We start from the raw sequence: 53,077 nt of genomic DNA, 5'->3' as shown, positions 1-53,077 counted from the left end.
TGCGCCTTCGAGAGCTGCTCGACCGAGTGGCGCGCCGTGATGTGCCCGATCTCGTGGCCGAGCACCGCGGCCAGCTCCGCCTCCGAGGTCAGGTACGTGAGCAGGCCGCGGGTCACGAACACCGGCCCGCCCGGCAGCGCGAACGCGTTGACGGCCGGGTCGTCCACGACGGTGAAGCTCCAGGGGAGCTCCGGCCGCTCGGACCCCTTCGCGATGCGCATCCCGACCCGCTCCACGTAGGCCTGGAGCTCCGGATCGTCGTACCGCCCCATGGTCGCGCGGACCTGCTCGGCGGCCTGCTTGCCGAGCGCGATCTCCTGGTCCTTCGAGACGAGCGAGAGCTGCCGCTCGCCGGTGGCCGGGTTGCGGGCGCAGGCCGCGGCGAGGGCCAGCGCCGCCCAGGCGGCCCTCGCGCTGCGGCGTGGCCGCACGGCGATGACGCGCCGCATGGCGGTTCCCCTCCGCGAGGCCGCCGCCTGCACGCCTCGCGGCGTACACGGTAGTCACCGCACTGCCCCCTCGTCGCGGTGCGGCGGCGAGGCGGGCGGGCGCTCGCGGAGCGCTGCGGCGACGCGGCGCTCACGCCTCGAGCGGCACCGACAGGACGATCATCGGGATCCCGGCGCGCTGGAGCCGCGCCTGCAGCCGCACCGACAGGTCCTCGTCGCGCAGGAGCGGGTCCACGGCCGCGCCGTCCGGCGTGGAGCGGAAGCCCACCACCATGCTCTGCGCGGGCCTCCGGCGCATCAGGTCGGTGACCAGCGAGGCGGTGGTCTCGAGCGCGTCCGCGCCGCGGCGCAGCGCGATCGCGACCGGCAGCCCGGAGCGGCGGACCTGCTCGGCGAGCCCCTCGAGCTGCCGGCGGCGCTCCCGCTCGCGGGCGCGGAGGTGCTCCTCGCCCTGCACCGCCTCCGCGTCGAGCAGCGTCGCGCCCGCCAGGATCACCCCGCCCAGCCCGGCGGTGAGCCGTGCCAGCCACGCGAGCCCGACCCGCGCGAGCGCGACGCGGTCGCCCAGCACCAGCACGGCGACGGGGGCGTCGCGAGCGATGAGCGTCCCGGCGCCGACCACCTCGGCCTGGCGCTCCTCCGGCACCACCGGCGGCGAGGCCTGGCCGGCCGCCGCCTCGGCGGCGCGCGCCACCGCGTCGTAGCGGCGGCGGATCGCGAGGGCCAGCGCCACCGCGGCGGCCACGAGCAGGAGCGTGACCGCGGCCCCCGCGCGCCAGCGGGCGGCGGTGCCGGCCAGGATCACCGCGCACAGCGTGAGCGCCAGCGCGTGGAGCGCGGCGTCCGCGCGCCAGGGCGCGTGCAGCAGCCGGCGGCGGAGCGCGTGCCGCAGCATCGCCCACTGGCTGATGCTGAACGTCACGAACACGCTGGTGACGAACACCGCGATGAGCGGCTCCAGCGCGGCGCCGGTGAGCGCGGTCGCGGCGAGCGCGACGGTGGCGACGACCAGGATGCCGGCCGCGGGCGCGAGCCGCCCGTTCAGCCGCGACAGGCGGCGGGGCATGTACCGGTCGGTGGCGAGCGCGCCGAGGATGCGCGGGCCGTCCACGAACCCGGTCTGCGCCGCCATCACCAGGAGCGCCGCCTCGGCGAGCAGCGGGACCGCGACCGCCAGCCGCCCGGCCAGGCCGCCCCCCACCAGCTGCGCGGCGGCGCGCTCGAACAGCGCCGCGTTCATGGGGACCCCGGGCGACGGGCGGACGTCGTACGCGAGGTAGCCGGCCAGGATCACCGTGATGAGCAGCGCCGGCACGCCGGCCAGGAGCAGCATGGTGCGCCGCGCCGAGCGGACCTTGGGCTCGCGCAGGATGGGCACGCCGTTCGAGACCGCCTCGAGCCCGGTGTAGATGGCGCCGCCCATCGCGTAGGCCCGCACCAGCGTGCCCAGCGCGCCGACCGCGCCGCGATCGGCGGCGAGCCTCGAGAGGTCGCCCGGCACGGCCGCGACCGCGTCCGGGATGGCGCCGGCGCGCTGGGCGAGCGCCGCCCCGAGCACCAGCAGGTGCGAGCCGACGAACGCGAGCAGGATGGGGGCGAGGAGCGCGACCGACTCCTTCACGCCCCGGAGGTTCACGATCGCGAGCAGCGCCACGAGCGCCAGCGCCGCCGGGAGCCGCATCGCCGCCCAGCCGGCCGGGAGCACGGCCGCGGCGGCCTCGACGCAGGTGACCACCGACACCGCGACGTTGAAGCCGGCGTCGAGCACCAGCGCCACGCCCGACACCAGCGCCGTGCGCTCGCCCGCGGCGTGCCGCGCGGCGGTGTAGCCGCCACCGCCGTGCGGGAAGTGCACGACCATCCGCGTGTAGGCCAGCGCGAGGACCGCGAGCGTCGCCAGCGTGGCCAGGCCCGCGACCACCAGCACGCCGCGGTGCCCGCCGCTGGCGCGTCCGAGCACGTCCGGGCCGTACACGCAGGAGCCGAGGAGGTCGCCGCCCATCGCGATCCAGGCGGCGAGGACGCCGACCGTGACCCGGTCGAGCACCCGCGGATCCGACAGGTCGGGATCGGTGCCGAGGACGGCGTGCCGGAGCCGGCGCACCCCTCGACGTTGTGCACGGGATCAGCGCGCCGGCTTCGGGCGGGCGGCGGACGGGCGCGCCGCCCTCGACCGGCCGGCCGCCGCCCCCGCGCGCCGCGTCGCGATCGCGTGGAGGAAGCACTCCACGTCCACGAGATCGCGCGCGCCGAGCGGCCGCAGCCGCTCGAGCAGCCCGTCGGAGAAGGTCCGCAGCGCCGCGTAGGCGCTCCACCCGGGCGCCGCGTCCAGGCGCAGGTCGAACCCGAGGCGATCCGCGGCGGCCGAGGCGAGCCGCGGCGACAGGAACACCTGCTTCGCCGGCGAGGCGACGAACGGGAGCACGGTCGCGAGCGGCCACGCCACGGCCGGATCGCCGAGCGCGCCCGCGGCGGCGAACAGGCGCTCGAACCGTGCCCGCGCGGGCGAGGGCACCGCCAGAACCGCGAGCAGCGCCTCGAAGAACGGGAGCGCGGCCTCCTCGTCGGCGAGCGCCGCCCCGGCCTCGTCGAGGTCCACGGTGCCGGGGGCCGCGGCGGCCTTCCGCAGCACGCGCAGGGCGCGCTCGACCAGCGCGCGGTGATCGCCGTCCGCGAGCAGCGCCGTGGCGGCGCCGTCCCCGAACGCGCCCTCCATCTCGGCGGCGGCGGCGCGCCAGGCAGCGGCGCGGCCGCCGGGCGCGAGGTACGCCTCGCCGGAGAAGCCGCCGGGGTACGCCGCGGTGAACTGCGCCACCGCCTGATCGTGCGTCATCCAGCTCGCCGCCAGCGCGTAGCGCCGCGTCTCGGCGTCGAGCGCGAACGGCGTGAGCCCCTCCAGCCAGGGATCGTTCCCGGCGGCCTCGCGGCGGAGCAGGCGCCGCGCGTCCGGCAGGCGGAGCTTCGCCGCGAAGCGCGACTCGGCCGCGGGGAAGAACACGTGCACCGCGGTCGGCTCGAGCGCCACCACGCGCCCGAGGCCCAGGGTCGCGTGCCGGACCAGCGTGCCCGTCGACAGATCTTCCATGGGTCGCTCCTCTTCGCGAGGGCGACCGTTCGACGCGAACGGAGGTCGGCGCGATGTTGCTGCCAGAGTTGTACGCTGCCGCCGTTCCCGCGGCCAGCCCCCTCCCCCCCGCTGGCGCCGCCACGAGCCGGCCGCCGGCGGCACCGGCGCGGAGCCGTCAGCGCGTGCCGGCGAGCAGCTCCCGCGCGTCGTCGACCACCCCGTCCACCCACTCGATCACCGCCCGCACCCGCGGGACGCGCCGCAGGTCGCCGTGCACGAGGAGCCACAGGTCGTACGAGGGCGGCTCCGGGCCGTCGAGCCGGACGAGCGCCGGGTCGCCGTCCGCGACGAAGCACGGCAGCACCGCGGCCCCGATCCCGGTGCGCGCGGCCGCGGCGAGCGCCAGGCTGGTGTTGCACCGGAACGCCACGGCGCGGGCCGGCGCGAGGTCGTCCATCCAGCGCTCCTGGGGCGAGGTCGCGCCCTCGTAGGCGAGCACCGGGTCGCGGGCCAGGTCCAGCAGGCCGCGCCGCTCCGCCGCGAACGCGGGCGAGGCGTAGAAGCCGTAGGCGACCGACGCGACCTTCCGCGCGACCAGGCCCGCGTCGCTGGGGCGGCCCAGCCGGAGCGCCAGGTCCGCCTCGCGGCGCGTGAGGTCGTAGTTCCGGAAGTCGGCCGACACGTCCAGGAGCAGGCGGGGATGCCGCGCGCGGAGCGACGGCAGCGCCGGGGCGAGCAGGTGGCTCGCGACCGGCACCGAGGTGGTGAGCCGCACCGTGCCGGCCGGCGTCCGGTCGCGGGCGTCGGCGTGCCGCGCGATGGCGAGGACGTCCTCCTCCACGCGCGACGCGAGCGCCGCCAGCTCCTCGCCCGCGGCGGTGCAGGCCCAGCCCTGCGGGCCGCGCTCGAACAGCGGCAGGCCGAGCTCCTCCTCCAGCGCGGCCACGCGGCGCCCGACGGTGTTGCGATCGACCCCGAGCCGCTTCGCCGCGCGCGCGAGGCTGCCGCTGCGGGACAGCTCGAGGAAGAACAGCAGGTTTCCCCAGTCGAGCGGGCCCGACCGCGCCATCGCGGCGCGCACCGGGTCCACCGCGCGCGGGTTCCTCGCCATCGCACCCCTCCCCGCCCCTCGTGCCGCGGGCGCGGCGGCGCGGACGCCGGAGCGCCCGCACGGGCAGAGGTGATAGCACGGCGAAGGGCGGGCCGGGCTCGCCCGGTCAGGCCGCGCGGCGCTCGGATCGGCTGGCGGGCTCCCGCGACGGGACCGCGGCGTACGCGGCGAACGCGAGCGCGCCCACCGCCAGGCCGCCCGCCATGCCGAGCGAGAGCGTCCGCGCCGAGCCCCACAGCAGCGGCGCGAGCGCCGCCGCCACCAGGGCGTTGCCCGCCGTCTGCACGAACGCCTGGCACGAGGACGCCATCCCGCGCCGCTCCGGGAACAGGTCGAGCGCCATGAGGGTCAGCGAGGGCATCGCGAGCGACGTGCCCAGCACGTAGCCGACGAGCGGCAGCACGCTCCACGGCAGGGCGGGCGCGTGCAGCGCGTGGAACAGCACGTTCGCGAGGGCGGCCACCGCCATCGCGGCGAAGCCCCAGGCGACCGTGCGCTGGTTCGTCATCCGTCCCGCGAGCGCGCCGGAGGCCCAGTTGCCGAGCATCATGCCGCCGCTGATGGGGCCGAACAGCCAGAGGAAGCCGGTCTCGCCGACCCCGAGGTGGCGGAGCAGGAACACCGGCGCGGCCACGATGTACAGGAAGACCGCCGAGAAGCTGCAGGTGACGCCCGCGACCAGCGCCAGGAACGCGCGGGACGAGAGCACCTCGCGGTAGCCGCGCAGCATGGAGCGGACCTGGAGCGGCCGCCGCTGCGCCGGCGCCAGCGTCTCGGGCAGCGCGCGCCAGCACCAGGCGCACAGGGTCGCGGAGAACAGCGCCAGGAAGCCGAACACCGCGCGCCAGCCCAGCCACACGTGCAGCCAGCCGCCCACCACCGGCCCGAGCGCCGGCGCGATCGCGAACACCAGCGCGATGCGGCTCATCAGCCGGCGCGCCTCGGCGCCGTCGAGCAGGTCGCGCACCACCGCGCGGCCGATCACCATGCCCGCCCCGGCCGTCGCGCCCTGCAGCGCCCGGAACGCGACGAGCGCCTCGATGCGCCAGGAGAGCATGCAGCCGACGGAGGCGAGCGCGAACAGCGCCAGCATCGCGAGCGTCACGCGCCGGCGGCCCAGCGCGTCGGAGATGGCGCCCTGCCAGAGCGTCATCACCGAGAACGGCACCATGTAGGCGGTCAGCGTCTGCTGCACCAGCACCGCCGGCGCGCCGAACACGCGCCCGATCTCCGGGAACGACGGGAGGTACGCGTCGGTGGAGAACGGGCCGAGCGCCGAGAGCGCGGCGAGCAGCACTGCGAGCCGCCCGTGGTGCCGGGCGGTGGCGGGGGTGAGGCGTGGCATCGGGGGGAGCCGAGGTGTAGCCCCTCCGGCGGCGGCGCTCAAGCCGCTTCCGGGCGGCGCGCCCGGCTCACCCGATGTTGAACGAGCGCATGCGCCGCCAGAGCGTGCTGCGCGAGAGCCCCAGCGCGCGCGCCGCCTCCGCGCGGCTCCAGCGGTGCGCCTGCAGGGCGGCCTCGATGGCGGCGCGCTCGTACGCGTCGGCCGGCTCGACGGCGCGCACCGGCGCGTGCTCCGGCGCCCCGCCGCCGAGCACCTCCGGCGGCAGGTCCTCGGGCTGCACCGTCTGGCCCCGGCACACCGTGACGGCGAACTCGAGCGCGTTCTCGAGCTCGCGCACGTTGCCCGGCCAGGCGTGCGACATGAGCGCCCGGAGCGCGTCCGGCGAGAAGCGCACCGCCCGCCCCGCCCGCGCGCAGACGCGGGACAGGAGGAGCTGCGCCATCGGCTCGATGTCCTCCCGCCGCTCGCGGAGCGGCGGGATCTCCACCGGGAACACGCGCAGGCGGTAGTACAGGTCCTCGCGGAACGTCCCCTCCGCCACGGCGCGGCGCAGGTCGCGGTTCGTGGCCGCGATGATGCGCGCGTCGGCGCGGCGCGGCTGGTTCTCGCCGACCCGCTCGTAGGTGTGCTCCTGCAGCACGCGCAGCAGCTTGACCTGCAGGTGCAGCGGCAGGTCGCCGACCTCGTCGAGGAACAGCGTGCCCTGGGCGGCCGCGGCGAAGCGGCCCGGCCGGTCGCGGGTGGCGCCGGTGAACGCGCCGCGCACGTGGCCGAACAGCTCGCTCTCGAGCAGGTCGCCCGGCAGCGCGGCGGCGTTCACCGCCACGAACGGCCCGCTCCGGCGCGGCGAGTGCGCGTGGATGAGCCGCGCCAGGACCTCCTTGCCCGAGCCGCTCTCGCCGGTGACGAGCACCGAGGCCTCGCTGTACTGCAGGCTCTCCACCAGCCGCACCACCCGGCCCATGGCGCGCGAGCGGCTGATGATGCCGGTGGTGGCGAGCGCGGCGGCGGCGTCGCCCGCCTCCTCCTCGGCGGGCCGGAGCACCACCAGGTACCGCGCGTCCCGCGCGCACACGCCGTGCGGATCGAGCTGGAGCGGCGCGGCGGTGACGGAGAGCAGGTGCGAGGCGCCGTCGCCGGCCCGGAGCAGCGCGCGCCAGCCCTCGCGCTTCTCGCCCGCCAGCAGCGCCTGGCGAATGGGGCCGTCCGCGCCGAACAGCTCCGCGCCGAGCAGCGCCTCCACCGGCGTCCCGACCGTCCGCGCCGCGGCGCCTTCCCCGAGCAGCACGTCCAGGCGCGACGACACGTGCCGCACCCGGAACTGGTCGTCGAGCGCCATGCACACGCGCCCGAGGGATCCGAAGGCCGCGTTCACCGCGGCGAAGGCGACCTCGCTGCCCTGCTCCGATGCGCTCATGTGCCGCAGGCTGGCATGTCGCGTCGCAGCGCGAAACGCGGTGTTTCGCCGCGCTGAAACGTTCCGTGTCGTCGCGACCGGCGCGCCCGGCGCAACCGCCCGGAATCAGGGCACTCCGTCGCGGGCACGCGTCCCGCAAAGGGCATGAGCGAGGCCCGTGCGGCCGTCCACTGAACAGGAGATCCCGCGTGCGCAAGCTGATCCGAATCATCGTGACGGGGGCGGCGCTGGCCGCCCTGGCGCTGCCGCTGGCCGGCCGCGCCGCCGACCCCGATCCGCAGCAGAAGAAGCTCGACGAGTTGGCCAAGGAGCTCGAGGCGCTCAAGCAGCAGGTGAAGAAGGACGAGGAGAAGTCGCTCAGCAAGTGGCTGACGGTGAGCGGCGACTACCGGTTCCGCCTCGACTCGCTGAAGGGCGAGGTCCCCGCGTACTACCAGTACATGGGGCCGGCGGCCATGCCGGTGCCGATGCCCGGCTTCGACCCGGAGAACGGGACGCTGATGACGAACCGCTTCGGCCTGAACCTGAAGGCCAAGGCGACGCGGAACGTCACGGTCACGACGCGCCTGCTCATGAACAAGACGAGCGGCATGCAGACCGCCGACGCGACCAACGCCGGCTTCTTCGCGGACCGGATGTCGGTCCTCGACGGCACCATCGGCCACATCCCGACGGACAACGTCCTCCGCGTGGACCAGGTGTTCGCCACCTGGAGCAACATCTTCGACCAGCCGGTGTGGTTCTCGGTCGGCCGCCGCCCGTCCACGGGCGGGTCGCCCACCCACGTGCGGCAGGACGGCGAGCGCCCCGGCAACGGCGGCGTGCCCGGCCTGCTGGTGGACTACGCGTTCGACGGCATGACGCTGGGCTGGGCGCCGGAGATCGACGCGCTCCCCGGCGCGTTCGCGAAGCTCTGCTACGGCCGCGGCTTCGAGGCCGGCTACAGCAACACCAACGACCTGAAGGACACCGACATGGTCGGCGTGCAGGTCGTGCCGGTGGACACCGATCCGCTCCGCGTCGACTTCCAGTGGAACCGCGGGTTCAACATCTTCGACGACCCGAACAACGTGGGCGTCGAGCTCGGCGACATCGACTGGTACGGCGTGGGCGTGCTCAGCACGCTGAAGGGCATCGGCCCCGGCAGCCTCACCTCGTTCGCGAGCGGCGGCGTCAGCATCACCCACCCGAACGGCAAGCACATGCTGCTCGGCGGGATGGACTCCGGCGCCGGCCTGCTCACCAGCGGCCCGGACGACTCCGACCGCACCGGCTGGGGCGCGTACGCCGGCCTCCGCTACGACCTGCCCGCCGGCACCAAGATCGGCGGCGAGTACAACCACGGCTCGAAGTACTGGATGCCGTTCGACCCCGCCGCCGACGACCTGTGGACGAGCAAGCTCGGCACCCGCGGCAACGTCTACGAGGCGTACCTGATCCAGGAGCTGCCGCTGCCGGCGATCTCGTCGTTCGTCAGCAAGGCGTTCTTCAAGGTGGGCTGGCAGTACTACGACTTCGACTACACCGGCAGCAACAACTGGATCGGCGCGCCGGTGAAGATCTCGGAGCTGATGGCCAGCCCCATGAACGCGCAGATGCTCCCGCCGATGAAGTCCGCCCAGGACTTCTACGGCACGTTCGAGGTGCGGTTCTAGGCCCGGCGCGCGCGGCGGGGGACGAGGCCGTCCCTCGCCGCGTGCGGCCTCTCGTCGCACGGCGAACCCGCCCGCACCGCCCCTGGCTCACGCCGCAGCAGGCACCAACCCTCCCCCGCAGCAGCAGCAACCGTTCCAAGGAGATCCCAATGAAGAAGGCTCTCGCAGTCGTGGTCGCGGTCGTCCAGCTGGCGATGTGCGTGGTGGCGCTGAGCGGCGTCGCCCGGGCCGACGAGACGAAGATGGTGGGCGTCATCACGAAGATCGACCTCGCGGGGAAGGACGCGAAGACCGCGACGGTCGTCCTGAAGGACGTCAAGACCGAGGAGCTGGTCGAGGTGGTGATCCAGGACGACCTCACGCTCGACAAGTTCAAGGACCACCGCATCGTCGAGGGCGACGAGATCCGGTGCAAGTACGAGGTCAAGGACGGCAAGAAGCTGTCGACCTACTTCCGCAAGACGGCCGGCTGCTGATCGCGGCGCGCCCCCTCCCACGTCCCCCCGACCGAGGAACCAGACCATGAGACGTTCGGCGGCAGTCGCGTCCGCGCTGATCGCGCTGCTCCAGGCCCCCGGCGCGCTCGCCGCTGAGCACCCGGGCCGGAGCCAGATCGAGAAGGACGGCTACGAGGGCCCGTCCACCTGCGAGGAGTGCCATCCCGGCAAGGCCAAGGAGTTCCTCGGCACGGTCCACTGGAAGCACGCCTCCAAGGTGGACAACGTCGAGAACCTGGACCCGAAGCAGGAATACGGGATGAAGAACCGCATCTACACGATGTGCAACGGCAACGACATCGTGAACAACCTGAAGGAGATCCCGAAGAACGCGGACGGCAAGTCCAAGTTCACGGGCTGCAACACCTGCCACCCGGGCAACCACCTGAACGACGTGGGCAGCACCGGGCCCGAGGCGGAGGCGGCGGTGGACTGCCTGGTCTGCCACTCCACCGAGTACGACTTCCGCCAGCGCAAGCCGTACAAGGACGAGCAGGGCCGCGTGGTGATGGGCCAGGATCGCAGCACGAAGGCGGCGCTCGCGATCGGCAAGCCCACCGTGAAGAACTGCATGACCTGCCACGAGACCGCGGGCGGCGGCGTGCTGGTGAAGCGCGGCTTCTCGTTCACGAAGGACACCGACGCGCACGCCGCGAAGGGCATGGTGTGCGTGGACTGCCACCAGGCGAAGGACCACCGCATCCCGACCGGCTTCGACCCGAACAACTGGGCGAACGACGGCCTGCGCCTCTCCTGCGACGGCTGCCACGGCGAGAAGCCGCACAAGAGCGCGGACTACAACCGCCACACCGCGCGGATCGCCTGCCAGACCTGCCACATCCCGCGCACCGGCGGCGCGGTGGCGAAGGACTTCACGGTCTGGGAGAAGGGCGGCGACGGCTTCTACGAGCCGACCACGCTGAAGAAGGACGCGAACGAGACCGTCCCGGTCTACGCCTGGTACGACCGGAAGGTCCGCAACGAGCCGCACTTCATCGGCCCGAAGGGCAGCCGCAAGGACGCGAAGAGCAAGATCTACCCGTTCAAGATCTACATGGGGAAGGCGTTCTACGACGCGAAGTCGGGGAAGCTGCTCTCCATGGACTTCGCGCCGCCGATGGCGAACGGCGACACCCGCGCCGGCGTCGAGTCGGCCGCGCGGACGCTGGGGATGAAGGATCCGGCGGCGGTGGCGAAGGCCGCGGTGCCCGGCTGGCAGACGATCTACTTCGGCAGCAACCACCTGGTGACGCGGTCGAAGGCGCTGAACTGCGTCAACTGCCACGGCGTGAACGGCGTGCTGAACTTCCGCGAGCTCGGGTACGCGCCCGCCGAGGTGAAGAAGCTGACGAACCCGGAGCTCTACTTCAAGCAGCTCGTCGAGAAGCAGAAGGAAGAGTGGTGACGGCCCGCGCAGCGCGCCCGCGCTCCCCAAGCGGCGCGGCCGCTGCGCGGCCCTCGGGCGCAGGAGCCCACGTCCGCCCTCCGGGCTCGCCGCCGCCGCGCGGGCGGCCGCGAGCTCCGGCCGGCGTGGGCCTCCGGCGCTGAGCGACGCCCCTCGTCCCGGAGCCCCCCCTGCTCCGGGACGAGGGGATCGCCTTCTCGGGGCGCGCCGGCGCCCGGCGAGCCCGCCGCCCCCGGACGGACGGTAGAGTCCTGGCTTCCCATCGCCTTCGGGCAGGAGACGCCATGAGCTCCACGCGCCGGCACCCGCACGTCGTGAACGTCGCCGAGATCCCCCAGACCGTCGCAGAGAAGGGCACGCGGTTCGCGTTCCGGCGCCGCCAGCTGTCCGCCGAGAGCGGCGGCGAGCAGCTCGGCTGCAGCCACATGGAGCTGCCGCCGGGCAAGACCGCCTGGGCGCACCACTTCCACTGCGCGAACGAGGAGGCGATCTTCGTGATCGCCGGGAGCGGGCTGCTGCGCGTCGGCGACGCCGAGGTGCGGGTCGGCCCGGGCGACTACGTCGCGCTGCCCGCGGGCCCGGGCGCCGCGCACCAGCTCCGCAACGACGGCGCCGCGCCGCTGCAGTACCTCGCACTCTCCACGATGCTCCCCACCGACATCACCGTGTACCCCGACTCCGGCAAGGTGGGCCTGTTCGCGGGCTCGGCGCCGGGCGGGCCGAAGGAGCGGCGCTACCTGGCCGGCTTCACCGCCCGGCCCGAGGGCGGCGCCTGGTTCGACGGCGAGCGCGTCGACGGCTGATGCGCCCCGCGGCGGGACGGGCCGCGGCATCGAGGTCCGAAAACGGCGAGCGCCGCGGCCGGACCGCGGCCATGATGCCGCGCATGCCCCGCCCCGCCCCGCCGCCCGCGATCCCCGGCCTCGACGCCGGCGCCTGCTGGCGCGCCCACGTCGCCCGCGACGCGCGGTTCGACGGCCGCTTCTTCACCGCGGTGCTCTCCACCGGGATCTTCTGCCGCCCGATCTGCCGGGCGCGCACGCCGCGCCGGGAGCACTGCGCGTTCTACCCGAGCGCCGCCGCCGCCCAGGCGGCCGGGTTCCGGCCCTGCCTGCGCTGCCGGCCGGAGCTCGCGCCCGGCGTGGCCGGCTGGCGGGGCACCGCGAACACGGTCGCGCGCGCGCTCGCGCTGATCTCGGCGGGCGCCTGGGGCGAGCGCGACGACGTGGAGGCGCTCGCCGAGCGCGTCGGCGTCGGCGGCCGGCAGCTCCGCCGCCTGTTCGCCCGCCACGTGGGCGCGCCGCCGGTCCGGATCGCGCAGGCGCAGCGCGTGCTGCTGGCGCGCCGGCTGCTCGCCGACACCACCCTGCCGCTCGCCGACGTGGCCTCGGCGGCGGGCTTCGGGAGCGTGCGCCGCTTCAACGAGGCGGTGCGGCGCACGTTCCGGCGCCCGCCGGGCGCGCTGCGGCGCGGCGCGTCCGCCCCGCCGCCGGACGGCGCGATCGCGATCGCGCTGCCGCACACCGCGCCGTACGACTGGCCGGCGCTGCTCGGGTTCCTGGGCGCGCGGGCGATCCCCGGCGTCGAGCAGGTGTCGGACGGCGCGTACCGCCGCACCGTGGCGCTCGACGGCGCCGCGGGCACGGTCGAGGTCCGGCCCCATCCGCGGGGCCGCGGCCTGGTCGCGACGCTGCGGCTGCCGCGGGTGGCGGCGATCGCGCCCGCGGTGGAGCGCCTGCGCCGGCTGCTCGATCTCGACGCGGACGCCCGGGCGATCGGCGCGCACCTCTCGGGCGATCCGCTGCTCGCGCCGCTCGTCGCGGCGCGGCCCGGGCTGCGCGTGCCGGGCGCGTGGGAGCCGTTCGAGCTGGTGGTGCGCGCGGTGCTCGGGCAGCAGGTGAGCGTCGCCGCGGCCCGGACGCTGGCGGGCCGGCTCGCGGCGCGGCTCGGCGCCCCGGTGGACTCCGGCGACCCCGCGCTGTCGCGGCTGTTCCCCGGCCCGGAGGCGCTCGCCGGCGCCGACCTGGAGGGGCTCGGGCTGACCCGCGCCCGCGCCGCCACGCTCGCCGCGATCGGCGGCGCGGTGCGGGACGACCCGTCCCTGCTCGCGCCGGGCGGCGAGCTGGAGGACACCGTGGCGCGCCTCGACGCGCTGCCCGGCATCGGCCGCTGGACCGCGCAGTACGTGGCGATGCGGGCGCTGCACCAGCCGGACGCGTTCCCGGAGGGCGACCTCGGCCTGCTCGCCGCGCTCGGCGACCTGCGCGGCCGCGGGCGGGCGCCGCCGGGGGAGCTGCTGCGACGGGCCGAGCGCTGGCGCCCATGGCGGGCGTACGCGGCGCTGCACCTGTGGACGAGCCTGCGGCCCCGCGCACGCGCGGCGCCGGGCGCACGGAAGAAGGGGAGGCGGTCATGACGCTCGAGCACGTGGTGGTGGAGTCGCCCATCGGCCCGGTGCACCTCGTCTCGGACGGGCGCGCGCTCTGCGCGCTCGAGCTGGGGGACACGCCGCTGCTGCGCCCGGCGCTGGCGCGGCGCTTCGGCCCCGACCTCGCGCTGCGCGCGGGCCGCGACCCGCTCGGCCTGGCGTCCCGCGCGCGCGCCTGGTTCGCGGGCGACCTCGGCGCGCTGGACGGGCTCCCGCTCGATCCGGGCGGCACGCCGTTCCAGCGGCAGGTCTGGGACGAGCTGCGGCGCATCCCGGCCGGCGAGACCCGCAGCTACGGCGCGCTCGCGGCCGCGCTGGGGCGGCCGGGCGCGGCACGGGCGGTGGGCCTCGCGAACGGGCGGAACCCGATCGCGATCGCCATCCCCTGCCACCGCGTCATCGGGGCGGACGGGAGCCTCACCGGCTACGCCGGCGGCCTCGACCGGAAGCGCTGGCTGCTGGCGCACGAGCGCGCCGCGCTGGACGGGGCCGTCCCCCGCGCGCCCGCCGGCGTCGCTCACGAGCCCGGCGCGGTGGGCGGCGAGAACAGGGCCGCGATGGCGCGGGCCACGGTCCGCCAGAGCGCCCGCACGACGTAGAGCAGCGCGGTGAGCAGCGCGAGCGCCGCCGCGAGCGCGATCCAGGGGTGCGCCCAGATCGCCCAGGCGAGTGCCGCCACCACCCCGAGCTCGCCGGTGGTCGCCGCCGCGTTCGTCACCGGCTCGGGCGACGTGTCGATGGTGGCGCGGAGCCCGAGCTTGGTCGCGTGCGTGGCGAGGCCGAGCGCGCCGCCGAGCAGCGCGGCGACGACCGCGAGGCGCGGCTCGCCCCAGGTGGCGAGGACCGCCAGCGCCGCGGCCGCGAACGGCCGGATCGCGGTGTGGATCGCCTCCCAGGCGGTGGCGATCCCGGGCACGAGCATGGCGAGCGCCTCGACGAGCGCGAGCGCGCCCGCGGTCCCGAACACCCACGGGTCCGTCAGCAGGCCGAGCGCGCCCGGCAGCGGCCCGATCCAGCCGAGGTGCCCCGCGAGCCCCACGAACGCAGCGGCCGCGTACGCGCTGATGCCCGACGCGAACGCGAGGCCGAGCGACTGCGCCAGCGCGGTGAGCGGCTCCACGCGGGGAGCCTAACCGAACCGGCGGTGCGCGTGCGGGGAGCGACCCGACGACCCACCAGGAGGCGCCCGTCTGCCGGCCCGTCCCACGCTCGATGGACGTGCCGGGCGCGCCGGCAGGGGCCACCCTCAGAGGCGAGGGCAGCACCGGCCAGGGCGCGAGGTTGCGGGCCGCCGTCCGGGGCTATACGAGTCGAGCGCACATGGCGGACCACGAAACCATCGTCGTCGTGGACGACGACCCCGACCTCCGCGAGACGCTGGGCGAGCTGCTCGAGGAGGAGGGCTACGAGCCGCGCCTGTTCGAGAACGGGCGCGAGGCGCTCGACTACCTGCGGCACGGCGGCGACCCGAGCCTGATCCTGCTCGACCTCATGATGCCGGAGATGAACGGCTGGCAGTTCCGGGAGGCGCAGCTCCGCGACGACCGGCTCCGCGACATCCCGGTGGTGGTGATGACCGCGAGCCGCGGGCTCGACGGCGCGCCGCTCACCGCCCGCGAGATCCTCTACAAGCCGATCGGCCTGGGCGAGCTCATCGACGCGGTCGAGCGCAACGCACGGTGAACCGCGCGCCCGGGCCGGCGCGTGGTAGAACCGCGCGCCATGCCCGAGGTCGGCCTCGCCCAGCTCGTCCCGCTCACCGCCGTCGCCCTGCTCGCCGGCGTGGTGGACGCGATCGCCGGGGGCGGCGGGCTGCTCACGCTCCCGGCGCTGCTCTGGACCGGGCTGCCGCCGCACCTCGCGCTCGGGACGAACAAGGGCCAGTCGGTGTTCGGCTCCTTCGCGGCGCTGGTGCGGTTCTCGCGCGCCGGGATGGTGGACGGGCGGCGCGCGCGGGTCACGTTCCCGCTGGGCCTCGCCGGCTCGCTGGCCGGCGCCGGGCTGGTGCTGCTCGTGCCCCCGGCCACGCTGCGGCCGGTCGTCCTGGCGCTGCTCGCGTTCGCCGCGCTGTTCGTCGGGCTCCGCCGCGGGCCACCCGCCCGCCCGGACGGCGCGCGCCGCGAGGCGACGCCGCTCGTCGCCGGGGGGATCGCGCTCGCGATCGGCGCCTACGACGGCTTCTTCGGCCCGGGCACCGGCACGTTCCTCATCGTCGCGTTCGTGGCGCTGCTCGGCGACGGCCTGGCGCGCGCCTCCGCGGGCGCGAAGGTGGTGAACTTCGCGTCCAACCTGGCGGCGGTGGCGTTGTTCTCGGTCAAGGGCGTGGTGGTCTGGCGCATCGCGGTGCCCATGGCCGCCGCCCAGCTCGCCGGCGGGTGGATCGGCGCGCACCTCGCGGTCCGGCGCGGCGACGCGCTGGTCCGGCGCACCGCGGTCCTGGTGACGCTCGCCCTGGCCGTCAAGCTGGCCTGGGACATGCGCTCCTGACGCGCCGCGCCCTGGACGACCGGAAGCCCGGCACGGGTGCAAAGGCGCGCGCCCCGCTGGTACACTGGCGCGCCGCACCGCCCTGCTCGAGAGGAGAGCCCTGCCGATGAGCCGCATCGTCTCCGCCGAGGAAGCCCTCTCGGTCGTCAAGTCCGGCCACCGGGTGTTCGTGCACAGCGTCGCGGCCGCGCCGCGCCGGCTCATCGAGGCGCTCACCGCGCGGGCGCCCGAGCTGAGCGTCGTCGAGATCGTCTCGATCCACACCGAGGGGGACGCGCCGTACGCCGCGCCCGAGATGGCCCGGCACTTCCGCGTGAACGCGCTGTTCGTCGGGCCGAACGTGCGCAAGGCGATCGAGGAGGGGCGCGGCGACTACCTGCCGGTGTTCCTCTCCGAGGTGCCGCAGCTCTTCCGCTCCGGGATCCTGCCGCTCGACGTGGCGCTGGTGCACGTCTCGCCGCCGGACCGCCACGGCTTCTGCTCGCTGGGCGTGTCGGTGGACGTCACCCGCGCCGCGGTGCAGACCGCGCGGACCGTGATCGCGCAGGTGAACCCGCGCATGCCGCGCACGCACGGCGACGGCCTCATCCACGTGGACGCGATCGACTACATGGTCGAGGTGGACGAGCCCATCCACGAGGCGCCGGTGCGCGCGCTCACCGACGTGGAGCGCGCCATCGGCCGGCACTGCGCCGAGCTGGTGGACGACGGCGCCTGCCTGCAGCTCGGCATCGGGGCGATCCCCCAGGCCACGCTGGCGTCGCTCGGCGACCACCACCGGCTCGGCATCCACACCGAGATGATCTCCGACGGCGTGGTGGACCTGGTGGAGAAGGGCGTCATCACCGGCGAGCTGAAGCGCGTGCACCCGGGCAAGATCGTGGCCGGCTTCGCGCACGGCACCCGTCGCCTCTACGACTTCCTGGACGACAACCCGCTCGTCGCGATGCTCGACATCGCCTACGTGAACGACACGGCGGTGATCCGCCGCAACCCCAAGGTCACCGCCATCAACAGCGCCATCGAGGTGGACCTCACCGGCCAGGTGTGCGCCGACTCGGTGGGCGAGCGGCAGGTGTCCGGGGTGGGCGGCCAGATGGACTTCATCCGCGGCGCGGCGCTGTCCGACGGCGGCAAGCCCATCATCGCGCTGCCCTCCACGAACGCGGCCGGCGAGTCGCGCATCGTGCCGGTGCTGCGGCCGGGCGCGGGCGTGGTCACCACCCGCGCGCACGTCCACTTCGTCGTCACCGAGCACGGGATCGCCGACCTGTTCGGCAAGAACCTCCGCCAGCGCGCGGCCGCGCTCATCGCGGTGGCGCACCCGAAGCACCGCGACGTCCTCACCGCCGAGGCGCGCCGCCGGTTCGGTTCCTGGTAGCCGGGCCGCGGCGCGGCGCTAGCCGGCGAGCCACCCGCGCACGCGCGCGTAGACGCCCGGGTCGCCGAGCAGGTCCAGGTGGCCGACCCCGGGCGCGATGGCCCGGCCCGCGGGACCGAACGCGAGCGTGCGCGCGGGGTCCCGGTGCCGGCCCAGCGCGCTGGCGAGCGGGACCAGCCCGTCGCCCAGGAGGTCGGCCGCGGCGCTCCGCCCGCGCGCCGTCGTGCCGGCGACGGCGAGGCAGCGGACCCCGGGCGGCAGCGGCACCGGCCGGCGCCGGTCGGGCGACCGCGCGAAGCGATCGCGGCCCCGCCAGTCCTCCTCGAGCACGTTCCCGTGGCGCAGGTCCGTGATGCCGGCGCTGCGGATCCGCCCGAGGTTCGCGAGCGGCGCGGTGTACGGGCTGACGCCCAGCACGACGTCGACCCAGTTGCCGCCGCGCTCCAGCGGGGCGCCGTGGTGCGGCGTGCCGAGGAACACCGCGCTCCTCAGCCGGCGCGGCCACGCGTGCCCGGCGGCCGCCCCCTGCCGGCAGGCGCTCCGCGCGACGAGGCCGCCGAGGCTGTGGCCGAGCAGGGAGAGGTCCTCGAGCTGGACCGGCCAGGCGCGCACGAGCGCCTCGAGGACCTCGTCGAGCCCCCGCCCGCTCGTCGAGACGTGCAGGCCGCTGTTGTAGTGCAGGTACAGCGGCGTGTAGCCGAGGTCCCGCGCCAGCGCGGCGCCGTGATCGTGGCCGCGGCGGCGCCAGCGCAGCGGGTCGGTGCAGAGCCCGTGCACGAGCACCACCACCTTCCCCGTCGCACCCGGGATCGCGTCCCGCAGCGCGCGCCGCTCGAGCGCGACCGGCCGGCCCCCGAACCGGAGCTGCATCGGGATCGCGAGCGGGTTCCCGGTGGCGACGAGGTGATCCCCGAGCACGCCGTTCAGCGCCGCCCGGACCGCCTCGCGCCGGGGCGAGCTGGCCTGCCCGGCGCCGCCGGCGGCCCGCGAGAGCGCCGCGTCCCAGCCCTCCCCCGCGAGCCGCGTGACGCCCCGGACCGCGCCGTAGACGAGGCCGGTGAGGCCCCGGGTGCGCGCGCTCCGCGGCGCGTCGAGGAACCACGGCCCGCGCGCGATGTTGTGGTGCATCCCCTCGACGACGGCGGTCACCCCGAGCGTCGCGTCGAACGCGAGCCGACCCCAGCCCCGGAGCTCCGCGACGTCGAGGCGCGTCCCCATCGCGACGCAGCATGCCGCAGCGCGGGGGCCGCGGCCAGCCGGCACGGCGCCTACCGCCCGCGCTCTCGATCCTTCGCCGGCTCGGGCGCCTGGCGCTCGCGCTCCACGCCCTCCTCCTCGCCCGTGCCGAAGTAGCCCTCGTCGTAGGGTTCCCGCGTGGGCGGGAGATCGGTGCGCGGCGCCTTGCCGGGGTCCTTGCGTGGCTGATCCTTGGGCTCGCCCTTCATGGTTCCTCCCCTCCCCGCAAGCTGGGGCTATCACCAGCCGAGGTGAACCCCGTCCTCGCCGGCGCGCGTTGCCGCCGCCGGCCGGGGGATGGAACGTTCGTCCGGAGGCATCCCGATGGCGAGGGCGATCTGGAGCGGCGCGCTGACCTTCGGCCTGGTGAACATCCCGGTGAAGCTCTACACCGCGGTGCACCAGAAGGAGGTCCGGTTCCACATGCTGCACGACGCGGACGGCGCCCGCATCCAGCTGCGCCGCTTCTGCTCGACCGAGGAGAAGGAGGTCCCCTACGAGCACATCGTGAAGGGGTACGAGGTGTCGCCCGGCCGCTACGTGACGGTGACGCGCGAGGAGCTGGAGGCGTTCGATCCGAAGGCCACGCGCACCGTGGAGATCCACGACTTCGTGGAGCTCTCCGAGATCGACCCGGCGTTCTTCGAGGCGAGCTACTACCTCGTGCCCGACCGCAGCGCCGCGAAGGCGTACCGGCTGCTCGGGGACGCCATGCGCAAGGCGGGCAAGGTCGCGATCGCGACCGCGGTGCTGCGCACGCGCGAGTCGCTCTGCTGCGTGCGCCCGGCGGCCGGCGGCGCCCTGGCGCTCTCCACCATGAACCGCGCCGACGAGATCGACTCGCCGGGCTCGCTGGAGCTGCCCGAGGCGGGCGAGCCGTCCTCGCGCGAGCTGCAGATGGCGGAGCAGCTCGTCGCGTCGCTCTCCGGGCCGTTCGAGCCCGAGCGCTACCCGGACCTGCGTCGCGAGCGCGTGCTCGAGCTCATCGAGCGCAAGGCGGAGGGCCAGGCCATCGAGGCGCCCGCCGCCGAGCCGGCCGGGGCCGAGGTGGTGAGCCTCGCCGACGCGCTCTCCGCCAGCCTCGCGGCGGCCCGCCGCCGGGGCGACGAGCACGAGGCGCCGGCGCGCGGCGAGCGACGCCACGCGGCCGCGGCCGCGGCCCGGACCACCGGCCGGCCCCGCGCCGCGCGCGCGTCGCGCAAGAAGCGCGGGTGATCCGTGGCGCGCGCGCAGCAGGGCGTCGAGGTCGAGGTGGAGGGGCGGCGGATCCTCCTCCGCAACCTCGACAAGGTGTTCTACCCCGAGGCCGGCTTCACCAAGGGTGAGGTGGTGGACTACTACCGCCGCGTCGCCCCCGTGCTCCTGCCGCACCTGCGGGACCGGCCGCTCACGCTGAAGCGCTACCCGGAGGGCGTGGACGGGCCGCACTTCTACGAGAAGCGCTGTCCGCGCCACCGCCCGGACTGGTTCCGGACCGAGGCGATCTGGAGCGAGGGCAACCAGGACTACATCGACTACTGCGTGGTGGACGACCTGTCCTCGCTGGTGTGGCTCGCCAGCATCGCCGACCTGGAGCTCCACCCCTCGCTGTCGCTGGTGGACGACGTGGAGCGGCCCACCGCGCTCGTGTTCGACCTCGACCCGGGCCCGCCCGCCGATCTGCTCGCCTGCTGCGAGGTGGCGCTGCTGCTGCGGCGGCTGCTCGCCGCGCTCGGCCTGGAGGCGTTCCCGAAGGGCTCCGGGTCGAAGGGCATGCAGCTGTACGTGCCGCTCTCCGGCGCCACCTACGCGGACACGAAGCCGTTCGCGCACGCCGTCGCCCGCCTGCTGGAGCGCCGCCACCCGCAGCTCGTGGTCGAGCGCATGGCGAAGGCGCTCCGCGGCGGCAAGGTGCTGGTGGACTGGAGCCAGAACGATCCGCACAAGACCACCGTCTGCGTCTACTCGCTGCGGGCGCGGCCGCGCCCCACCGTCTCCACCCCGCTCCGCTGGGCCGAGGTGGAGAAGGCCGTCCGGACCCGCGACGCGGGCGGGCTGGTGTTCGAGGCGGCGGCGGTGCTCCGGCGGGTCGAGCGCGTGGGCGACCTGTTCGCCCCGGTGCTGACGCTGCGCCAGCGCCTGCCCGCCCCGGCGGAGCTCGAGCGGGCGGCCGGCGCGTGAGCCCCGTCGGCGGCGCCTGCGGGCGCCCCGGCCGCGACGGCGGCACGCCTCCGGCGCGTGGCGCGCCCTGCGCCGCGGTCGCACCTTGTCCTCGGCGCGCGCACTCACCGCGCCGGGGGGAGAGAGAGCCATGACCGAGCAGCACCGGCCCGGCCGGCCCACGCATGTCCCGCCCGTGCACCCGGGCGGCGCGACCGAGGCGGTGCGCCAGCTGCCGACGCGCGATCTGGTGACGGAGCTGGCGCGCAAGGCCAGCGCGCTCGCCCGCAAGGAGGTCGAGCTCGCCAAGGCGGAGCTTCGGGCCGACCTGCGCGCCGAGGCGAAGATGGCGAGCGGGCTGGGCGTGGCGGGCCTGTGCGGGATCTTCACCGTGCAGCTCCTGCTCACCGCGGTGGTGCTCGCGCTCATGGAGGCGGGCCTGCTGCCGGGCTGGGCGGCGGCGCTGGTGGTCGCCGCGGTGGTGCTGGCCGTCGGGACCGCGGCCGGCCTGTGGGGCTGGGGGCGCCGCGTGCGCAAGCCGCTCGACACGACCCGCCGGTCGCTGCAGGACGGCGTCCGCTGGGCGAAGGAGCAGGTGGCATGACGCCGGACGCCGACGGGCAGGTGCGCCGCGTGTCGGGGGAGATCGACGCGCTGCGCGGGGAGCTGGGGATGCTGGTCGGCGAGCTGGACCGCCGCCGGAGCGAGCTGTTCGACCTCGGCCTGCAGGCGCGGCGCCACCCGGTGGCGGCGGCGATCGCGGCGAGCGCCGCGGCGCTGGTGGTCGGCGGCCTGATCGCGCTGGCGGTGCGCGCCCGCTCGGAGCGGCGGCGCCCGACGGTGCGGGCCCGCGACGCCCGGCGCGCGCTGGCGCGGCTGCTCGATCACCCGCACCGCGTGGCCGCGGAGCCGAGCGTGCTGCGCAAGGCAGCCGCGGCGGCGGCGAGCACGCTGGCCGTGGCGTTGGTGCGGCGCGCGGTGGTGGACCGCTACCTGCGCCCGCCTCCGGCGCGCGCTGCGCCCGCCGCGGCCCGCGCCCGCTGAGGCGGGGCCGCGTCGCACCGGCGCGGCGGCGCCCCACGGGAGCGCCGCCGCGCTGCTCACTGGACCCGATCCTGGATCTCGTGCGCGCCCGCGTGGTGGGCGCAGTGCGCGCAGCAGAACATCCGCCCCCCCGCCTCGGTGCCGTGCCCGATCACCCTGCACCCGCAGTGCGCGCAGCGCGGCGCGAGCGCCTGGATGGCGCACTCGAAGCTGTCGAACACGTGCCGCTTCCCGCTCGCCGTGATCTCGAACACCTTGTCGTACTCGTTCCCGCAGACCTCGCAGCTCCCCGTCATCGCGCTTCCTCCCGGCCGGTCGCCCCGGCCTCCGCCCACCCTCGGCCGGCGCCGCGGCGGAGCCGCCGCCGGGCCCCGGCCGCCGCCCACGCGGCCGCGAGCGCCAGCTCGCCCGCGCCGTCCAGCAGGTACACCGGCGCGATCCGGCGGCGCCTCCCCGCGTACCAGAGCTCGACCGCCGCGATGCCGGCCGCGCTCGCGAGCGCGAGCAGCCGGACCTCGGGCGTGATCCGGCGTCGCGCGCCGGCGGCGAGGAGCGTCGCGCCGATCGTGCCGACCAGCACGCCCACCGTCCGGACCAGCCAGGGCTCGAGCTTCGGCCCGGTGACCGCCACGAAGCTCGGCATGTGGACGAGCGGCCACGCGCCCGTGGCTGCGTAGAACGCGCCCTGGCCCAGCGCGAGCGGGCGCTCCCAGCCGCGCCCCGCCTCCCCGCCCCCGATCTGACGCGCCGCGAGCACGTCCACGAGGATGGCCACGGCCCGGCGCCGGTGCCGCGCCGCCCTCCCGCCCTGCCCCGCCCGCGCCCGCAGGGCGGGCGCCGGACCCGCGCGCCGCGAGCGCACGCCCCGGCGGACGGACCGGGGCCCTCCGGCCGCGCGCCACCGCGGGCGTCCGGACGCACCAGGGGTCCATGCCTAGGTTCGCGGGTACGAGGAGGACGACATGGCACGCGTGGAGAAGAGCATCGAGATCGACCGCCCCGTGCGGACGGTCTACGACCAGTGGACGCAGTTCGAGGAGTTCCCGCGCTTCATGGAGGGCGTCGAGGCGGTGCACCAGCTCGACGAGCGGACGCTGCACTGGGTCGCGAAGATCGGCGGGAAGCGCGAGGAGTGGGAGGCCGAGATCGTGCAGCAGATGCCCGACCAGCAGATCGCCTGGCGGCACACCCGCGGCGCGGTGAACCGCGGCGTGGTGACGTTCACGCCCATCGACGACGGGCGCTGCCGCGTGACGCTCGCGCTCGAGTACGACCCGCAGGGCTTCGTGGAGAAGGCGGGCGACGTCCTCGGCGTGGTGTCGCGGCGCGTGGAGGGCGACCTCGAGCGCTTCAAGCACTACATCGAGGAGCGCGGCGTCGAGTCCGGCGGCTGGCGCGGCGAGATCCGCCCCGGCGAGCCGCACCACGATCCCATGCGCTGATCACCAGACGGCGCGGTGGTCCTCCACCACCCCGGGCAGCCCGGCGACGGCCAGCGCGCCGCCGCCGGGCGCGGGGAGCACCCCCTCGAACGTCCCCGCCACCTGCGCGAAGCGCGTCCGCACCACGCCGAGCGCGACGTCCTCGCGGTGGACCGCCTCCGGCCGGAACGCGAGGCGCACGGCGCCGCCGGCGCTCTCCACGCGCCACGGGGCGAGCGGTCGCGCCGGGTCGAACGCGAACGCGACCGCGGGCAGCGCCAGCGGCCCGTCGCCGGCGAGCAGCGCGTTCTCGGCGGCGTCGCCGGGCGGGAGGCCGAAGCCGGCGCACAGGTTGAAGCCGACCGCCGCGCCGTCCGCGGCGAGGCCGGTGCCGAAGGCCCAGCGCCAGTCGGTGCGGCGGGCGAGCAGCCCCGCCGTGAAGTCGGCGCCGCCGGAGCCGCCGTCGAGCGCCAGGCTCCGGCCGCCCAGGCGCACCGCGCCGCGCGCCGCCATCCCGGCCCGCTTCTCGGTGAGCCGCGGCCCGGCGCCGGGCACCGGCGCGATCACGGTGAGCGGACCGGGCCCGCCGGCGGCGTCGAGCGAGAGGTCCAGCGCGAGCCCGGCGCGGCCGGCGCCCTCCACCCGCAGCGCACCGGGCGCGCCGGTGACGCGGAGCTCCAGGCCGCCCCCGCGCCAGGTCGCGCCGCCCCACGGGCGCTCCTCCACCCGCGCGTTCACCCCGGGGAGGCCCGAGCCGCGCCGCTCCGCCAGCATCCGCCCGGCGGCGCGATCCAGCACCCACAGGAAGGCGCCGGCGAACCACCCCGCCTCGACCACCGCCAGCCCGAGCGCGGCCCGTTCACCCGCCGCGAACACGTAGACCCAGCGCTTCGCGCGCGCCAGGTGCGCGACCGAGCCGGCCAGACCGGGCGGCGCGAGCGGCCGCAGCGCCGCGGAGGCGACGGTGCCGTGGTAGGCGCCGAGGCACGGCACGCCTGCGGCGTCGAGGATGGCGGGCGGCGCGGCGGGCAGCGGGCGGGGCGCGAGGTCCACGCCGCGAGCGTACCGCCCGGCGCGGGGCGCCGGCGCGGCCCGGGCGGACGCGCCCCAACGCGTGCGCGCGCCGGGGGGGCGCCAGCCGCTAGGCCGCGGAGCCCTCGTGGATCGCGAGGGCCGGCACCTTGGCGCGGAGCGCCGGCGCGTCGGCCTCGCCGGTCACCCGGACCACGCGATGCGAGGCGGGGTCGGCCAGGACCTTCTTCACCAGCGCCTGGTTCATGGCGTGGCCGCTCTTCACCGCGACCAGCGCGCCCACCACCGGGAGCCCGAACAGCGCCAGGTCGCCGATCGCGTCGAGCACCTTGTGCCGCGCGAACTCGTCCGGGAAGCGCAGCCCCTCGGGGTTCAGGATCGAGAACTCGTCCACCACGATGGCGTTCTCGAGGCTGCCGCCCCTGGCCAGCCCCATCGCCTGCATCTTCTCGATGTCGCGCCGGAAGCAGAACGTGCGCGCGCGGGCCACCTCGCGCTCGAAGGCGCGCTCGCCCAGCTTCACCTGGAACGACTGATCGGTGATGAGCGGGTGGCCGAAGTCGGCGGTGAAGGAGACCGAGAAGCCGTCCGCGGGCTCGAGGCGCGCCAGCTTGTCGCCGTCGCGGATCTCGACGGCCTGGTCGACGACCAGGTAGCGCTTGCCGGCGGGCTGCACCTTCACGCCGGCCTCCTGCACGAGGCAGGTGAACGGCGCGGCGGAGCCGTCCAGGATCGGGATCTCCGGACCGTCCACCTCGACGCGGCAGTTGTCGATGCCCATGCCGTGCAGCGCGGCCATGACGTGCTCGACCGTGGCCACGCGGGCGCTGCCGCGGCCGAGCGAGGTCGACAGCATCGTGTCGACCACGTGCTCGTTGCGCGCGGGGATCTCCACGCCGAGGTCCATGCGGACGAACGTGATGCCGGCGTCGGCCGGGGCGGGCGCGAGCGTCAGGGTCGCGGGCCGGCCGGAGTGGAGGCCCACCCCCGTGCAGGAGACCCGCTTCGCGACCGTTCGCTGATTCCAGGAAGCCATGTCCAAGTCCGTTCTGGGCGCGTCGCCCGGGCGGCCCCCTTCCGAGCAATCGACGTGCCAATCAACCCGATTTCCGGGCACTTCATGGGTCCGCGGCACCACCGCTAACCCCTCGTTCCTACCGAGCCTTTTCGCCCCACCCTCCCGCGGCCGGGTCAGTCCGCTCCTCGAGGGTGTCGGAACCCCGTCCTCCGGGCGACACCGCCACGACACGGATGTCAGAGCGGACGATCGGGTCACCGGGTGGGCGGGCGGCCTTATAGCATTGCCGGCCGAGGCGAGCCCACGTGATCCCGCTCAGCGACGACGTCCCCACCGAACGCACACCGGCGGTCACCCTGCTCTTCATCGCGGCGAACGTGCTCGCGTTCCTGTGGCAGGTGGACGTGCTCGCCCTGCCCGACGCGCTCGCCTCCGGCCGCCTCATGGAGTACGTGGCCGCGCGCCTGGGCGACACCGCGCTCCGCGGCGGGGTGGTGCCGTTCGAGATCCTGACGTTCTCCGACGTCTACCCGCGCGACCTCGTGCCGCCGCCGCTCACCGTCCTCACCGCCATGTTCCTGCACGGGGGGCTGGTCCACGTCGGCTCCAACATGCTGTTCCTGTGGATCTTCGGGAACAACGTGGAGGACGCGCTGGGGCGCGGGCGCTTCGTGCTGTTCTACCTCGCGTGCGGCGTGGTGGCCGCGGTGGTCCAGGTGGTCGCCTCGGCGGCCACCGGCGATCTCGAGGTCCCGATGGTGGGCGCGAGCGGCGCCATCGCCGGCGTGCTGGCCGCCTACATGGTGCTGTTCCCCCGGGCCCGGGTGACCACGCTCGTCATCATCGTGATCTTCATCCGGATCATCCCGGTGCCGGCCGCGTTCTTCATCGGCCTGTGGTTCCTGCTGCAGGTCCTCTCCATCTTCTTCGGCGGCAACACCGGCGTGGCGCTGTTCGCGCACGTGGGCGGGTTCGTGGCGGGGTGGCTGCTGGTGCGGCTCATGGGGCGGCGCCCGACCTGGCGCGCGCGCCGGGTGAGCTGGTAGGCCGCGGGGCCGCGATCAGACCAGCGAGCCCTGCTTGCCGCCGGGGCGGTCGCGCCCGAGGTGCGCGTAGGCGGCGGGCAGCGCCACCCGCCCGCGCGGCGTGCGCGCCAGGTAGCCCTCGCGCACCAGGAACGGCTCGTACACGTCCTCGAGCGTGCCCGACTCCTCGCCCACCGCGGCGGCCACCGCGTCGATGCCCACCGGCCCGCCGCCGAACGTGTCGATGACCGCCGCCAGGATGCGGCGGTCCATCGCGTCCAGGCCGCGGGCGTCCACCTCCAGGCGGCGCAGCGTGCGGTCCACCACCTCGCGGGTGAGCCGCCCGTCCCCCTCCACCTGGGCGAAGTCGCGGGCGCGCTGCAGCAGGCGGATGGCGATGCGCGGGGTGCCGCGGGCGCGGCGCGCCAGCTCCTCGGCGCCGTCCTCGTCCACCGGCAGCCCCAGCTTGCGCGCGGCCCGCACCGCGATCTCCTTCAGCTCGGCCGGGCCGTAGTACTCGAGCCGCTCCTGGATGGGGAAGCGGTCGCGGAGCGGGCTCGCCAGCAGGCCGGTGCGGGTGGTGGCCCCGACCAGCGTGAACCGCTCCAGCTTCATCTCCATGGTCTGGGCGCCGAGGCCGGCGCCGAGCACCACGTCGAAGCGGTAGTCCTCCATGGCCGGGTAGAGCGCCTCCTCCACGGCCGGCGAGAGCCGGTGGATCTCGTCGATGAAGAGGATGTCGCGCGGGGCGAGCGCGGTGAGCAGGCCGGCCAGGTCGCCCTTCTTCACCAGCGCCGGGCCGCTCGTGACGTGCAGGGTGACGCCCAGCTCGCGCGCCAGGATGTGGGCGAGCGAGGTCTTGCCCAGGCCGGGCGGGCCGGAGAGCAGCACGTGGTCGAGCGACTCGCCGCGCTGGCGGGCGGCGGCGGCGTACACCTTCACGTTGTCGACGATCTTCACCTGGCCGACGTAGTCGTCGAAGGTGGCGGGGCGGAGCGACTGCTCCAGGCGCTCCTCGCCCTCGAGCGGCTTCGGGGTCACGTCGCGGAGCGGCTTCACGGTCATGGTCGCCCCCTACCCGCGCAGCCGCTTCAGCGCCTCGCGCAGCAGGTCGTCGAGCGGCCGGCCCTCGGCCGAGTCGCGCAGCGCCTCCGCCACGCCCTCCGCCTGCGGCGGCCGGTAGCCGAGGTTGAGCAGCGCGGTCCGGAGCTGCTCGAGCACGTCCGCCTCCGCGCCGGCGCGGGCGGGCCCGGCGGCGCGCGCCAGCGCGACCAGCTTCTCCTTCAGCTCCAGCACCAGCCGCTCGGCGGTCTTCTTCCCGATGCCCTGGACCTTGGTGAGCCGGGCGACGTCGCCCTGCGCCACCGCCTGCGCCAGCTCGCGCGCCTCGATGCCGGAGAGGATGTTCTGCGCCGCGCGCGGGCCCACCCCCTTCACGTCGATGAGGGCGCGGAACACCGCCTCCTCGTCCTCGGTCGCGAAGCCGTACAGGTCGAGCGCGTCCTCGCGGACGTGGGTGTACACGCGGAGCGCGGCGGGCTCGCCCGGCGGCGGGAGCGAGGCCAGCGAGAGCTGCGAGAGGTGCACGAGGTAGCCGACCCCGCCCACGTCCACGATGGCGTGGTCGTCGCGCTTCTCGGCGATCCGCCCGGCCAGGCGCGCGATCACGGGGTCCCCCGGTGGTCGCGGCGCGAGGGGCGGAGCCGGGCCGCGGCCGCGCGCGCCGCGGCGGCGCGGCCGGCGCCGGCCGCCGGCACCGCGAAGGCGCGCCGGGCCAGGTGGCACACGGCGATGGCGAGCGCGTCGGCCTCGTCGGAGAGGTCGGGCGCCGCGCCGAGGAGCATGCGGGCGGTGCGGAGCATCTGGTCCTTGCCGGCGCGCCCGTTGCCGGTGAAGGCGAGCTTCACCTCGGACGGCGCGTACTCGAAGACGGGGAGCCCGGCGCGCGCGGCGGCGGCGAGCGCGACGCCGCGCGCCTGCCCGAGCACCAGCGCCGAGCGCGGCGAGGCGCCGGAGAAGACCGACTCGACCGACGCCTCCACCGGGCGGGCCCGGGCGATGAGCGCGTCGAGGCCCTCGAGGATGCGCCCCAGGCGCTGGGCCATGGGCAGGTCGCCCGGGACGAGCACCCCGGACTCGACCACCGTCAGCCTGGCCCCCTCCCGCGCGACGACCCCGTAGCCGCAGCGGCGGGAGCCGGGGTCGATGCCGAGCACGATCACGCGGGCACCGTAGCACAGCCTGAACCGGCGTCCAGCGCCGGGCGCGCGGCTCGCGCCGCCGCCCGGCTCAGCTCGCGGCGGGCGGGAACATCGTCGGGTGCTCGGCCAGCACCACCTTGCGCAGCCGCGGCAGCGCGAGGTGGAACGCGACGCTCGCGGCGAGCACGACCACGGCCGAGACGCCGAGCGTCCGCGGCACGCCGGCCCGGTGGGCCACGAACCCGGCCGCGAGCGCGCCGAACGGCGTCACGCCGATGAACAGCATCGAGAACACGCCCATGACCCGCCCGCGCATCTCCGGCGGCGCGAGCCCCTGGAGCAGGGTCATGGTGCCGGCGGTCTGGGTGACGAAGCCGAAGCCGGTGACGAGCAGCGCGACGGCGCTGAGCGCCGGGTGGCGCGACAGCGACAGCCCCAGCACGCCCAGGCCGAGCAGCGACGCGCCGAGCGCCACGATCCGGCCGAGGCCGCGCAGGCTGCGGCGCACCAGCAGCCGGACCGCGCCCGCCAGCGCGCCGATGCCGGCGGCCGCGAGGAGCGCGCCGTACAGCGAGGCGCCGCCGTGCAGGACGTCGGCGGCGAGGGCGGGCAGCAGCGTCTGGTACGGCATGGCGAAGAAGCTCGAGACCGCGAGCAGCGCGAGCAGCGCGCGCACGTGCGCGGTCCGGCCGGCGTACGCGATCCCCTCGAGCAGGTGGGCGCGGTGCCCGAGCGCGGGCGGCGGCTGCGGCGGCGGCCGCATCACCCAGAGCGCGGCGTAGGTCCCGAGGAACGAGAGCGCGTTCAGGCCGAAGCACACGCCCTCGCCGAGCGCCGCCACCAGCACGCCCGCCAGCGCCGGGCCCACCGCGCGCGCGGCGTTCACGATGGACGAGTTGAGCGCGATCGCGTTGGGCATGTCCCTGCCGGCGATGTCGGCGAGCAGCGCCTGGCGGGCGGGGATCTCGAACGCGTAGGTGAGGCCCAGCATGGCGGCGAGCACCATCACGTGCCAGGGCTGCACCGCCCCGGCCAGCGTGAGCGCCGCGAGCAGCACCGACTGCACGATGGCGTTGCTCTGGGTGAGCAGCACCATCCGCCGGCGCGGGTAGCGGTCGGCGAGCGAGCCCGCCCAGACGCTGAACAGGAACACCGGCACCTGGCCGAGGAAGTTGACCAGGCCGAGCATCTGGGACGAGCGGGTGAGCCGCCACACCAGCCACGCCTGGGCGACGGACTGCATCCAGTTGCCGGCCAGCGACACGGTCTGGCCGGCGAAGAACAGCCGCAGGTCGCGCTGGCGGAGCGAGCGGAGGGCGTTCGGCCAGCGCATCGCGGCTCGAGCGCTACAGCTGGATCTGCGCGCCCATCTCCACCACGCGGTTGGGTGGCAGGCCGAAGAACGCGCTCGCGGTCTGCGCGTTGCGGGCCATCACGATGAACAGCCGCTTGCGCCAGGTCGGGATGTTCGACGGGCCGTTCGCGAGCAGCGTCTCGCGCCCGAGGAAGTACGTCGTCTCCATGGGGACGATGGTGATGCGCGGCCCGGCCAGCTCGCGGCGGGGGAGCGAGTCGAGCAGGGCCGGCACGTCCGGCGTCTCCATGAAGCCGTAGTGCGCGATCACCTGGAAGAAGCCGCTGCCCAGCTCGCGCGCGTTCACCCGCTCCGGCTCGTTCACGAACGGGATCTCGTGGGCCAGGATCGAGACCAGGACCACGCGCTCGTGCAGCACCTTGTTGTGCTTCAGGTGGTGGAGCAGCACCGGCGGGACGCCGCCGGGGTTGGAGGTCATGAACACCGCGGTCCCGGCCACGCGCTGGACCTTGCGCCGCGCCACGTCGGCCATGAACAGGTCGAGCGGGAGCCCGGCGTCCTTCAGCATGAGCGCGAGCGCGTCGCGGCCGCGCTTCCAGGTGGACATGAGCGTGAACACCAGCGCCGCCGCCGCGATGGGGAACCAGCCGCCGTCGCGGAACTTGACCACGTTCGCGAGGAAGAACGACGCGTCCACGGTGAGGAACAGGGACGTGAGCGGCCAGGCCTTCCAGCGCGCCCAGCCCCACCGGTCGCGCATCACCCGGTGGAACAGGAGCGTGGTGACGATCATCGTCCCGGTGACGGCGATGCCGTACGCGGAGGCGAGGCGCGAGGAGGTCTGGAACCCGAGCACCAGCGCCAGGCAGGCGGTGCCGAGCATCCAGTTCACCTCGGGCAGGTAGATCTGCCCGATCTCGCGCTGCGAGGTGTGGCGGATGGTGACGCGCGGCGAGTAGCCGAGCTGGATGGCCTGCTGGGTGAGCGAGTACGCGCCGGAGATGAGGGCCTGCGAGGCCACGATGGCCGCGGCGGTGGCGATGGCGATGGTGGGGTAGAGCGCCCACTCCGGCGCGAGCAGGTAGAACGGGTTGCGGGCGGCGCCGGGGTCGTGGAGCAGCAGCGCCCCCTGCCCCAGGTAGTTGAGGAGCAGCGCCGGCATGGCGAGGCCCAGCCAGGCCACGCGGATGGGGCGCTTCCCGAAGTGGCCCATGTCCGCGTAGAGCGCCTCGCCGCCGGTGATGACCAGCACCACGCCGCCCAGCACCAGGAAGCCGTGCCAGCCGTTCCGCGCGAAGAAGGAGAGCCCGTGGGTGGGCAGGAGCGCGCGCAGGATGGTGGGGTCGTGGAGGATGCCGCGCACGCCCAGCACCGCGATGGTCGCGAACCAGACCAGCATGACCGGGCCGAACACCGCGCCGACCTTGGCGGTGCCCTGCTTCTGGAACAGGAACAGGAACACCAGGATCACCACGGTGGCCGGCACCACCGCCCGCTCCATGGCCGGCGCCGCGACGGCGACGCCCTCCACCGCGCCCAGCACCGAGATGGCGGGCGTGATGATGCCGTCGCCGTACAGCAGCGCGGCGCCGAACAGGCCCAGCATGAGCAGCATGCGCCGGCCGAGGCGCGTGGTCTCGGTCTTCCCCACCAGCGCCATGAGCGCGAGGATCCCGCCCTCCCCGCGGTTGTCCGCGCGCATGACGAACGACATGTACTTGAACGTCACCACGAACGTCATCGCCCAGAACACGAGCGACAGGACGCCGAGCACGTTCGCGTCGGTGGGGTGGACCCCGTGCGGCCCGCCGAAGCACTCCTTCAGCGAGTAGAGCGGGCTCGTCCCGATGTCCCCGTAGACGACCCCGAGCGCGCCGACCGCGAGCGCCGCGAGCGCCTTCCCGGTGGGGGGCGGCCGGTGCCCGGGCAGCGAGAAGCCGGCCGTGGGCGACGGGGCGGGCGTGGCGCTGGGGCCGGCCGGAACGGCGGCGGACGAGGGCGCGGCGCCGGTTGACGCGGGGTCGTTGGGTGAGGGGATCTGGGACATCCGGAGGAAAGGAGGGCGCGAAGTAAGCAGATTGGAACCCGGCCGTCGAGCCCCAAACCCGCTCGCAGGGCGAACCCTGCAGATGGAGGCTGGAATTCGACGAGCCCCAGGCTGGCTGACCCGAACAGGGTACCTCAGGGAGCCGCGGCCGTGCGCCCGGAGGCCGGCGCGGCGGGCCTGCCGCGGCGCCCGTGCAGCCCTCCCGCACCTCGGGTATGTTGCGCGCCCCCCATGTCCCCGCCGCCGCACGTCCTTCGCACGGAGCTCCGCGCGCTCCTCCGGCTCGCCCTCCCGCTCTCGCTCGCGCACGGCGGCCAGGCGCTGATGGGCGTGGTGGACGCCGCCATCGTGGGACGCGCGGGCGCGGTGCCGCTCGCCGGCACCGGCCTCGGCGCCTCGCTGTTCTTCGCGGTGGCGGTGCTCGGCATGGGGATCATGCACGGACTCGACCCGCTCATCTCGCAGGCGATCGGCGCCGGCGACGAGCGGCGCGCCCGGCGCATGCTGTGGCAGGCGGCGTGGCTGGCGGCGATCCTCGCCGCCGCGTTCACGGTCCCCATCGCGCTCCTCCCGGCGGTGCTGGTGCCGCTCGGCATCTCGCCCGACGTCGCGGCGCAGGCGGCGCCGTACATCTGGTGGCGCCTCCCCGGGCTGTTCTTCTTCCTCTACTACTTCGGCGCGCGCGCCTACCTGCAGGCGCACGGCCTGGGCCGGCCCATGGTCGTGGCCACGGTGGGCGCGAACCTCCTGAACGTGCCCGCCGACCTGCTGCTCGTGTTCGGCGGCGCGTCGCTGCCGGCGTGGACCGGGCCGCTCCGGCTGGTGCCGGCGCTGGGCGCGGCCGGCGCCGCCATCGCCACCTCCCTGTGCATCGCGCTCCAGGCACTGGTCCTCGTGCGCGCCACGCGCGCCGTCCCGCTCGCGGGTCCGCGGCCGGCGGGGCTGGCGCGGCCGGACCGCGCCGCGCTCGCGACCGCGGTGCGGGTGGGCGGGCCGGTCGGGCTGCACATGTTCGCCGAGGTGGGCTTCTTCTCGCTGGTGAGCTTCCTCGCCGGCCGGCTCGGCGCCGAGGCGCTCGGGGCGCACCAGATCGCGCTGTCGGTGGCGAGCCTCACGTTCACCATGGCGGTGGGCCTCGGCGACGCGGGCAGCGTGCGGGTGGGGCTCGCGGTGGGCGCGCACGATCGCGCCGGCGCCCGCCGCGCCGGCCTGTGCGCGTTCGCGGGCGGCGCGTCGATCATGCTCGTCCCCGCGCTCGCCTTCACCTTCGCGCCCGGCGTCATCGGCCGGCTCATGACCGACGACGCGGGCGTGCTCGCGCTGGCGGTCCCGCTGCTGCGCGTGGCCGCGATCTTCCAGCTCTCCGACGGGCTCCAGGCGGTGGGCGCCGGCGTGCTGCGCGGCGCGGGCGAGACCCGCTTCACGTTCGCCGCGAACCTGGCCGGCCACTGGCTGATCGGCCTGCCCGCGACGCTGCTGCTCGGCTTCACCCTGGGTCACGGGGTGGTCGGGCTGTGGGGCGGCTTCTGCTTCGGCCTCACCGCGGTCGCGATCGCGCTCCTGGGCCGGTTCCTGCGGGTCTCCGCGCGCGGCATCGTGCCGCTCGCCGAGCGCGCCGCCGCGTAGCGGCGCCCCGGCGTCCCGCCCGCCCCGGCCGGCGCGCGTTGCTATCCTGCGGGGCGATGCGGCTCGCGCTGCCCCAGCCCTACGAGGACCTCGGCCACGTCGCCGACGTGGGCGTGCGGGTGCGCGGCGCCACCGCGGAGGAGGCGCTCGCGCGCCTGGCGCTCGCGCTCGGCGCGCTGCTCGCCGGGGGCGGCCCGGCGCCGGTCGAGGGCGCGGAGGAGCGGCTCGCGGTGCGCGGCGGGCCCGGGCTGGCCGGGACCGCGGTGGCGCTGCTGCGCGAGCTGCTCTGGCGCTTCGCGACCGCCCGGCGCATCCCGGCCGCGATCGAGGTCACGGCCTGCACCGAGGCCGCCGCCGAGGCGGTGGTCGGCTGGGCGCGCTGGGACCCGGCGCTGCACGCCGAGGGCGCGGACGTGAAGGCGGTCACCTGGCACGCGGCGCGGCTCGAGCCGGAGGGCGGCGGCTGGGTGGCGCAGGCGGTGCTGGACATCTGACGGATGGGGCGGAGGACGCGATGACGGCGCGCCAGGGCGAGCACGTGCCGCTGCGGCGGATCGAGGGCGACCTGTGGGAGATCCCGCGGCACGGCGGCATGAAGGTGCCCGGACGCGTCTACTCCCCGGGGCCGCCCGCCCCGGACGACCCGGCCCTGCAGCAGGTGGCGAACGTGGCCCACCTGCCGGGGATCCTGCGCTGGTCGCTCGCCATGCCCGACGTCCACTGGGGGTACGGGTTCCCCATCGGCGGCGTGGCGGCGGTGGACGGGGAGCACGGCGCCGTGTCGCCGGGCGGGGTGGGCTACGACATCAACTGCGGCGTGCGCGTGGTCACCACCGGGCTCGACGCGGAGGCGCTCCGGCCGCGGCTCCACGCGCTCGCGGCCCGGATCTACCGCGACGTCCCCACCGGCGTGGGCGCGAGCGCCGCCATCCCGAGGCTGAGCCCGCGGGAGCTCGACGAGGTGCTGGCGGAGGGGGCGCGCTGGGCGGTGGCGCGGGGCTTCCGCGCCGCGGCGGACGACGCCGATCGCTGCGAGGAGGGCGGGCGGCTCGCCGGCGCGGACCCCGCCGCGGTGAGCGCGCGGGCCCGCGAGCGCGGCAGCGACCAGCTCGGCACGCTCGGCAGCGGCAACCACTTCCTCGAGCTGGACCGGGTCGCCCGGATCCACGACGACGCCGCCGCCGAGGCGTTCGGCCTGTTCCCCGGGCAGCTCGTCGTGCAGATCCACTCCGGCTCGCGCGGCCTCGGCTACCAGGTGTGCGACGAGGCGCTCGCGGAGCTCGCGCCGCGGCTGGCGTCCTACGGCCCGGACTACGCCGCCCTGCCCGACCGGCAGCTCGCCTGCGCCCCCGTCGGCAGCCCGGAGGGGCGCCGCTACCTCGCGGCCATGCAGGCGGCGGCGAACTTCGCCTGGGCGAACCGCCAGGTGATGACCGGGCTGGCGGTGCGGGCGCTGCTCGAGACGCTCGGCGTCTCCGACCGCGAGCTGGGCGCGCGGCTCCTGTACGACGTCTGCCACAACGTGGCCAAGCTCGAGGACCACCTGGTGGACGGCGGCGTGCGGCGGGTGCTCGTCCACCGCAAGGGCGCCACCCGCGCGTTCGGCCCCGGCGATCCCCGCGTCCCGGCGCCGTACCGCGACGTCGGCCAGCCGGTGCTCATCCCCGGGGACATGGGCCGGTACTCCTACGTCCTCGCCGGGACCGAGAAGGCCATGCGCGACACGTTCGGCAGCTCGTGCCACGGCGCGGGGCGCCTCCTCTCGCGCGGCGAGGCGCTGCGACGCGCCCGGGGGCGCTCCATCGCGCGGGAGCTGGCCGATCGCGGCATCGAGGTCCTCGCGCGGGGGCGCAAGACCCTCGGCGAGGAGATGAGCGAGGCGTACAAGGACGTGGCCCGGGTGGTGGCCGTGATGGACGGGGCGGGCATCTCCCGGCTGGTGGCGCGGCTCGACCCGCTCGCGGTGGTCAAGGGCTGAGGACCGTCGGGCGGACCCGCTTCGCCGGGCCGCCGCGCGTGCCTAGCTTACGGAGCATGGGCGACGCGGGCGATCCGCCCCGGCAACCACGTCCGAGGCTCGAGCTGCTGCGGGGCGGGCGCGCCGGCGCGGAGCCGGACGGCCCGCCGCGGCTGTCCCGCGAGGCGCTGCGGGTCATCCCGGGCGGCCCGGCGGGCGACCTCCAGGCGGCCATCGAGGAGACCGTCCAGGCCGCGCGCCAGATGCGCCGCGAGATCGAGGAGCGCATCGCGCGGGCCCTGGACGAGCTGTTCTGAGGGTGCGCAGCCCCCGAGCGGCGCCTTTCGCCGAGCGTGCTCCCCGCGTAGACCCCTCCGCCGGAGGGACGCCCGAATGCACCGGAGCCGGTTGGTCGGCATCGTCATCGACTGCCAGGACGGGGACGTGGACCGCGCGGCGGCGTTCTGGAGCGCCGCCCTGGGACGGCCGCTCCGGCCGCCCGACCCCGGCAGCCCGAGCTACCGCGAGCTGGAGGACGCCGCCGGCGAGCCCGTCGTGCTCGTCCAGCGCGTGGATCACCCGAGCCGCGTCCACCTCGACATCGAATCGGACGACCTCGAGGCCGAGGTGCGGCGGCTCGAGGCGCTCGGCGCGAAGCGCGTCGGGTTCGTGCAGCGCTGGTGGGTGATGGAGGCGCCGACCGGCCAGCGCTTCTGCGTGGTCAACCCGCAGCGCGGGCCGATCGCCGGCAAGGGCCGGGCCTGGCCCTGACGGCGGAGCGCGCCCGCGCGCGTGAATCGCACGCCCGCGCCGGTTAAGCCCCGGGCATGCTCGAGCCCCTCCCCGGCGCCGCCCCGTTCCCCGACGACCTCGCGCGCCGGCTCGCCGACGCCGTCCGCGCCGGCGCCGCGGCCGGCCACGGCGGCGCCGCGCCGCGCTTCACCAACCGGCTGGCGCTGGAGCGGAGCCCGTACCTGCTCCAGCACGCGCACAACCCGGTGAGCTGGTGGGCCTGGGGCGACGAGGCGTTCGAGGAGGCGCGGCGGACCGGCCGCCCGGTGTTCCTGTCGGTCGGCTACTCCACCTGCCACTGGTGCCACGTGATGGAGCGCGAGTCCTTCGAGGACGAGGAGATCGCGCGCGTCCTGAACGAGCGCTACGTCGCCATCAAGGTCGACCGCGAGGAGCGGCCGGACGTGGACGCGATCTACATGACCGCGGTCCAGCTCCTCACCGGCTCCGGCGGCTGGCCGATGAGCGTGTGGCTCACGCCGGACCGCGAGCCGTTCTTCGGCGGCACCTACTTCCCGCCCCGCGACGGCGTCCGCGGGCCGGCGCGCGGCTTCCTGTCGATCCTCCACGAGATCGCCGGCCTGTGGGAGCGCGACCCGGACCGGATCCGCTCGGCCACCGGCGCGCTCGTGGAGGCGGTGCGCACCGCGCTGGCGCCGGCCGGGCCCGCCGCGGCCGAGGTGCCCGGGCCGGAGCCGATCGAGCACGCGGTGGCGCTCCTCGAGCGGAGCTTCGACGAGCGGCACGGAGGCCTGCGGCGCGCGCCCAAGTTCCCCTCCAACGTCCCGGTCCGGCTGCTGCTCCGGCACCACCGCCGCACCGGCGAGGAGCGCTCGCTCCGCATGGCCACCGTCACGCTGGAGCGGATGGCGGCGGGCGGCCTGCACGACCAGGTGGGCGGCGGGTTCCACCGCTACTCGACCGACGCCGAGTGGCTGGTGCCGCACTTCGAGAAGATGCTCTACGACAACGCGCTGCTGGCGCTCGCGTACGCCGAGGCCTGGCAGCTCACCGGCCGGCGCGACTTCGCGCGCGTGACCCGGCAGACGCTCGACTACCTCCTGCGCGAGCTGACGTCGCCGGAGGGTGGCCTCTACTCCGCCACCGACGCCGACTCGGAGGGCGAGGAGGGGCGGTTCTTCACCTGGACCGAGGCCGAGCTCCGCGAGGCGCTGGGCGACCGGGCGGAGGCGTTCCTCCGGTTCCACGGGGTGCGCCCGGAGGGGAACTTCGAGGGGCGGAGCGTGCTGCACGTCCCCGCGCCGGACGAGGACGCGTGGGAGGCGCTCGCCCCGGATCGCGCCGCGCTGTACGCGCTCCGCGAGCGGCGGCCCCGGCCGCTCCGGGACGAGAAGATCCTGGCCGGCTGGAACGGGCTGGCCATCTCGGCGCTCGCGTTCGGCGGGCGGGCGCTGGCCGAGCCGCGCTGGGTGGACGCGGCGGCGCGCGCCGCCGACTTCGTGCTGACGCGCCTGGTGAAGGACGGGCGGCTGCAGCGGAGCTGGCTGGCCGGCCGCGCCGGCGTGCCGGCCTACCTCGAGGATCACGCGTTCCTGGTGCAGGGGCTGCTCGACCTGCACGAGGCGACGTTCGACCCGCGCTGGCTCGCGGCGGCGGCGGAGCTGGCCGGGGCCCAGGACCGGCTGTTCGGAGATCCCGAGGGCGGCGGCTGGTTCCAGTCCGCCACCGACCACGAGCGCCTGCTCGCGCGGGAGAAGCCGACGCACGACGGCGCCGAGCCGTCCGGCGCGTCGGTGGCGGCGCTGAACGCGCTGCGGCTCGAGGCGTTCACGTCCGACCCGCGCTGGCGCCGCGCCGCCGACGGCGCGCTGCGGCACCACGCGCGCACGCTGGCCGAGCAGCCGCTGGCCATGTCCGAGCTCCTGCTCGCGCTCGACTGCGCGAGCGACGCGGTGCGCGAGGTGGTGCTGGTCTGGCCGGAGGGCGGCGACCCCGGGCCGTTCGTGGACGTGCTGCGGCGGACGTTCCTGCCCAGCCGCGCCCTGACCGGCGCGCCCGAGGGCGAGGCGCTCGCCCGGCTCGGCGCGGTGGCGGCCATCGCCGCCGGCAAGGCGGCCGCCGGCGGCCGCGCCACCGCGTACGTGTGCGAGCGCGGCGCCTGCCGGCTGCCCGCGATCGCGCCCGAGAAGCTGGCCGCGCAGGTCGCGCCGGTGCGGCCCTACCACCCCTGAGATCCCCGCGCCCATCCGTTAAAACGGAACCGCTGGACAGTCGTCCGCGAAAGCGTACAGTCCGCGGCCATGAACCCCGGCACCCCGTCCCACCCCGCCCCGCCCGCCCCCTCGGGCCCGCTCCGCCACTTCGCCTCCGACAACTACGGCGGCATCTGCCCCGAGGCGTTCGCGGCCATGGCCGAGGCGAACGTGGGCCACTCGCCGGGCTACGGCGACGACCGCTGGACGCAGGAGGCGGCCGACCTGCTGCGCGAGACGTTCGAGACCGACTGCGAGGTGTTCTTCGCGTTCAACGGCACCGCCGCGAACTCGCTCGCGCTGGCCGCGCTCTGCCAGTCGTACCACTCGATCCTCTGCCACGAGACGGCGCACGTCGAGACCGACGAGTGCGGCGCGCCGGAGTTCTTCTCCAACGGCACCAAGGTCCTCACCCTGCCCGGCCCGAACGGCAAGCTCCGGCCCGACGGCATCGACCACATGGTCCGGCGCCGCACCGACATCCACTACCCGAAGCCGCGCGCGGTCTCGGTGACGCTGCCGACCGAGCTGGGCACGCTCTACACGGTGGACGAGCTCGGCGCGATCGGCGAGCGCGCCCGGGCGAACGGGCTGCGCTTCCACATGGACGGCTCGCGGTTCGGCAACGCGGTGGCGGCGCTGGGCGTCGCCCCCAAGGACCTCACCTGGAAGGTGGGCGTGGACGTGCTCTGCTTCGGCGGCACCAAGGCCGGCATGGCGGTGGGCGAGGCGATCGTGTTCTTCGACCGCGCGCTGGCGGCCGACTTCGACTACCGCTGCAAGCAGGCCGGGCAGCTCGCGAGCAAGATGCGCTTCCTGGCGGCGCCGTGGGTGGGCATGCTCCGGGGCGGTGCCTGGCTGCGCCACGCCCGGCACACCAACGCGATGGCCGCGCTGCTGGAGCGCGCGCTCCGCGCCGTCCCCGGGGTGGAGATCCTCCAGCCGGTGCAGGCGAACTCGGTGTTCGCGACGCTGCCGGGCGACGCCGCCGCGCGGCTGCGCGCGAAGGGCTGGCGCTTCTACGACTTCATCGGCTCCGGCGGCGTCCGGCTCATGTGCGCCTGGGACGTGACGCCCGCCGACGTGGAGGCGTTCGCCGCCGACCTCCGGCTGGCGGTGGCCGGCCCGCGCTAGCGCCAGGGCGCGCACCCGGCCCTCCCGTAACGCGATCCCCGCGGCCGCATCCACTATGGGGTTCGCAGCGGCGCCCGGCGGCGCCGCGCCGCGGAGGACGCGATGGCCGGCTTCGACTACGTGGTGGTGGGCGGCGGGATGGCGGGGCACGCCGCGGCCCAGGGGATCCGGCTGGTGGACGGCGCCGGCTCCATCGCCATCCTGGGCGACGAGCCGGAGCGGCCCTACGCCCGGCCCCCGCTCTCCAAGGCGCTCTGGCGCGGGCAGGAGGAGGGCTCGATCTGGCTGCCCGAGGTGGACGGGACCACGCTCCGCGCCGGCGTGCGCGTGAGCGCGATCGACCGCGCCGGGCACCGGGTCGAGCTCGAGGGCGGCGAGGCGATCGAGTACCGCAAGCTGCTGCTCGCGACCGGGGGGACGCCGCGGCGGCTGCCCGGGGCCGCGGAAGGGGTGATCCACTTCCGCACCGTGGCGGACTTCCGCCGGCTGCGCGCGCTCCCGGCCGGTCGGCGCGTGGTGGTGATCGGCGGCGGCTTCATCGGCTCGGAGGTGTCCTCGGCGCTCTCCGACGCCGGCTACCGGGTGACGCTCGTGTTCCCGGAGGAGACCATCGGCGCGCGGACGTTCCCGCGCGACCTGGGCCTGCACCTGAACGGCTACTACGGCGAGCACGGGGTGGAGGTGCTGCCGGCCACGCGGGTCTCCGGCGTGGAGCGGCGCGGGGACGGCTTCGCCGTGCGCACCGGCGGCGGCGAGCTCCCGGCGGACCTGGTGGTGGCGGGGCTCGGGATCGCGCCGAACGACGCGCTGGCGCGCGGCGCCGGGCTGGACGTGGACGACGGCATCGTGGTGGACGCGTCGCTCCGCACCCGCGATCCGGACGTGTTCGCCGCGGGCGACGTGGCGCGCTTCTGGAACCCCGCGCTGGGCCGGCTGATCCGCGTGGAGCACGAGGACAACGCGAACAAGATGGGCGAGACGGCGGGGCGCGCCATGGCCGGCGCGGACGTCGTCTACGGCCACCTGCCGTTCTTCTACTCCGACCTGTTCGACCTCGGGTACGAGGCGGTCGGCGTGGTGGACGCGCGGCTCGAGACCGTCGCCGACTGGCAGGAGCCGTTCCGCCGGGGCGTGATCTACTACCTCGCCGACGGGCGCGTCCGGGGCGTGGTGACCTGGGGCGCGTTCGGCAAGCTGGACGCCGCCCGCGCGCTGGTGGCCGAGCAGGGGCCGCACCGGGCGGCCGACCTGCGCGGCCGGATCCCGGCGTAGCGGCGCCGTCGCGCCGCGTCAGCGCGGGCGATCGCGGTCCAGGATGGCGAAGGGCCGCTCGCCCTTGAAGACCCGGAACAGCAGGTAGAGCGCCGGGAACAGCAGCACCGCCCCGGCGGCGAGCGCCCAGAGCACCGGCACCTGCGTCGCGCGCGGCGCGCTCGCCGACGCGAGCGTGTGGTCCGGCACCACGAGGTACGGGTACTGCGACGCGCCCCAGCCCAGCACGATGAGCGTGACCTGCGCGGCCGCCGCGGCGCGCGCCAGGCGCACCTGCCCGCGGTACAGCGCCGCGAACGCGGTGACCGCCGCGGCGCCGGTGGCGAGGTGCAGCGGGATCGACCAGCCGCGCCGGGTCAGCCCGGCGAACACGAGCGGCGCCTCGCGCCAGGAGAGCGCGGCCGACAGGGCCGCGGTCAGGAACACCGCCACGCCCGCGGCGATGGCGCGGCGCCGGAAGTCCTCGCGCAGCGCGCCCTCCGCCTCGACCGCCAGGTACGCCGCGGCCACGTACGCGAACAGCGCGGCGGCGAACGCGCCCACCGCCAGCGGGAACGGCGCCGCCCAGGCGAACGGGGCCTCGCCGCGCGCGGCCGCGCCCAGGCCGCCGGAGGCGAGCGCGCCCACGATCACGCCCAGCGTGAGCGGCGCCACCACCGACGACCCGGAGAACACGAGCCCCCAGCGCGCCTGCACGCGGTCCTCGGGTGCGTCGTAGGTCCGGAACGTGAACGCCGCGCCGCGGAGCACGATGCCGACCAGCAGGAGCATGAGCGGGACGAACAGCGCGATGGTGATGGCCGCGAACGCCGGCGGGAACGCCGTGAACAGCAGCACCACGATCAGGATCAGCCAGACGTGGTTCGCCTCCCAGATCGGCCCGAGCGCCTCCTCGATCAGCGCGCGCTGCTCCTTCTTGCGGGGACCGCCGGCGAGCAGGTCCCAGATCCCGGCGCCGAAGTCCGCCCCGCCGAGCAGCGCGTACAGGACCGCGGCGACGAGGATCACCCCGCCCAGCAGGTCGGCCGGCGTCACGGCCGCACCTCCGCGGTGCCGGCGCCGGGGCCGAGGGCGACGGCGCGCGGGCTCTTCGCGATCTGGCGCCAGAGCAGCGCCACCACCACCACCGCCAGGAACACGTAGAGCACCATGAAGCCGATGAACGGGATCGCGAGGTTCGTCACCGGCGTCACCGAGTCGGCGGTGCGCAGCACGCCCCACACCGTGAACGGCTGGCGGCCCCACTCCGTCACGAGCCAGCCCGCCTCGAGCGCCAGGAAGCCGAACGGGGACGCCACGACCAGCGCCCGCAGCAGCCAGCGCCCCGGCTCGCGGCGGCGCACCCGGAGCACCGCCCAGGCCGCGGCGAGCAGCGCCATGATCGAGCCCAGCCCGACCATCACCTGGAAGGCGAGGTGCACGAGCAGCGTGTTGGGCCAGCGGTCGCGCGGGAACGCCTCCAGGCCGCGCACCTCGGCCTGCGGGTCGTGGAACGCGAGCAGCGAGAGGCCGTACGGGATCTCCAGCGCGTAGCGCGTCTCGCGCCGCTCCTCGTCGGGGATGCCGCCGATGCGCAGCGGCGCGCCGCGCTCGGTCCGGAAGTGGCCCTCCAGCGCGGCGAGCTTCACCGGCTGCGTGGTCGCGATCTGGCGCGCGGAGAAGTCGCCGGAGAGCGGCTGCAGCAGCGCCGCGAGCGCGCCCACGCCGAACGCGATGCGGAGCGCGGCGCGGTGGAACGGGTTGTCCCGCTCGCGCAGGAGCATGAACGCGTGGATGCCCGCCACCGCGAAGCCGGTCGCCGCGTAGCACGAGATGAGGACGTGGATGACCTGGTGCTGCCAGCCGGGCGGGAACATCGCGACGAACGGGTCGATGGCGGCGGCGCCGGCCGCCACCCCGCCGGCGCCCAGCTCGAAGCCGGCCGGCACGTTCATCCAGACGTTCGCGAGCGTCACGAAGAACGCGGAGGTGGCGCCGCTCGCCGCGACCACCCACCCGGCGGCGAGGTGCAGGCGCGGGCCGACGCGGCCCCAGCCGTACAGGTAGATGCCGAGGAAGATCGCCTCCGCGAAGAACGCGAAGCCCTCCAGCGAGAACGGCATGCCGATGATGGGCCCCGCGAACTGCATGAAGCGCGGCCAGAGCAGCCCCAGCTCGAACGAGATGACGGTGCCGGAGACGGCGCCCACGGCGAACAGGATGGCGGTGCCCTTCGCCCAGCGGCGCGCCAGCTCCAGGTGCACCTCCGAGCCGGTGCGGCGCCAGCGCCATTCGGCCAGGACCATGAAGAGCGGCATGGCCACGCCGACGGCGGCGAAGACGATGTGGAAGGCGAGCGAGACACCGAAGAGCGCGCGGGCGGCGAGGAGGTCGGTCACGGCGGCCGATACTTGCCCACCCGGACGGCTGTTCGCCCGGCCTCTCCGGGTGCGGCAGCGTGTCGCTTGCGCCCGGCGGGACGCGGCTTCCGGCGTGCGCCGGGCCGCCGCCCGGCGCTCGCCTCCGCGCCCGCCCCGCGGCCTCGCACCGGCGCGGGCACGTCGCCAGATTCGCGAAGACCTGCGGACACGGAGGACGGGATGGAACACGAGGATCGTGCGACGGAGATGGTGGAGGGGACGACGGCGCGGGTGCCGTCGCTGGCGTTCCTGGGGATCGCGCTCGGGGCGATGGCCGCGTCGGCCGCGCTCGTGATCACCGGGCGCAAGCAGCTCGGGAACTTCGTCGGCCAGTGGGCGCCGTCGATCCTGATCATGGGCCTGTACAACAAGCTCGCGAAGGAGGTCGCGGTCCCGAAGCGCCGCGGGCTCGAGAGCCCGTACACGGCCGGCGGCATCGTGACGGGCGCATAGGCGGGGCCCGGCGGCGGGCGCGCGCGGGCGCGGCGGCGATCGCCCGCCCTCCCGCGCGCGCTAGCGGCCGGTGAGCGCGCGCACCTGCGCCCGGGTGCGGCCCGGGACGTTGGTGATGAGGGCGGCCGCACCGAGCCCGGTGAGCCGCGCCACCTCGTCCGGCGCGTCCACGGTCCAGGCGTTCACCGCCAGGCCGCGCGCCCGCCAGGCCTCGGCGCGCGCCGGGGTGACGAGCGAGGCGTCCGGGTGGACGGCGGCCGCGCCCAGCAGCCGCGCGGCGAGCGCCGTGCGCAGGCGCCAGCGGTGCCCCGGCTCGAAGAGCAGCCCCACCGGCACCTCCGGCGCCGCCAGCCGGAACGCGGCCACCAGCCGGTAGTCGAAGGAGGAGGCGATCACCCTCCCCTCCGCCCCGGCGCGCCGCACGTCGCGCGCCACCGCCTCGGCCAGCCGCAGGTCGCGCCCGCGCGACTTCAGCTCCACGTTCACCACCGCCCCGGGGAGCGCCTCCAGCACCTCCGGCAGCGTCGAGATCCGCTCCCCCCGGAACCGCCCGCCCTTCCACGCGCCCACGTCGAGCGCGCGCAGCTCGGCGAGCGGCGTGGCGTCCACCCGGAACCGCGCGCCGGCCACGCGCCCGGTGTCCTCGTCGTGGACGACCACCACCTCCCCGGTGCGGCACCGCCAGACGTCCAGCTCCACCCCGTCGGCGCCCTGGGCGAGGGCCAGGCGGAAGGCGGCGAGCGTGTTCTCGGGCGCGTCGGCGCTCGCGCCCCGGTGGCCGAGCACGAGCGGGCGGCCGTCTGCGCGGGGGGCCCTGCGGTTCGGGGTGGGCATCGCCGGCGTCGCGCTCCTGCGCCTCCGCGCCGCCCGGCGCCTTGCCGCCTGGCGCCCGGAGGGTCGCGCGACTATCCTAGCGCGCCGCCTGCCGCGGGATCGCCGCGGCGCGGGCACGGAACCCCCGGATGACCGAGCTCCTCATCGTCGCCTTCGTCGCGCTGCTCGTCTTCGGCGCCACCCGGATCCCGGCGCTGGGGGACGCGCTCGGCCGGGCGGTGCGCGGGTTCCGGACCGCCGCGCGCGGCGACCGCGGCCCCGAGCGGCCGCCGCGGCCCTGACCCGGCGCCGGGCTCACCCGGCGCGCCCCGCCACGAGCCGCGCCGCCACCGCCCGCACGAGCGGGTGCAGCGCGCCGTCGCGGGCCACGTCCGCGACCTCGGCGCCGGGCAGCACCGCCAGCAGCTTCAAGGCCAGCTCCGTCTCGGCGTACGGGTTGCGCACCACCGCGAGCGCCACCGCGGTCCGCGTGCGCCAGCGCGGCGACTCGACCACGCAGCGCAGCGTCTCGGGGCGGCACGGGCGCCGGGCCGCGATCCGCACCACGAACGGCTCCGTGAGCTGCGGGTTGCGGAGCAGCTCGCGGACCACCGACGGCTCGCCCTCCGCCGCGAGCCTGGCCAGCAGGTCCGGATCGCGGTGCGCGCGCGCCAGCGCCTTCTTGTGGCCGAGCGTCAGGTGCGCGAGGCGCGCGTCGGCCCTGTCCCGCGGCGGGCGCCAGGGCGCCCGGGGCGGCGGGGCCACCAGGAGGCCGGTGACCTCGGCGAGGCCGCGCCCGGCGGCCACGGCGTAGAGGTCGGCGCGCCAGGCGTAGGGGAGGTCGGGCTCGGGATCGCGCAGCGCCTGGCCGACCGCCGCCATCGCGCCCCGCGCCTCGCCCGCGCCGCGGCGGGCCAGCGCGGCGATCAGCTCCGCCGCCCGCTCCGGCTCCACGGCCCCGAGCGCGCGCGCCGCGGCGCGCGCGCGGATGGGACCCTCCTCCAGCGCGTCCAGCCGGCGGATCAGCGCGCGGGCCTCCGCCTCCGGCCCGGGCGCCGCGGTCATCGGGCCGCCGCCTCCACGCCGCCGATCGCCGCCACCCGCACGGTGGCGCCGGCCAGGTCGTCCGGCGCGTCCGGCAGCACGACCAGGAACGGCAGCGACTCGCCGGGGCGGATCCGGGCGGGCGCGCGCGCCGCCACGGCGCGGGCCACCGCCTCGAGCTCGGCGGCCCCGCCGGCGCCGTGCAGCTCCTCCGGCGTGGCGACGGCGCCGGCCGGCGCGGTGCCGCGCGCGATCACCTGGCCGTCGCGGACGAGCTCCACCTCGACGCGCGCGCGGGCCACCGGCGACGGCGCGCGCGAGACGACCTTGCCGCGCACGAACAGCACCGGGCCGCCGCGCGCGCGGTCGTAGAGGCCGCTGCGCACCTCGGCCACCGAGAGCGGTCCGGCGGCGCGCTCGCCCACGCCCACCGCGCCCAGCACCGACGAGGGCCGGAACGCGCCCGGCTCGAGCGGCGCGTCGCCGCGCCACGCCACCCGGAACGCGAGCGCGACCAGCAGCAGCGCCGCCAGGGCGGCGGCGTTCACCGCCATCGAGCGCAGCCGCCCGCCGCGCGGGCCCGCGGGCCTCGACGCGTCGCGCGCCGGCGCCTCCGCCGGCACCTCCGCGACCGCGGCCGCCCGGGCGGGCCGCGGGAGCTCCGGGGGGAGCGGAGGCGGGGCCTCCTGCGGGCCGGACGGCTCGGTGGCGAGCGCCAGCGTCTCCTCGCCGCGATCCGCGAAGGAGAGCTCGTTCGGACCGGCGTCCCCGCCGCCCGCCGCCCACGGCGCGGCCCGCGCGAACGGATCGTCCTCGAGCGGCAGCTCGTCCAGCCGCGCCGGCGCCGGCGTCGAGCGCTCCTCGAGCGCCAGGTCCGGGCCGGCCATCGGGCCGCCGGGGAGACCGAGATCGGGCCCGCCGGCGAGGTCGAGGTCCATGGCGGGCGGCGGCGGCGGCGGGTCGAGCGGCGCCTCCAGCTCGGACGGGCCGGCGAGCTCCAGGGCCAGCCCGGCCGGAAGGCCGGGAGCCGGCTCGGGCGGGAACGCGAGGTCGAGGCCGCCCGCGGGCGGCAGCGGCTCGGGCGCGAGCGCGGGCGGCGCGGGGAGCGGCGGCGGCGCGGCGGGCGCCGGCGCGGGCGCGTCGCCGAGCAGGTCGGAGAGATCGGTGAGCGGCAGCGCCGACGAGCCGCCCGGCGCGGCGCCCGGCGCGGGCGCCGCCAGGCCCGCCGGGATCTCGGCGGCGGCCGCCCTGCGGCGGGGCGACACGGACGCGGCGAACGGATCGGCTGCACCGGCGAGCGCCGCGGCGAACGGGTCCGCGCCCCCGGCCTCCGGCGCGAACGGATCGGCCGGGCCGGCGGCGGCCTCGGCGGCGGGGCGATCACCCATCGTGAACGCGAAGGGATCCGCGCCCTCGGGCCCCGCGAAGCCGGTCGGGGGCGTCTCGAGCGCGAACGGATCCGCGGCCGGCGGCCCGCGGGTGGGGCCGGCGAACGGATCGGGGCCGAACGGATCCGGCGCCGGCGCCTGGACGGGCGGACGCGGCGCTGCGAACGGATCGGCCGCGAAGGGATCCGGCGCCGCCGCGAAGGCGGGCTCCGCGAACGGATCGGCCGGGCCGGGGAGCGCCGGGCCCGGCGGCGGGAGCGGCGCCGGACGAGGCTCCGGCGGCGCGGCGACCGGCGGGGCGTCGGGCCGACGGACCGCGAACACCGTCTTGCACCGCGAGCAGCGCACCTTCGCGCCGCGCGGGCCGATCTTGTCGTCCGCGATCCGGAACTTCGCCTGGCAGTGGGTGCAGTGGGCGATCATGCGGGGCGCCGGCAGGACGTTACACCGTCATGCCGCTTGACACCAAGCGCCAACCGCAGGAACAATGCCCGAAGTTTCGCACACTTACCGCCGCGGATGGAGCGATGAGCGACCAGCACACCGAAGGTACGGACACCAGCGCCGCCGGGGTCGAGCCCAAGGTCATCAAGCGGTACACGAACCGGAAGCTCTACGACACGGTGGAGTCCCGGTACGTCACGCTCGACGAGATCGCCGAGATGATCAAGGGCGGTGCCGAGGTCAAGATCATCGACAACCGCACCAAGGAGGACCTCACCTCCATCACCCTCGCGCAGATCATCTTCGAGGAGGAGAAGAAGACCTCCAAGATGAGCCTCGAGACGCTCCGGGACCTCATCCGCCACGGCGGCGAGGTGGCCCAGCGGCTGGTGGTGGGGACGCAGGCCGAGCTCCGCGGGCGGGTCGAGGCGGTCCGGGCCGCGGCCGAGCAGCGGGTGCAGAACCTGATGGCGCGGAGCCAGGCCACCGGCGATCGCGCCAAGGAGCTGATGGCCGCCTCGCAGGAGGCCATGGCGTCCCTCCAGCGCCGGGTGGACGAGCGGGTGCGCGCGGCCGTGGACGGCGTCTCCAGCCTGTCCGAGGTGCGCCGGCAGCTCGACGAGATCACCGCGCGCCTGCACGAGCTGGAGCGGAAGCTGGAGGAGTCGGCGCGCGACGACCGCCCGCCGCCGCCGCAGGAGCCGCCCGCCGCGCAGTGACGCGCTAGCCGAACAGCGCGGCGCGCATCGACAGCGAGCCCATGTCGAAGCCGGTGATGGGGAACCGCACCGGGTCCGCGCCCGCCGCCCCGGCCGCGTACAGCAGCGGCAGGTAGTGCTCGGGCGTGGGGTGCGCGCGCCGGCCGTCCGGCGTCCCCAGCGCCTCCACCAGCCAGCGCGCGTCGCCGCGCTCCAGCGCGGCGGCCGCGTCCGCGTCGAACCGCGCGGCCCACGCCGGCGTGGTGGCGTCGCCCCTGCGCCACGCGTCGAACGCGTGCCGCAGGTCGTGCACCAGGTTGCCGCTGCCCATCACCAGCACGCCCTCGTCGCGGAGCGGCGCCAGCGCGCGGCCCAGCGCGAGGTGGCCGGCCGCGTCCAGCTCCGCGGCGATCGAGAGCTGCACCACCGGGACGTCGGCCGCCGGGAACAGGTGGACGAGCACGCTCCAGGTGCCGTGGTCGAGGCCCCAGGCGTCCACCACCCGGGCGCCGTCCCCCGCGACCAGCGCCGCCGCGCGCCGCGCCAGCTCCGGAGCGCCCGGGGCCGGGTAGCGGACGCGGAACAGCGCGTCGGGGAAGCCGCCGAAGTCGTGGACGGTCTCGGGCCGCTCCTGGCCGGTGAGGACGCTGCCCTCGGTGACGAAGTGCGCCGACACCGCCAGGATCGCGCGGGGCCGCGGGAGCAGCGGCGCGAGGCCGCGGAACGCGCGGCTCCACCGGTTGTCCTCGATCGCGTTCATGGGCGAGCCGTGCCCCACGAACAGCACCGGCATCCGCCGCCCCGCGCCCTGCCGCTCCATCGCGCCTCCCGCGTGCCGCGGCCTACGCCGCGTCCGACTGCTTCGCGGCCTGCTTCACCGCCTCGAGCTCGATCGTGATCTCCACCTTCTCGCCCACCAGCACGCCGCCGGTCTCGAGCGCCGCGTTCCACGCCAGCCCGAACTCCTTGCGGTCGAGCGCGGCCTTCGCCGAGAAGCCGGCGCGCTCGTTGCCCCACGGGTCCTTGCCGACGCCGGCGAACTCGGCGTCCAGCGTCACCTCGCGCGTCACGCCGTGCAGGGTGAGGTCGCCCACCACGCGGTAGCCGTCGCCGGCCTTCTCGATGCGGCGCGAGCGGTACGTGAGCTCCGGGTACTTCGCGACGTCGAGGAAGTCCGCCGAGCGCAGGTGGGTGTCGCGGTCGGCGACCTGGGTGTCGATGGAGGCGGCGTCGATCTTCACGTCCACCTTCGCGCCGGTGAGGTCCTGCGGATCGAGCTCCAGGGTGCCGGTCCACCGGGCGAACCGGCCGTGCACCTTGGAGATGACCATGTGGCGGACCCAGAAGTGGATGGCGGAGTGGGTGACGTCGACGGTCCAGGGGGTGGTGGCCATGTCGGATTCCTTTCTGCTTCGATTCGTGAAGGTTCCGCGCGTTTTTCGCGGGTCGGCTCCTCGCTGACGGGAGGAATCTGATACCGTTCCGGTCATGGCGCAATCAGCCGCACAGGGAATGAGTGTTGCGCTGGAGGAACGATGGACCTCGACCTGCTCCGCGTGTTCGCCGCCGTCGCGCGCACCGCCAGCTTCTCCGCCGCCGCGCGCGAGCTGCGCATCCCGAAGTCGTCCGCCAGCCGCGCCGTGGCGCGGCTCGAGGAGGAGCTCGGGGTGCAGCTCCTGTTCCGCACCACGCGCCAGGTGTCGCTGAGCGCGGCCGGCACCGGGCTGTACGACCGGATCGCCCCGCTGCTCCACGGCCTGGAGAGCGCGCTCGGTGAGCTGCCGGAGCGCGAGGAGGAGCCGTCGGGGCTGCTGCGGGTCACCGCGCCGGTGGACATCGGCATCTTCTTCCTGGCCGAGCTCACCGCGCGCTACACGCTGCGCTACCCGGCGGTCTCGGTCGAGCTCGACCTGAGCAGCCGGCTGGTGGACCTGGTGGCGGAGGGCTTCGACGTGGCGCTGCGCGTGGCGCCGGGGCTGAAGGACTCGACGCTGGTGGCGAGGAAGGCCTCCCCGGTGCAGCTGCAGCTGTTCGCCTCCCCGCTCTACCTGGCGCGGCGCGGGACGCCGCGCACCGAGGCGGAGCTCGAGGCGCACGACTGGGTGACGTTCGGGACGCAGGCCCGCAAGCTGCGGCTCGAGGGGGCGCGCGGGACCGTGGAGGTGACGCCCCGCTCGCGGATCCTGTGCCCGGAGCTGCTGTTCGTGCGCGAGGCGATGCGGGCCGGCGCCGGCATCGGCCTGCTGCCCTCGTTCATGGCGGAGCAGGACCTGGCGGCGGGGACGCTGGTGCGCGTGCTGCCGCGCCTGGTGCGGACCGGCGGCAACCTCTACGTGGTGACGCCCGCGACGCGCCACGTCCCGCGCAAGGTGAGCGCGTTCCGCGACCTCGTGCTGGAGCTCGTCAGGAGCCGGCCGCTCGGGCCGCCGCTGCCGTGACGCCGGCCGGTGCGGGCGCGCGCGCCAGCACCTCGTCGCCGATCGCGGCGAGCGCGACCGCGCCGCTCGACCGGGGCGCGTGCTCGAACACGGTCAGCCCGTGGCTCTGCGCCTCGTCCACCTTCACCGACCAGCCCAGCACGGTCCGGGACAGCTCCCCCGGGAACCGCTCGCGCAGCTTCGCCAGGATCTCGTCGGCGAGCTGCGTCTTCCGGTACAGCGTGGGCACCACCAGCGCGAGGGCCGGCGCCGCGCCGCGCTCGGCCCGGAGCCGCTCCAGGCTCTGGACGATCTCGGCGCACCCGTCGAGCGCGAGGTAGGTGAGCGCGACCGGCACCACCAGCTCGCGGGCGGCGCGCAGCACGTTCTCGGTCACGAGCGACAGCGAGGGCGGCGCGTCGATGAGCACCGCGTCGTACCGGTCCTCGCCCACCGTGGCGAGCCGTCGATCGAGCCGCTCGGCGCGGTCCGCCGCCGCGGCCACCGCCACCGGGAAGCCGGCCAGGTCCTTGTTCGCGGGCAGCAGGTCGAGGCCGGCCACCGCGGTGGGCCGGACCACCCGCTCGAGCGGCACCGCGTCGTCGAGCAGCCACTCGTGGACGGTGGGCGACAGGCCGCGCACGTCCACCCCGAGCGACTTCCCGGCGTGGCCCTGCGTGTCGAGGTCGGCCACCAGCACGCGCAGCCCGCGCGCCGCGAGCCGCGCCGCCACGTGCACGCACAGCGTGGTCTTGCAGGTGCCGCCCTTCTCGTTGATGAACGCGATCCGCCGCATGCCGGCCACGTCCCCCCCGCCGGCGCGCTACTCCGGACCGGGCCCGCCGCGGTCCGGGCCGCCGCGGTCCACGCGCTCGGAGAGCCCGTCGATCATCTGCTCGAGCTCCTCCAGCTTGCGCTTCAGCGCCGCGACGTCGTCGCGCGACGGGAGGTTGGCCGCGTGCAGCGCCTGCCGGACCCCGCGGTCGAACGTGCTCCGCGCCTGCAGCGCCGAGCTCACCAGCGACTGGAGCCCCCCGCCGACCCGGTCGCTGGCGAGCAGCTTCCCGACCACCCGGCCCACCTGCTCCTCGCCGGCGGCGAGGGCGCGCTTCAGCACGGGATTCCGCAGCACGTCGTCGAGGATCATCGTGTGTGGACTTGTCCCTTTCCGCTCGATAGCTTGTCAAGCCCAGTGGCTTCCCCCGGCCTGCTCGATCGCCGCCTGCTCGTCGTGACCGGCAAGGGCGGCGTGGGCAAGACGACCGTCTGCGCCGCGCTCGCCCTGCTCGCCGCCCGCGCGGGCAAGCGCGTGCTGGTGTGCGAGGTGAACGCGACCCGCGAGCGGGTCGCCCCCCTGCTCGGCGCGCCTTCCTCGGGGCCCTTCGTGCGGGAGGCGCTGCCCGGGATCTCCACCATCAACGTGACGCCGCACGAGGCCATGCGCGAGTACGGCCTCATGGTCCTGAAGTTCCGGACCATCTACGAGGCGGTCTTCGAGAACCGGCTGGTGCGCTACTTCCTGCGCATGGTGCCGGGCCTCGCCGAGCTGGTGATGCTCGGCAAGGTGCTGCACGAGGTGCGCGCCGAGGAGGGCGGGCGGCCGCGCTGGGACCTGGTGCTGCTCGACGCGCCCGCCACCGGCCACGCGGTCCAGCTCCTGCGCGTCCCGTCCGCGCTCGTGGACACCGTGCCGGCCGGCCCGCTGCGCCACGACGCGGAGTGGATGCAGGCGCTGCTCGTGGACCCGGCGCGCACCGGCGTGGCGCTGGTCACGCTGCCGGAGGAGATGCCGGTCAACGAGGTGATCGAGCTCGACGGGCTGGTGCGCGGCGAGCTGGGCATGGCGGTGGCCGCGCTGGTGGTGAACGCCATGCCGCCGGCGCGCTTCGACGCGGGCGAGGCGGCGGAGCTGGCCCGCCTCGCCGCCGCCGCGCCGCCGCTCGGGCCCGCCGCCGAGGCCGGGCGGATCCAGGCGCTGCGCGCCGAGGCCGCCGGGCGCTACCTGGTCCGCGCCCGGGCCGCGCTCGACCTGCCCACCACCGTGCTGCCGCTCCTGCCCATGGTGGAGTGGGGGCCGGCGGCGGTGGAGGCCATCGCGGCGGCGCTCGCGGCCGCGCCGCCCCCGGAGGCGCGCCCGTGACCACCGTGCGCGACAGCCTGGACGGCCGCCGGGTGGCCGTGTGCGTCGGCGCCGGCGGGGTGGGCAAGACCACCGCCGCGGCCGCGCTGGCGCTCTCGCGCGCGCTGGAGGGCGGGCGGGTGCTGGTGTGCACCATCGACCCGGCGCGGCGCCTCGCGAACGCGCTCGGGCTGGCCACGCTCGGCAACGTCGAGTCGCGCGTGCCGGAGCACAAGCTCGCCGAGGCGGGGCTGCGCCCGCGCGGCGAGCTGTGGGCGATGATGCTGGACGTGAAGCGCACCTGGGACGACCTGGTGGGCCGCCACGCGCCGGACCCGGCCCGCCGCGACCGCATCCTGCGCAACCGGCTGTACCAGCAGATGTCCGCCGCGCTGGCCGGCTCGCAGGAGTACATGGCGATGGAGAAGCTCTACGAGCTCGCCACCGACCGCGACTACGACCTGATCGTCCTCGACACCCCGCCCACCGCGCACGCGCTCGACTTCCTGGACGCGCCCGACCGGATCCTCGACTTCCTCGGCAACGAGACCGCCCGCGCGCTGCTCGCGCCCGCGCTCGGCGCGGGGA

General features: G+C 76.1%; 56 protein-coding genes (2 of these 56 cut by a window edge). 29 read left to right on the top strand and 27 right to left on the bottom strand.

Features of this window, described 5'->3' with window-relative positions; all coding sequences use genetic code 11:
* The 6 genes from ANAEK_RS05195 to ANAEK_RS05170 form a co-directional block, all read right to left on the bottom strand.
* A protein-coding gene (locus ANAEK_RS05195; RefSeq protein ID WP_012525104.1) for a M48 family metalloprotease crosses the window boundary here: on the bottom strand, window positions 1–449 show its 5' end (the start). Its footprint begins 1,021 nt before the window's first position; 449 of the gene's 1,470 nt are visible here — the first part of the coding sequence; its start codon is at window positions 447–449; its stop codon lies off the left edge, out of view.
* A gap of 130 nt (window positions 450–579) precedes the next feature.
* Window positions 580–2,553, bottom strand: coding sequence for an APC family permease (locus tag ANAEK_RS05190; RefSeq protein WP_012525103.1), 1,974 nt, complete (start codon window positions 2,551–2,553; stop codon window positions 580–582).
* 21 nt (window positions 2,554–2,574) lie between these two features.
* Complete coding sequence (locus ANAEK_RS05185) at window positions 2,575–3,534, bottom strand: hypothetical protein (protein ID WP_012525102.1); 960 nt, start codon at window positions 3,532–3,534, stop codon at window positions 2,575–2,577.
* 157 nt (window positions 3,535–3,691) lie between these two features.
* Window positions 3,692–4,627, bottom strand: coding sequence for a LysR family transcriptional regulator (locus tag ANAEK_RS05180; RefSeq protein ID WP_012525101.1), 936 nt, complete (start codon window positions 4,625–4,627; stop codon window positions 3,692–3,694).
* A gap of 106 nt (window positions 4,628–4,733) precedes the next feature.
* Window positions 4,734–5,972 carry a multidrug effflux MFS transporter gene (locus ANAEK_RS05175; RefSeq protein ID WP_012525100.1) on the bottom strand — a complete coding sequence of 413 codons (1,239 nt, stop codon included), beginning with the start codon at window positions 5,970–5,972 and terminating at the stop codon, window positions 4,734–4,736.
* 67 nt (window positions 5,973–6,039) lie between these two features.
* The gene (locus ANAEK_RS05170) at window positions 6,040–7,389 is read right to left on the bottom strand and encodes a sigma-54-dependent Fis family transcriptional regulator (protein WP_012525099.1); all 1,350 of its coding nucleotides are present in this window, start codon (window positions 7,387–7,389) and stop codon (window positions 6,040–6,042) included.
* A gap of 188 nt (window positions 7,390–7,577) precedes the next feature.
* Between ANAEK_RS05170 and ANAEK_RS05165 the strand changes: the two genes are divergently transcribed.
* From ANAEK_RS05165 to ANAEK_RS05140, 6 genes are all read left to right on the top strand, one after another.
* Window positions 7,578–9,044, top strand: a complete 1,467-nt coding sequence (locus ANAEK_RS05165; RefSeq protein WP_012525098.1) for a DUF3373 domain-containing protein — start codon at window positions 7,578–7,580, stop codon at window positions 9,042–9,044.
* 149 nt (window positions 9,045–9,193) lie between these two features.
* The gene (locus tag ANAEK_RS05160; RefSeq protein ID WP_012525097.1) at window positions 9,194–9,520 is read left to right on the top strand and encodes a hypothetical protein; all 327 of its coding nucleotides are present in this window, start codon (window positions 9,194–9,196) and stop codon (window positions 9,518–9,520) included.
* Between the two features lie 46 nt (window positions 9,521–9,566).
* A complete protein-coding gene (locus ANAEK_RS05155) occupies window positions 9,567–10,946 on the top strand; it encodes a multiheme c-type cytochrome (RefSeq protein WP_012525096.1) in 1,380 nt (459 codons plus the stop codon).
* Between the two features lie 284 nt (window positions 10,947–11,230).
* Window positions 11,231–11,749, top strand: a complete 519-nt coding sequence (locus ANAEK_RS05150) for a cupin domain-containing protein (RefSeq protein ID WP_012525095.1) — start codon at window positions 11,231–11,233, stop codon at window positions 11,747–11,749.
* A 71-nt stretch (window positions 11,750–11,820) separates the two neighbouring features.
* A complete protein-coding gene (locus ANAEK_RS05145) occupies window positions 11,821–13,362 on the top strand; it encodes an AlkA N-terminal domain-containing protein (protein WP_012525094.1) in 1,542 nt (513 codons plus the stop codon).
* The gene (locus ANAEK_RS05140) at window positions 13,359–13,973 is read left to right on the top strand and encodes a methylated-DNA--[protein]-cysteine S-methyltransferase (RefSeq protein ID WP_012525093.1); all 615 of its coding nucleotides are present in this window, start codon (window positions 13,359–13,361) and stop codon (window positions 13,971–13,973) included. Before ANAEK_RS05145 ends, ANAEK_RS05140 begins: the two co-directional genes overlap by 4 nt.
* Here ANAEK_RS05140 and ANAEK_RS05135 read toward each other — a convergent pair.
* A complete protein-coding gene (locus tag ANAEK_RS05135; RefSeq protein ID WP_012525092.1) occupies window positions 13,892–14,494 on the bottom strand; it encodes a DUF4126 domain-containing protein in 603 nt (200 codons plus the stop codon). The genes ANAEK_RS05140 and ANAEK_RS05135 overlap by 82 nt on opposite strands.
* 200 nt (window positions 14,495–14,694) lie before the next feature.
* Here ANAEK_RS05135 and ANAEK_RS05130 point away from each other — a divergent pair, with 200 nt between their 5' ends.
* The 3 genes from ANAEK_RS05130 (at window position 14,695) to ANAEK_RS05120 (ending at window position 17,242) form a co-directional block, all read left to right on the top strand.
* A complete protein-coding gene (locus tag ANAEK_RS05130; protein WP_012525091.1) occupies window positions 14,695–15,057 on the top strand; it encodes a response regulator in 363 nt (120 codons plus the stop codon).
* Window positions 15,058–15,096: 39 nt separating this feature from the next.
* Complete coding sequence (locus tag ANAEK_RS05125; RefSeq protein ID WP_012525090.1) at window positions 15,097–15,861, top strand: TSUP family transporter; 765 nt, start codon at window positions 15,097–15,099, stop codon at window positions 15,859–15,861.
* A gap of 106 nt (window positions 15,862–15,967) precedes the next feature.
* Complete coding sequence (locus tag ANAEK_RS05120) at window positions 15,968–17,242, top strand: acetyl-CoA hydrolase/transferase family protein (RefSeq protein ID WP_012525089.1); 1,275 nt, start codon at window positions 15,968–15,970, stop codon at window positions 17,240–17,242.
* Between the two features lie 18 nt (window positions 17,243–17,260).
* Here ANAEK_RS05120 and ANAEK_RS05115 read toward each other — a convergent pair whose 3' ends face one another.
* Both ANAEK_RS05115 and ANAEK_RS23120 read right to left on the bottom strand, forming a co-directional pair.
* A complete protein-coding gene (locus ANAEK_RS05115) occupies window positions 17,261–18,460 on the bottom strand; it encodes a triacylglycerol lipase (RefSeq protein WP_012525088.1) in 1,200 nt (399 codons plus the stop codon).
* 50 nt (window positions 18,461–18,510) lie between these two features.
* Window positions 18,511–18,687 (bottom strand): hypothetical protein, encoded by a 177-nt coding sequence (locus ANAEK_RS23120; protein ID WP_012525087.1) that lies wholly within the window; start codon window positions 18,685–18,687, stop codon window positions 18,511–18,513.
* Between the two features lie 115 nt (window positions 18,688–18,802).
* Here ANAEK_RS23120 and ANAEK_RS05110 point away from each other — a divergent pair, with 115 nt between their 5' ends.
* From ANAEK_RS05110 to ANAEK_RS05095, 4 genes are all read left to right on the top strand, one after another.
* On the top strand, window positions 18,803–19,693 hold the full coding sequence (locus ANAEK_RS05110; protein WP_012525086.1) for a Ku protein: 891 nt from the start codon (window positions 18,803–18,805) through the stop codon (window positions 19,691–19,693).
* 3 nt (window positions 19,694–19,696) lie between these two features.
* Window positions 19,697–20,638 carry a non-homologous end-joining DNA ligase gene (gene ligD / locus ANAEK_RS05105; RefSeq protein WP_012525085.1) on the top strand — a complete coding sequence of 314 codons (942 nt, stop codon included), beginning with the start codon at window positions 19,697–19,699 and terminating at the stop codon, window positions 20,636–20,638.
* A 130-nt stretch (window positions 20,639–20,768) separates the two neighbouring features.
* Window positions 20,769–21,221, top strand: coding sequence for a phage holin family protein (locus ANAEK_RS05100; RefSeq protein WP_012525084.1), 453 nt, complete (start codon window positions 20,769–20,771; stop codon window positions 21,219–21,221).
* On the top strand, window positions 21,218–21,661 hold the full coding sequence (locus ANAEK_RS05095) for a hypothetical protein (protein WP_012525083.1): 444 nt from the start codon (window positions 21,218–21,220) through the stop codon (window positions 21,659–21,661). The genes ANAEK_RS05100 and ANAEK_RS05095 overlap by 4 nt, the downstream gene beginning before the upstream one ends.
* A 56-nt stretch (window positions 21,662–21,717) precedes the next feature.
* Here the strand turns inward: ANAEK_RS05095 and ANAEK_RS05090 are convergent, their stop codons facing one another.
* Both ANAEK_RS05090 and ANAEK_RS05085 read right to left on the bottom strand, forming a co-directional pair.
* Window positions 21,718–21,957: a hypothetical protein gene (locus ANAEK_RS05090; protein ID WP_012525082.1), complete on the bottom strand. Its 240-nt coding sequence runs from the start codon at window positions 21,955–21,957 to the stop codon at window positions 21,718–21,720.
* A complete protein-coding gene (locus ANAEK_RS05085; RefSeq protein WP_012525081.1) occupies window positions 21,954–22,436 on the bottom strand; it encodes a hypothetical protein in 483 nt (160 codons plus the stop codon). Before ANAEK_RS05085 ends, ANAEK_RS05090 begins: the two co-directional genes overlap by 4 nt.
* Window positions 22,437–22,623: 187 nt before the next feature.
* On the opposite strand from ANAEK_RS05085, the gene ANAEK_RS05080 reads away from it, so the two are divergent.
* Window positions 22,624–23,103, top strand: a complete 480-nt coding sequence (locus ANAEK_RS05080; protein WP_012525080.1) for an SRPBCC family protein — start codon at window positions 22,624–22,626, stop codon at window positions 23,101–23,103.
* Here ANAEK_RS05080 and ANAEK_RS05075 read toward each other — a convergent pair whose 3' ends face one another.
* Window positions 23,104–24,135: a DUF2804 domain-containing protein gene (locus ANAEK_RS05075; protein ID WP_012525079.1), complete on the bottom strand. Its 1,032-nt coding sequence runs from the start codon at window positions 24,133–24,135 to the stop codon at window positions 23,104–23,106.
* 88 nt (window positions 24,136–24,223) lie between these two features.
* Entirely contained in the window at window positions 24,224–25,150 is a 927-nt protein-coding gene (gene lpxC, locus ANAEK_RS05070) for a UDP-3-O-acyl-N-acetylglucosamine deacetylase (RefSeq protein ID WP_012525078.1), read from the bottom strand.
* A 287-nt stretch (window positions 25,151–25,437) separates the two neighbouring features.
* Here lpxC and ANAEK_RS05065 point away from each other — a divergent pair, with 287 nt between their 5' ends.
* Window positions 25,438–26,178: a rhomboid family intramembrane serine protease gene (locus ANAEK_RS05065; RefSeq protein ID WP_012525077.1), complete on the top strand. Its 741-nt coding sequence runs from the start codon at window positions 25,438–25,440 to the stop codon at window positions 26,176–26,178.
* A gap of 15 nt (window positions 26,179–26,193) precedes the next feature.
* Here ANAEK_RS05065 and ruvB read toward each other — a convergent pair whose 3' ends face one another.
* The 5 genes from ruvB to ANAEK_RS05040 form a co-directional block, all read right to left on the bottom strand.
* Window positions 26,194–27,222, bottom strand: a complete 1,029-nt coding sequence (gene ruvB / locus ANAEK_RS05060; protein ID WP_012525076.1) for a Holliday junction branch migration DNA helicase RuvB — start codon at window positions 27,220–27,222, stop codon at window positions 26,194–26,196.
* A 9-nt stretch (window positions 27,223–27,231) separates the two neighbouring features.
* Window positions 27,232–27,825, bottom strand: a complete 594-nt coding sequence (gene ruvA, locus ANAEK_RS05055) for a Holliday junction branch migration protein RuvA (RefSeq protein ID WP_012525075.1) — start codon at window positions 27,823–27,825, stop codon at window positions 27,232–27,234.
* Entirely contained in the window at window positions 27,822–28,379 is a 558-nt protein-coding gene (ruvC, locus tag ANAEK_RS05050) for a crossover junction endodeoxyribonuclease RuvC (RefSeq protein ID WP_012525074.1), read from the bottom strand. Before ruvC ends, ruvA begins: the two co-directional genes overlap by 4 nt.
* Window positions 28,380–28,446: 67 nt before the next feature.
* Window positions 28,447–29,691 carry an MFS transporter gene (locus ANAEK_RS05045; RefSeq protein ID WP_012525073.1) on the bottom strand — a complete coding sequence of 415 codons (1,245 nt, stop codon included), beginning with the start codon at window positions 29,689–29,691 and terminating at the stop codon, window positions 28,447–28,449.
* A gap of 13 nt (window positions 29,692–29,704) precedes the next feature.
* Window positions 29,705–31,720 (bottom strand): potassium transporter Kup, encoded by a 2,016-nt coding sequence (locus ANAEK_RS05040; protein ID WP_012525072.1) that lies wholly within the window; start codon window positions 31,718–31,720, stop codon window positions 29,705–29,707.
* Between the two features lie 231 nt (window positions 31,721–31,951).
* Between ANAEK_RS05040 and ANAEK_RS05035 the strand changes: the two genes are divergently transcribed.
* The 8 genes from ANAEK_RS05035 (at window position 31,952) to ANAEK_RS05000 (ending at window position 40,714) form a co-directional block, all read left to right on the top strand.
* Window positions 31,952–33,346 carry an MATE family efflux transporter gene (locus ANAEK_RS05035; RefSeq protein ID WP_012525071.1) on the top strand — a complete coding sequence of 465 codons (1,395 nt, stop codon included), beginning with the start codon at window positions 31,952–31,954 and terminating at the stop codon, window positions 33,344–33,346.
* Between the two features lie 56 nt (window positions 33,347–33,402).
* The gene (locus tag ANAEK_RS05030) at window positions 33,403–33,840 is read left to right on the top strand and encodes an archease (RefSeq protein ID WP_012525070.1); all 438 of its coding nucleotides are present in this window, start codon (window positions 33,403–33,405) and stop codon (window positions 33,838–33,840) included.
* Window positions 33,841–33,860: 20 nt separating this feature from the next.
* Window positions 33,861–35,324: an RtcB family protein gene (locus ANAEK_RS05025; protein ID WP_012525069.1), complete on the top strand. Its 1,464-nt coding sequence runs from the start codon at window positions 33,861–33,863 to the stop codon at window positions 35,322–35,324.
* A 56-nt stretch (window positions 35,325–35,380) separates the two neighbouring features.
* Window positions 35,381–35,620 (top strand): hypothetical protein, encoded by a 240-nt coding sequence (locus ANAEK_RS05020; protein WP_012525068.1) that lies wholly within the window; start codon window positions 35,381–35,383, stop codon window positions 35,618–35,620.
* A 76-nt stretch (window positions 35,621–35,696) separates the two neighbouring features.
* Window positions 35,697–36,074, top strand: a complete 378-nt coding sequence (locus ANAEK_RS05015) for a VOC family protein (protein WP_012525067.1) — start codon at window positions 35,697–35,699, stop codon at window positions 36,072–36,074.
* 56 nt (window positions 36,075–36,130) lie between these two features.
* Complete coding sequence (locus ANAEK_RS05010) at window positions 36,131–38,287, top strand: thioredoxin domain-containing protein (protein ID WP_012525066.1); 2,157 nt, start codon at window positions 36,131–36,133, stop codon at window positions 38,285–38,287.
* Between the two features lie 69 nt (window positions 38,288–38,356).
* Window positions 38,357–39,442, top strand: coding sequence for a low specificity L-threonine aldolase (locus tag ANAEK_RS05005; RefSeq protein ID WP_012525065.1), 1,086 nt, complete (start codon window positions 38,357–38,359; stop codon window positions 39,440–39,442).
* A 102-nt stretch (window positions 39,443–39,544) separates the two neighbouring features.
* On the top strand, window positions 39,545–40,714 hold the full coding sequence (locus tag ANAEK_RS05000; RefSeq protein ID WP_012525064.1) for an NAD(P)/FAD-dependent oxidoreductase: 1,170 nt from the start codon (window positions 39,545–39,547) through the stop codon (window positions 40,712–40,714).
* A gap of 18 nt (window positions 40,715–40,732) precedes the next feature.
* Here the strand turns inward: ANAEK_RS05000 and ANAEK_RS04995 are convergent, their stop codons facing one another.
* Window positions 40,733–41,749, bottom strand: a complete 1,017-nt coding sequence (locus ANAEK_RS04995) for a cytochrome d ubiquinol oxidase subunit II (RefSeq protein WP_012525063.1) — start codon at window positions 41,747–41,749, stop codon at window positions 40,733–40,735.
* On the bottom strand, window positions 41,746–43,092 hold the full coding sequence (locus ANAEK_RS04990; protein WP_012525062.1) for a cytochrome ubiquinol oxidase subunit I: 1,347 nt from the start codon (window positions 43,090–43,092) through the stop codon (window positions 41,746–41,748). The genes ANAEK_RS04995 and ANAEK_RS04990 overlap by 4 nt, the downstream gene beginning before the upstream one ends.
* A gap of 201 nt (window positions 43,093–43,293) precedes the next feature.
* Between ANAEK_RS04990 and ANAEK_RS04985 the strand changes: the two genes are divergently transcribed.
* Entirely contained in the window at window positions 43,294–43,566 is a 273-nt protein-coding gene (locus tag ANAEK_RS04985; RefSeq protein WP_012525061.1) for a hypothetical protein, read from the top strand.
* A 60-nt stretch (window positions 43,567–43,626) separates the two neighbouring features.
* On the opposite strand, the gene ANAEK_RS04980 is transcribed toward ANAEK_RS04985, so the two are convergent.
* A complete protein-coding gene (locus ANAEK_RS04980) occupies window positions 43,627–44,400 on the bottom strand; it encodes a glycerophosphodiester phosphodiesterase family protein (RefSeq protein WP_012525060.1) in 774 nt (257 codons plus the stop codon).
* A gap of 128 nt (window positions 44,401–44,528) precedes the next feature.
* Here ANAEK_RS04980 and ANAEK_RS04975 point away from each other — a divergent pair, with 128 nt between their 5' ends.
* Window positions 44,529–44,681 carry a twin-arginine translocase TatA/TatE family subunit gene (locus ANAEK_RS04975; RefSeq protein WP_012525059.1) on the top strand — a complete coding sequence of 51 codons (153 nt, stop codon included), beginning with the start codon at window positions 44,529–44,531 and terminating at the stop codon, window positions 44,679–44,681.
* A 13-nt stretch (window positions 44,682–44,694) separates the two neighbouring features.
* Here the strand turns inward: ANAEK_RS04975 and ANAEK_RS04970 are convergent, their stop codons facing one another.
* Window positions 44,695–45,444 carry a hypothetical protein gene (locus tag ANAEK_RS04970; protein WP_012525058.1) on the bottom strand — a complete coding sequence of 250 codons (750 nt, stop codon included), beginning with the start codon at window positions 45,442–45,444 and terminating at the stop codon, window positions 44,695–44,697.
* Window positions 45,441–47,234: a zinc-ribbon domain-containing protein gene (locus tag ANAEK_RS04965; protein ID WP_012525057.1), complete on the bottom strand. Its 1,794-nt coding sequence runs from the start codon at window positions 47,232–47,234 to the stop codon at window positions 45,441–45,443. Before ANAEK_RS04965 ends, ANAEK_RS04970 begins: the two co-directional genes overlap by 4 nt.
* 104 nt (window positions 47,235–47,338) lie before the next feature.
* Here ANAEK_RS04965 and ANAEK_RS04960 point away from each other — a divergent pair, with 104 nt between their 5' ends.
* The gene (locus ANAEK_RS04960) at window positions 47,339–47,974 is read left to right on the top strand and encodes a polyhydroxyalkanoate synthesis repressor PhaR (RefSeq protein ID WP_012525056.1); all 636 of its coding nucleotides are present in this window, start codon (window positions 47,339–47,341) and stop codon (window positions 47,972–47,974) included.
* A gap of 4 nt (window positions 47,975–47,978) precedes the next feature.
* Here ANAEK_RS04960 and ygiD read toward each other — a convergent pair whose 3' ends face one another.
* Together ygiD and ANAEK_RS04950 are read right to left on the bottom strand one after the other, a co-directional pair.
* Window positions 47,979–48,773 (bottom strand): 4,5-DOPA dioxygenase extradiol, encoded by a 795-nt coding sequence (gene ygiD / locus ANAEK_RS04955; RefSeq protein ID WP_012525055.1) that lies wholly within the window; start codon window positions 48,771–48,773, stop codon window positions 47,979–47,981.
* 22 nt (window positions 48,774–48,795) lie between these two features.
* The gene (locus ANAEK_RS04950) at window positions 48,796–49,347 is read right to left on the bottom strand and encodes a YceI family protein (RefSeq protein WP_012525054.1); all 552 of its coding nucleotides are present in this window, start codon (window positions 49,345–49,347) and stop codon (window positions 48,796–48,798) included.
* A gap of 141 nt (window positions 49,348–49,488) precedes the next feature.
* On the opposite strand from ANAEK_RS04950, the gene ANAEK_RS04945 reads away from it, so the two are divergent.
* Window positions 49,489–50,391, top strand: coding sequence for a LysR family transcriptional regulator (locus tag ANAEK_RS04945; RefSeq protein ID WP_012525053.1), 903 nt, complete (start codon window positions 49,489–49,491; stop codon window positions 50,389–50,391).
* Here ANAEK_RS04945 and ANAEK_RS04940 read toward each other — a convergent pair.
* Entirely contained in the window at window positions 50,357–51,166 is an 810-nt protein-coding gene (locus ANAEK_RS04940; RefSeq protein ID WP_012525052.1) for a ParA family protein, read from the bottom strand. The two genes, ANAEK_RS04945 and ANAEK_RS04940, sit on opposite strands and share 35 nt — an antisense overlap.
* Window positions 51,167–51,193: 27 nt before the next feature.
* Window positions 51,194–51,502: a phasin family protein gene (locus ANAEK_RS04935; protein ID WP_232288373.1), complete on the bottom strand. Its 309-nt coding sequence runs from the start codon at window positions 51,500–51,502 to the stop codon at window positions 51,194–51,196.
* 60 nt (window positions 51,503–51,562) lie between these two features.
* Between ANAEK_RS04935 and ANAEK_RS04930 the strand changes: the two genes are divergently transcribed.
* On the top strand, window positions 51,563–52,510 hold the full coding sequence (locus ANAEK_RS04930) for an ArsA-related P-loop ATPase (protein WP_012525050.1): 948 nt from the start codon (window positions 51,563–51,565) through the stop codon (window positions 52,508–52,510).
* A protein-coding gene (locus ANAEK_RS04925) for an ArsA-related P-loop ATPase (RefSeq protein ID WP_012525049.1) crosses the window boundary here: on the top strand, window positions 52,507–53,077 show its 5' portion. The gene runs 557 nt beyond the window's last position; the window shows 571 of its 1,128 coding nt (coding positions 1–571); the start codon lies at window positions 52,507–52,509; the stop codon falls past the right edge of the window. Before ANAEK_RS04930 ends, ANAEK_RS04925 begins: the two co-directional genes overlap by 4 nt.

The organism is Anaeromyxobacter sp. K (assembly GCF_000020805.1).
Taxonomy (GTDB): domain Bacteria; phylum Myxococcota; class Myxococcia; order Myxococcales; family Anaeromyxobacteraceae; genus Anaeromyxobacter; species Anaeromyxobacter dehalogenans.
Note: the sequence above shows the minus strand (reverse complement) of the source record. Positions and strands in the feature narration are given on the sequence as shown.

What these genes read in the sequence shown, in the direction of transcription:
- ruvB (WP_012525076.1), bottom strand. Translation starts at nt 27,222, where the DNA reads ATGACCGTGAAGCCGCTCCGCGACGTGACCCCGAAGCCGCTCGAGGGC.
- ANAEK_RS05180 (WP_012525101.1), bottom strand. Translation starts at nt 4,627, where the DNA reads ATGGCGAGGAACCCGCGCGCGGTGGACCCGGTGCGCGCCGCGATGGCG.
- ANAEK_RS05020 (WP_012525068.1), top strand. Translation starts at nt 35,381, where the DNA reads ATGGGCGACGCGGGCGATCCGCCCCGGCAACCACGTCCGAGGCTCGAG.
- ANAEK_RS05080 (WP_012525080.1), top strand. Translation starts at nt 22,624, where the DNA reads ATGGCACGCGTGGAGAAGAGCATCGAGATCGACCGCCCCGTGCGGACG.
- lpxC (WP_012525078.1), bottom strand. Translation starts at nt 25,150, where the DNA reads ATGGCTTCCTGGAATCAGCGAACGGTCGCGAAGCGGGTCTCCTGCACG.
- ANAEK_RS04960 (WP_012525056.1), top strand. Translation starts at nt 47,339, where the DNA reads ATGAGCGACCAGCACACCGAAGGTACGGACACCAGCGCCGCCGGGGTC.
- ANAEK_RS05030 (WP_012525070.1), top strand. Translation starts at nt 33,403, where the DNA reads ATGCGGCTCGCGCTGCCCCAGCCCTACGAGGACCTCGGCCACGTCGCC.
- ANAEK_RS05100 (WP_012525084.1), top strand. Translation starts at nt 20,769, where the DNA reads ATGACCGAGCAGCACCGGCCCGGCCGGCCCACGCATGTCCCGCCCGTG.
- ANAEK_RS05015 (WP_012525067.1), top strand. Translation starts at nt 35,697, where the DNA reads ATGCACCGGAGCCGGTTGGTCGGCATCGTCATCGACTGCCAGGACGGG.
- ANAEK_RS05025 (WP_012525069.1), top strand. Translation starts at nt 33,861, where the DNA reads ATGACGGCGCGCCAGGGCGAGCACGTGCCGCTGCGGCGGATCGAGGGC.
- ANAEK_RS05120 (WP_012525089.1), top strand. Translation starts at nt 15,968, where the DNA reads ATGAGCCGCATCGTCTCCGCCGAGGAAGCCCTCTCGGTCGTCAAGTCC.
- ANAEK_RS05160 (WP_012525097.1), top strand. Translation starts at nt 9,194, where the DNA reads ATGAAGAAGGCTCTCGCAGTCGTGGTCGCGGTCGTCCAGCTGGCGATG.
- ANAEK_RS05185 (WP_012525102.1), bottom strand. Translation starts at nt 3,534, where the DNA reads ATGGAAGATCTGTCGACGGGCACGCTGGTCCGGCACGCGACCCTGGGC.
- ANAEK_RS05090 (WP_012525082.1), bottom strand. Translation starts at nt 21,957, where the DNA reads ATGACGGGGAGCTGCGAGGTCTGCGGGAACGAGTACGACAAGGTGTTC.
- ANAEK_RS04945 (WP_012525053.1), top strand. Translation starts at nt 49,489, where the DNA reads ATGGACCTCGACCTGCTCCGCGTGTTCGCCGCCGTCGCGCGCACCGCC.
- ANAEK_RS05140 (WP_012525093.1), top strand. Translation starts at nt 13,359, where the DNA reads ATGACGCTCGAGCACGTGGTGGTGGAGTCGCCCATCGGCCCGGTGCAC.
- ANAEK_RS05130 (WP_012525091.1), top strand. Translation starts at nt 14,695, where the DNA reads ATGGCGGACCACGAAACCATCGTCGTCGTGGACGACGACCCCGACCTC.
- ANAEK_RS05045 (WP_012525073.1), bottom strand. Translation starts at nt 29,691, where the DNA reads ATGCGCTGGCCGAACGCCCTCCGCTCGCTCCGCCAGCGCGACCTGCGG.
- ANAEK_RS05170 (WP_012525099.1), bottom strand. Translation starts at nt 7,389, where the DNA reads ATGAGCGCATCGGAGCAGGGCAGCGAGGTCGCCTTCGCCGCGGTGAAC.
- ANAEK_RS04940 (WP_012525052.1), bottom strand. Translation starts at nt 51,166, where the DNA reads ATGCGGCGGATCGCGTTCATCAACGAGAAGGGCGGCACCTGCAAGACC.
- ANAEK_RS05115 (WP_012525088.1), bottom strand. Translation starts at nt 18,460, where the DNA reads ATGGGGACGCGCCTCGACGTCGCGGAGCTCCGGGGCTGGGGTCGGCTC.
- ANAEK_RS04975 (WP_012525059.1), top strand. Translation starts at nt 44,529, where the DNA reads ATGACCGAGCTCCTCATCGTCGCCTTCGTCGCGCTGCTCGTCTTCGGC.
- ANAEK_RS23120 (WP_012525087.1), bottom strand. Translation starts at nt 18,687, where the DNA reads ATGAAGGGCGAGCCCAAGGATCAGCCACGCAAGGACCCCGGCAAGGCG.
- ANAEK_RS05035 (WP_012525071.1), top strand. Translation starts at nt 31,952, where the DNA reads ATGTCCCCGCCGCCGCACGTCCTTCGCACGGAGCTCCGCGCGCTCCTC.
- ANAEK_RS04980 (WP_012525060.1), bottom strand. Translation starts at nt 44,400, where the DNA reads ATGCCCACCCCGAACCGCAGGGCCCCCCGCGCAGACGGCCGCCCGCTC.
- ANAEK_RS05005 (WP_012525065.1), top strand. Translation starts at nt 38,357, where the DNA reads ATGAACCCCGGCACCCCGTCCCACCCCGCCCCGCCCGCCCCCTCGGGC.
- ygiD (WP_012525055.1), bottom strand. Translation starts at nt 48,773, where the DNA reads ATGGAGCGGCAGGGCGCGGGGCGGCGGATGCCGGTGCTGTTCGTGGGG.
- ANAEK_RS04985 (WP_012525061.1), top strand. Translation starts at nt 43,294, where the DNA reads ATGGAACACGAGGATCGTGCGACGGAGATGGTGGAGGGGACGACGGCG.
- ANAEK_RS05150 (WP_012525095.1), top strand. Translation starts at nt 11,231, where the DNA reads ATGAGCTCCACGCGCCGGCACCCGCACGTCGTGAACGTCGCCGAGATC.
- ANAEK_RS05010 (WP_012525066.1), top strand. Translation starts at nt 36,131, where the DNA reads ATGCTCGAGCCCCTCCCCGGCGCCGCCCCGTTCCCCGACGACCTCGCG.
- ANAEK_RS04950 (WP_012525054.1), bottom strand. Translation starts at nt 49,347, where the DNA reads ATGGCCACCACCCCCTGGACCGTCGACGTCACCCACTCCGCCATCCAC.
- ANAEK_RS04970 (WP_012525058.1), bottom strand. Translation starts at nt 45,444, where the DNA reads ATGACCGCGGCGCCCGGGCCGGAGGCGGAGGCCCGCGCGCTGATCCGC.
- ANAEK_RS05125 (WP_012525090.1), top strand. Translation starts at nt 15,097, where the DNA reads ATGCCCGAGGTCGGCCTCGCCCAGCTCGTCCCGCTCACCGCCGTCGCC.
- ANAEK_RS05145 (WP_012525094.1), top strand. Translation starts at nt 11,821, where the DNA reads ATGATGCCGCGCATGCCCCGCCCCGCCCCGCCGCCCGCGATCCCCGGC.
- ANAEK_RS05040 (WP_012525072.1), bottom strand. Translation starts at nt 31,720, where the DNA reads ATGTCCCAGATCCCCTCACCCAACGACCCCGCGTCAACCGGCGCCGCG.
- ANAEK_RS05110 (WP_012525086.1), top strand. Translation starts at nt 18,803, where the DNA reads ATGGCGAGGGCGATCTGGAGCGGCGCGCTGACCTTCGGCCTGGTGAAC.
- ANAEK_RS05095 (WP_012525083.1), top strand. Translation starts at nt 21,218, where the DNA reads ATGACGCCGGACGCCGACGGGCAGGTGCGCCGCGTGTCGGGGGAGATC.
- ANAEK_RS04965 (WP_012525057.1), bottom strand. Translation starts at nt 47,234, where the DNA reads ATGATCGCCCACTGCACCCACTGCCAGGCGAAGTTCCGGATCGCGGAC.
- ANAEK_RS05155 (WP_012525096.1), top strand. Translation starts at nt 9,567, where the DNA reads ATGAGACGTTCGGCGGCAGTCGCGTCCGCGCTGATCGCGCTGCTCCAG.
- ANAEK_RS05000 (WP_012525064.1), top strand. Translation starts at nt 39,545, where the DNA reads ATGGCCGGCTTCGACTACGTGGTGGTGGGCGGCGGGATGGCGGGGCAC.
- ANAEK_RS05175 (WP_012525100.1), bottom strand. Translation starts at nt 5,972, where the DNA reads ATGCCACGCCTCACCCCCGCCACCGCCCGGCACCACGGGCGGCTCGCA.